The sequence below is a fragment of the Chitinimonas lacunae genome, assembly GCF_042650885.1.
In the GTDB taxonomy this organism is placed as follows: Bacteria; Pseudomonadota; Gammaproteobacteria; order Burkholderiales; family Chitinimonadaceae; genus Chitinimonas_A; species Chitinimonas_A lacunae.
The window spans coordinates 173,014-230,684 of sequence record NZ_JBHSBU010000002.1 but is presented as its reverse complement, the minus strand read 5'-3'; the positions used below and the strand labels follow the sequence as shown (position 1 = coordinate 230,684).

Here is a 57,671-nt window from a genome sequence, read left to right as displayed (position 1 = left end):
CATCGCCTTGCAGCATCTGCACCCAGGCCCGGGCGTGCCAGGTGCCAACGTGCTCCGGAATCAGCGCCACTGCCCGATCGAGCGCCTCGCGGGCTGCGGGGAGCTCGAACAGGAACAGCCGAGCCAGCCCCAGTCCCGACCAGGCGCGGCCAGCGTTGGGATCGCGCGCCAGGACCTTGTCGAAACGGGCGATGGCCTGCTGCGGCGCTTCGCGCGCCAAATCGGCGGAGCCTGCGGCAATCAAGGCAAAAGGCTGCTCGGGCGCCAGGGCCAGCGCACGTTCGCTCCATTGCTCGCTCGCTTCGAGCTGATCGTCGTCGAGATAGAGCAGGGACAGCATGCCGGCCAGTTCGGCATCGTCAGGCCGGCTGGCGCTCCATTCGAGCGCCAGGGCAATTGCCTCTTCCAGTTCGCCCAATTGATGCAGGCTCAGGATCAGCAGATGCGGCGCCGCCGGCAGCTCAGCAGCGAATTCGAGCAAGGGCTGCAACAGCTCGCGTGCCGCGGCGTAGTCGCCCGACTGGTAATTGGCATATGCCAGGTTGTAGCGCAGTGCCGGGGCATCGTGCCCCGCTTCGACCAGGGCCGCGAACGCGGTCCGTGCCGCATCGGCCTGTCCCAGACGCAGAGCCAGCAGGCCACGGCGGTGCAACAGACTTGCCTCGTCCGGATGCGCCGTCAGCCCCGTCTCGAGCAGTCGCAGCGCTTCATCATGCTGTCGTGCAGCCAGGCACAGATCGACCGTGGCGCACAGCAGATCGATATTGGCCGGGTCTTGCTGCAAAAACTGTAAATAGCGCTTTAGCTTGGCGTCGATTTCGTCGGGGGTCACGTTGGCGTCCTGGCCGCCAGCAAGCTGACAGCCTAAAAATATTTATTTATCTATAAAAATGGCGCCTAGTCTTGCAGGCACATTTCCTGATATTTTATTTTTACTCGCGGTAGGCCGAAAGCAGCACATGTTCGCCAGTGGCCTCCTCGGCGGCTGGCGCGGCTGCTTCGACCGCAGGCGTCGGAGCCGCTGCGCGCAGCGTGGCCACATTGGCGATCACCTTGCGCATTTCCTCAAGCAGCGGCGGATTGGCATAACCGACAGCCAATCCCTGCTCGATGGCGGCGACGCCTGCGTCGAACTGATCGCGCGCAATCGCCAGCAGACCCTCGCGGAAGCAGCGCAGCGCGTGCTCAGGCGGCAGCCGGTCGAGATGGGCCCAGACCCGCTCGTTGTTGGCCATGTCGTTGCCCAGCAGATACATCAGTCCGAGCTGGAACACGGCGATCTCGAAATCGGGGTCGATCGCCACCGACTGCTCGAGCCACTGGCGGGCGTCGTCGAACATCTTGATCTGGGCGTATTGCGAACCGAGCATGAAGGCCAGTCTCGCATCGGGCTGTTCAGCCCGGCCGATGGCTGCCTTCAGATAGGAGATCGACAGATCATAGCGCTCGCGGTTGCTTGCCTCGATGGCCAGATGCAGCAGTTCTTCGGTGGTCAGTACATCGTTTACGTCGGGGGCAGTCATGGCTTCTCCATTACTCGCGGCGGCGCTAGTGGAAGGTGCCCATCAAGGCACGCACCACCAGATTCCAGCCATCGATCAGCACAAACATCAATATCTTCACCGGCAGGGCGATCGTCACCGGGGGCACCATCATCATCCCCAGCGCCATCAGAATCGCCGATACCACCAGATCGACCAGCAAAAAGGGCAGAAAGATCACAAAACCGATCTGAAAAGCGGTCTTGAGTTCCGACAGCATAAAGGCCGGGATCAACTGCACATTGCTGATATCGTCGATCGACTTCGGGGTGGGCGAGCGCGACAGCTCGACCATCAGCGCCAGATCGGCCTCGCGGGTCTGGCGCACCATGAATTCACGAAACGGCTTGAAACCGCGCTCCAGCGCCTGCTCGGTGGTGAGCTGGTTTTTCAGATAGGGCTGAAACGCGGTCCGGTTGGCCTCTTCGAGCACCGGATTCATCGAAAACAGGGTCAGAAACAGCGCCAGACTCAGCAGCACCGTATTGGGCGGCGTCTCCTGCATGCCCATGGCGTGGCGCAGCATCGACAGCACGACCACGATACGCACAAACGAGGTGATCGATACCAGGATCGCCGGCACCAGGCTCAACACCGTCAGACCGAGCAGAATCTTCAGACCCGACGACACCTGGTCGGGGTTGGCGCTGCCAGTACGGATTTCGATCCCGCCCAGCGACACCCCACTCGAAGCCGCCCAGGCGGCACCGAGCGGCAATAGGCACAGCAGTACCAGCGGTGCCCGCCGCCATAATCTGGCCTTATCCATCTTGTCCATCTTCCCCGGCCGTACTGTGGTGCGGCCGTTTACCCAATAGCTGCGTGCCCTGACTGCCTTCGGCGATCAGCCATTCCTCGTCGTGCCAGCGCACCACCACCACCTGGGTGGTGGGCGAAATACGCAGGCGCTCCAGGGTCTCGAGCTGACGCCGGCCTGTCTGGCGGCGGCGCAGACCGGACAACAGACCCGGGGCAAAACGCTTGATCAGCAGCGCCAGCGTCAGCGCGACCAGCACGGCCACCACCAGACTGCCGAGGCTGCGCAGCAGCAGCTCGCCACTATCGGGACCGGTACGGTAGGGGATAGGCTCGGCCAGCGCCGGGACCAGCAGGGTCAGCGCCAACCAGGGCAGCAGCCGGTTCATTTGCCGAGCTTAGGCAGTTCGGTGATACGCACGCCGAAATCGTCGCCGACGGCCACCAATTGGCCGCGCGCGATCACGGCACCGTCGAGCAGCACATCGACCGGCTCGTCGACCAGCCGGTCGAGCTTCAGTACCGAATCGTTGCGCAGCGCCATCAGGTCGCCTACGGTGGTCTGGACTTCACCGACCTGCACCGTGAGCCTGATCTGGACATTGCGGATCACGTCGAGATTGCCGCCCAGCAGGCTGTCACCGCGACCGGCGGAAGCCGGCAGTTCGGGCAGATCGATCAGTTGCGGTGCCGCCGGCTGGCGGTCTTTGGGGTTGCTCACAAAAGACTCCTTCAATACGTTGGACCGCCCGGGCGGCCTATTTCTTGACCAGTGCCACCGCACGGTGGCCGTCACTGGCGCCCAGTTGCGCCCGGCAGAACGGCTGACCTTCGGCCCGGACTTCGAGCGGCCGCTCGAGCGGGGTACCCAGGCACAGCACATCGCCCAGCCCCAGCGACTGCAACTGGCCAAGCGTGAGGTTCACTTCACCCAGATCAACGGCCAGACGTAACGGCGCCGAGCGCAGCGAATCCGCCAGCGCGGCCGGCGCCGGCCGCGGCCGGACGGTGCCACGCGGCACCAGATTGCTGCCATCGCACAGCAGGAGAATCCGGCCTGCCGACCAGCCCAGTTCGATCAGCAGACCGCCCCGGCCATGCCGGAACAGCGCTGGGTCGGGCTGGCCATCGACAGCCTGATCGCTATAAGCGTGCAGCCCCAGTTCCTGCCAGAGCGCCATCACCAGGGCATCGAGCGCGTCGCGGCCCAAGGCACCGGCGATCGAGTGATCGGGCTCGCTGGCCGACCAGCCGGTCTGGGCGCCGAACAGGCTGGCGGCGAAGGCGCGACCAAAGCCGTCCTGGGTCGCGGCCCATATCAGACCACCCTCGGCAAGCCGCCAGGAACGCCAGTGCCACTGCACATCGCGACCCAGCGCAGCGCGCTCGGCCGCCGGCAGCACTGTCAGCGCCGGCGGCTCGCCGCCCCAGGCTGCGCGCCAATCCGCCAGCGAATCGGCGAGCCGCTGTGCCAGCGCTGCGAGCGCACTGGCGCCATAGAGCCGGTAGGGACGGGTCTCCACTAGCCACGGCCTTTCATATCGAACAGTTGCTGGATCATCTCATTGGCCGTGCTGACCAGTTGCGACGAAGCCTGGTAGCCGCGCTGCATCAGGACCAGATCACTGAATTCCTGCGACAGATCGACGTTGGACACTTCAATCGTGCCGCTCTTGATCTCGCCGAACTCGCGGTTGGAGGTGCCATAGTGGACCGCATTGCTGTTGCGGGCGATAAAGCTGCCATCGCCCAATTGTTCCAGCGCTTCGGCCGAATCGAAGCGGGCGAGCGCGATCCGCTTGCCCTTGACCGTCTGACCGTTGGAGTAGGTGGCGACCAGATAGCCGGCTGCATCGAACGACTTGCCGGTGAGGGTACCCAGGCCGTAGCCGTCCTTCTTTTCGACGGCCAGCATGGCCGAGTTGGCAGGCGTCTGGGCCGAGCGCACATCGGGCGACAGCTTGAGCCGGAAGCTGAACGGCTGCGAACCACCGGTAAAGGCGATCGGCACCATATCCTTGCCGATCACGGGCTTGCCGTCGCTGAACTGGAATTCGCCGCTGCCGATCTGGTTGCCGTTTTCACTGATCGTCACCTTCCAGGTACTCGGGGTGCCGGTCACGGTATTGGTGAAGGTCAGCTTGAGCAGATGTTCGCCACCTGCCACATCGAACACGCTGACACCGTCGATCACATGGTCGCGGCCCACCGGCAGGCTGCCGTTGAGGTTGATATCGCCCGTGGCCTTGGGCTGGCTGGAATTGAGGCCATCGAGCGTGATGGGCTGGAGCTTGCCGTTCTCATCCATCCCCATCACGGCCGCACCGCTGCTGCGGTCCTTGAGCTGGCCCTGGGCGTCGAAGTCGAACTGGCCGGCGCGGGTGTAGCGGATATTGCCCGCCTCGTCCTGCAACACGAAAAAGCCCTGGCCGCCGCAGGACAGATCGAGCGAGTTGCCGGTCTGGCGGTAGTCGCCCGACTTGAGGTTCAGATAGGTGCCAAGCGTGCCCACGCCCGTGCCGAACTGGTGCGAGTTGTCGCCGCCCATGCCGCCGCCCTGGTAGAACAGGTCGGAGAACTGCAACTGCGAGCTTTTGAAGCCCGGGGTATTCATATTGGTGACGTTATTACTGATCACCTTGAGGCCACGCGAGTAACTCGACAGACCTGCCATGCCGACAAAGATGGAATCGATCATAGAAAATTTCCTGGTTAACGAATCGAAATGATCTGACTGAGCCGCACATCGCTGACGAAGGCGCCCGCCGGGGTTTTCACGGTCAATACCGGCTCACCCTCTTTGAAGGTCAGAGCCGTCACCTGGCCGTTGACGCTGCCCGTCGGCGCGGCCAGGTCGACCTGGCGGCCCAGCAGGCCGATCGACTGGACCGAGGACTGGATCGACAGCAGATTGTCGAACTTGTCGTTGAGCTGCCGATTGGCTTCGAGCGCCGAGAACTGGGCGATCTGGGCCACGAACTCCTGGTTGTCCATCGGCTTGAGCGGGTCTTGATAGGTCAACTGGGTCAGCAGGATCTTCATCAGATCCTCCAGACCCATGCCTGCCGCCTGAAGATTGCTTGCGGCCGAGACCGCGCTGGTGCTTGCCATGCTGGAAAACGTCCTCTGTCTAGTGTTTGCCCGTCACGGTCGCCTGCGGGACCGTCACGGTTGCATTACCGTGCTCGGCGCGTGGCTCGGTCGGCCGCTCGCTGCGTCCTCGTCCGTGGCCACGGCCATTGATGTTCACTTCCACCGGGCGCAGACCGCCGCCCAGTTCCGCCACCAGCCGATAGGCCACCCGCTGCGCGGCATGCTGATCGAGCGCCGCATCGCGCAGCCAGACCCGTACCCCTTCGCCGTTGTCGCTGACATGGAGCCACTGACGCTGCCACTGCGGCCGCGCCGTGCGGGCCGGCGTCTGCGGCGCAGCGGCCGCCGGCGCTTCGCTGCGACCCGATTGCACACCACGTCCTGCACGAGGCGCCTCGACCGTGGCAGGCAGCACGGGCTGGGCCAGAGCCGACCCATTGCTTGCCGGCTGGCGCACGGCCACTTCGCCGGCACGCGCTGCCAGCATAGCGGCCACACTCACGCCCGCTGTCGCTTCGAGCGCCAGCGACTCCGCCTCGACCGGAGGCAAGGGCGCCAGCGGCAGGACGGGTAGTTCAGCCGCCACGGCATCCGCCCCGGGCGAGGTGCCTGCCACGTCCGCCGCCACTGCTGGCTGTCCGTCAGGTGTCACAGCCAGGGCGGACGCGACGGCAGGGGCCCTGGACCCGGCAGCCGTGGCAGCGGGGCCGGACACTTCGACAGGCAAGGCGGCTTCCATGGGTGGAGCTGCCGCGACAGCCTCACCCGAGGGCATCAGCGCCTGTGCCACCACCATCGGTCTGACCGCTTCCGGCGCGACTGGCGACTCCACCGCCTCAACGGTGGCTTGCGCCTGCACCGGCTCGGTGCTGGTGGTGGACTCCCACCAGATCGGGCGCACGGTACGGGCCGGGGCGGCATCACCAGTCGGCATCGACGCACGAACGTCTGCCGGCTGACGTGACGGTTCGGCTTCCTGTCCCGGCAGTTCGACCAGCAGCGCCAACTGGGCGCGTTCCATCTCGCGCAGCCAGCCCTGATGAAGGGAAGCGGGGCGCTCGCCAGCGTTCTGCTGGCCGTTGTCCAGCGGATTACTCTCTATTCGCATCGTTGCCTTTTCTCCAGCTACTGCCTTGCAGCCAGGCCTCATCGATCCGGGCCGCCTCCTGCGCGGCCTGTTCGCGGTCGAAGTGGCGCACGGCTTCGTCGCGATGACGCTCCAGGCCATCGACGAAGCGCTTGATCTCGGCCAGCCGGTCAAGCGATGCCTGCCGCTCGCGCTCGGCGGTTTCAAACCGCTCGCGGGCGGCGTCGACTGCATCGCTCAATTGGGCGATATGGCCCAGCAACAGGCGTCGACTCGACGGGTCGAGGATGTCGCGCCCCGCCTCGCAGGCCGCGTTCAGCCGATCGCCCGCCTGACGCAATGCCACATGGGCTTCGGTCGATTCGGCGCTGCGTCGGGCCAGTTCGGCCTGTTCCTGCTGCAAGTCCCAATCGTACTTGCGCCTCAGCGCTTCAAGCGGATAGCGAAAGCCACGCCGGCCTTTGCCGCTCATGTCGTCCCCTCGGCCCGCGCCAGCTGGCGCAGCATGTTCATCACCGTGGCACGGTTGGCCACCTCGTCACCCGACTGGCGCAGAAAGCGGTTCATGGCCGGCATCAGGGCGATGGCCTGGTCGATCTCCGGGTTATTGCCGGGCCGATAGGCGCCAATATCGATCATGTCGCGGTTGCGCTCATAGGTTGCCACCTGGGCCAGCAGCTTATGCAGCAGCGGCAGATCGGTGGTCGCAATCAGATCGGTCAACAATCGGCTCGCGCTCTGCAATACATCGATAGCCGGGAAATGTCCGGCATGGGCGAGCTTGCGGGTCAGCACGATATGACCATCGAGCGTGGCACGCAGGATGTCCGAAATCGGCTCGTTGAAATCGTCGCCCTCGACCAGCACCGTATAGAGCGCGGTAATGGCACCGCCCGATGGCGCCGTGCCGCAGCGTTCGCACAGTTCGGGCAGTTCAGCGAACACCGACGGGGTATAACCGCGTGCCGTGGGCGGCTCACCCGCCGCCAGACCGATTTCGCGCCGGGCCATGGCAAAGCGCGTCACCGAATCCATGGTCAGCAGCACCTGTAGGCCCTGGTCGCGGAAATATTCGGCAATCGCCGTCGCTGCATAGGCGGCCCGGGCGCGGGCCAGCGCGGGCAGGTCCGAGGTGGCCACGATCACCACCGAGCGTTGCAGCCCTTCCGGCCCCAGATGTTTTTCGACGAACTCACGCACCTCGCGGCCACGCTCGCCGATCAAGGCCACCACATTGACGTCGGCGCGCACATGGCGGCAGATCATGCCAAGCAGCGTGCTCTTGCCCACACCGCTGCCGGCGAAGATGCCGACCCGCTGGCCCTGGCCCAGCGTCAGCAGGCCGTCGATGCAACGCACTCCGGTTTCGAGCACGGTATCGACCCGCGGCCGCGACAGCGGATTGAGCGGAGTCGAGCGCAGCGGCCGGGTCGATAAGCCAAGCGGCGCAGGCTTGTCGTCGAGCGGGTCGCCAAACGCATCGATCACCCGGCCCAGCAAGGCATCACCCACGGCGATCGCCGGCAGACGGCCGGTGGCCACCACTTCGCAGCCGGTGCCGATGCCGCGAGTATCGCCATAGGCCATCAATACCACCCGGTCGCCGCGCAGACCGATCACTTCGGCCCGCAAAGGCTCGGCACCGCCACGCGGGCGGATCTCGCAGACTTCACCGATCGGTGCGTCCGGCCCTTCCGACTCGATGGCCAGACCGGCCAGATGGACCACCCGGCCGACCCGGCGCACCAGATCGACGCCGCGCACCGCCTCGAAGTAGGCCGAGCGCTTCATCGCGACTCCGCCTGATTGATCGCCAGCAGCGCATCACGCAGCCGTTCGAGCTGCCGGTCGAGCCGGGCGTCGAACTGGCCGACGGCGGCTTCGACCACACAGCCGGCTGCGACGGTTTCATCGGCGATCCAGTGGACACGGATGCCACCCAGCAATTCAGGCAGTTCCTCCTCCTGACCCAGCATCGCCAAGGCTGCGGGGGAGAGGCGGATCGTCACGCCATCGTCCTGCCGTACCCGGGCAAGCACCTGGCGCACCATGGCCAGCACCCCTTCGATCCGGCCGGCTTCGTCGCCGACGATCTTGCACACCGCCTCGAAGGCAACGGCGGCTGCTTCCTCTTCGACTTGCTCGGTACTGGTCCGCAGCCCTTGCTCGATGGTCTGCTGTAGCGCCTGCCAGCGTTTTGCCTGCTGTTCGGCCTGTTGCTCGATCTCGGCGCGTGCCTGCTCGAGTCCTGCGGCATAGCCCTGCTGCTGTGCCAGCTCGCGCAGGCGCGCCGCTTCCACCTGGGCCGCTTCCAGCGCCTGACGGCGCGTATCGGCCACCAGGCGCTCCAGCTCGGCCTTGGAGGGGCCAGCCGGCTGGGCGGCAGGGGCCGGGACCGGAGTTGCCGCAGGCGGCATGGTCGGTTGCGGCCGGGGCACGGGCGCCGGGGCAGCCGTTGCACTTTGTGCAGCGACAGTGGAAGCCACCGGCGTGACCGCCGGGGTTGGCGCAGGCGTCGCGGCGGCAGGCGCCTTGACGCCGAGCGTGCGTTTTTCGCCCGACAGGGCAGGGGTGCGGATTATGGGATCCATCGGCGTACCCAGCTGGCCAGTCCGCGTGCCGGTGCGGCGGCGGGCGCAGCCGCCACGGTGGCATCGAGCCGGGCAGCCACCCGCTCGATCAAGGTGTTCTGCAAGGCCGGTGGCAGGGCACGGGCCGGTGCAGCGGCAGACACCATCTGACGGCGGGCGTCACCGGCCCGTGCCAGTAGACCGGCCTGCCAGGGCCAGGGACCGGCTGCCAGCAGACCGGCGATCAGCCAGGCCGGCTCATGCTCCAGCGCCAGATAGACCCGCTCGGCCGAAGCCGCCGTGAGCCGCTGGCGGGCACTGCGATCGCGGCCGAGCAAGGTCGCACCGAGCGTCGGATCGGCCGGAATGCCCAGCTCGTTCAATTCATCGAGATGGGATTGCAGCGCCGCACGCTCGGCCTCGGGCAGCCGCGCCAGCACCCACTGGGCGTCACGCGGATCGAGTCCATGGAGCAGCAGGGCCGCCTGCTTGGTTCCGTTCACCGTAGCTCCTCCGCCGCTTCCTGATCGAGCCAGCGCTGCACCTGACGCAGCGCCGCCGCGCGGCCGGCCTCATCGAGCGGCCCGGCCAGCGTGGTTTCCGCTACCGTCCGGCGCGCACCGAACCACAACAGAGCCCCCAGACCGAGCAGACCGGCCAGCACCCACCAGAAGGGCTGCGGGACTGCGCCAAGCGGACGCGCCGCCGTTGGCGCGGCACTGGCAGGCGCCGCGGCCGCCTCAGCCGGGGGCTGGGTCGTGGCCGCTTCGTTGCTAGGGGTCAGCGCCGGCAGCCGGCCCATGCTGTAGACCGCGATCCGGTCGCCACGCTCGGCATTGAAGCCCACCGCATTGGCGGCAATCTCGCGCAGCCGGCCCAGTTCCTCTTCGCCAAGCGGCGCGCGTACCACCACCGCCACGCTCAACCGTTCAACCGCACCGGGACCCGATTCGACCTGTTCGATCCGCCGGCCGACCTGGTATTCGATCTCGTTGTTGCGCTCTTCCTCGTTCTGCTCGCCGTCCTTGCCGGCTGCGCCATCGCGCACCGTATGGCGCTCGCGCACCACGATGCCGGTCGGTGCCTCGTCGGCGCCGGGCTTATTGGCCGGCAGCACATCTTCGGTCGTCACCTTGACCTGCTTATTGCCAAGCACCACATCGACCGTGGCAATCGCCTGACCGGCGCCGAAGCTGCGGTCGAGCACATCGGCAAGCTTGCGGCCCAGATAGTCTTCCATGCCGCGCTTGTGTTCGAGCCGGCCGCTGGCGAGATCGGCCTCGTCGCCACCCTGGCGGCTGAGCGCCACCCCATGCTGGTCGAGCAACGTCACGTCCTCGGGTCGGATATCGGGCACCGAGGCCGCCACCAGCCGCTGGATGCCGCGCACCTGATCGGGCGCCAGGCGACGGCCGGGCTTCAGGGTCAGTGTCACCGACGCCTTGGGCGTGGCACCGGCCTTCTTGAACAGCGTGTGTTCAGGCAGGGCCAGATGGACGCGGGCGCCCTGGATTTCCTCGATCGACAGAATGGTGCGGGTGATTTCGCCTTGCAGGGCACGCTGATAGTTCACCTTCTGGGCAAACTCGGTCATGCCGAAGTCGGTGTTGTTGAACAGCTCGAAACCGACCGCACCGTGCAGCGGAATATCCTTGCCCAGCAGCTTGAGCCGGGTCTTGTGCACCACATCGGCGCCCACGAGGATCGTGTCGCCGCCCTCACCGATCCGATAGGGCACCTTCATGCGTTCGAGTTCGGCCACCATGGCCGCCGCGTCCTGCGGTGCCAGGCCGCTGAACAGCACCTGGTAGTCCTGGCGCAGGGTCCAGTAACCCAATATCGAGGTCAGCGCCAGGATGGCCGCGACCCCGAAGGCCAGGCCGATGCGGCCGCGCTGGTCCAGACGGGCCCAGATTTGTTTGACGATGGTCACAGCCCGGCCCCTTACATCTGCATCCGCATGACGTCCTGATAGGCGTCAAGCAGGCGGTTGCGGACCTGTAACAGTAGCTGCATCGACATCTTGGCCTCTTCCAGGTCGATCATCACCTGATGCAGATTGACCGGCTCACCGACCGCCATCTTCTGCAAACCCCGGTCGGCCTCGACCAGCTGGCCATTGGTCTGGCTGATCTGCTGGCTGAACCAGTCGGCAAAGCCGGCGGCAGGCGCGGCCGCTGCGGCCGAGGCACCGCTGAGGCCGGCCACGGCCTCGATCGGCTGGATCGGCGCAATGGCCGCAATCGCTTCGATGCTCATTGGCCGCCTCCGAGCTCCAGCGCCTTCTGCGCCATGGCCTTGGCGGCGTTGAGTGCCACCACATTGGCTTCATAGGTGCGCAGCGCACCCGACAGATTGACCATCTCGCCCACATGGTCGACGCCGGGCAGCGACACATAGCCGCGCTCGTCGGCATCGGGGTGGCCCGGGTCGAGCACCAGTCGCGGCGCCACATTCATCGTTTCGATCCGCACCTGGGGCAGGGCAGCCGTGCCACCGCTGGCCAGTCGATCGAACTGGTTGGCAAAGGCCGAGACCTGGCCGTCGACCACCACCCGCATCGGCTGGAACGGCTTGCCGTCCACGCCGCGCGTGGTCTGCATATTGGCCAGATTGAGCGCCGTCACGTCGAGACGGAGCTTCTGCACGGTCATACCCGCCGCGCTGACGGCAAAGGCGTTGCGATAATCCATTTAACGTTTTCCCTCGTTGATCGCCGCGCTGACGATCGACATGTACTTCGACAATCCCTTCAATAAGGCCTGGTACTGCATAGTGTTCTGCGCCATGTTGGCGGTTTCCAGGTCAAGCGGCCGCTCGCCTGGTGCCGCATCGCCGATCAGACGCGGCGTCACGCCGCTCAGCGAGCCGGTCCCGACCCGGCCACGGCTATTCAGTTCGCGCCGGGCGGCGTCGAGTTGCTCCTCGAAGCTGACCCGCAGCGGCCGATGCTCGGCGTTGCCAGCGTTGGCGATATTGGTGGCGATGGCCTGATGGCGCAGGCTGGCGGCATCAAGCGCCAGTCGCACCAGGCTCACGGTCACAGCTTCGTTGCGTTCGATCATCGATGAGCTTCCTTATTGCACGACCAGATCGGCATGCAGGGCACCTGCTGCCTTGATCGCCCGCAGAATCGAAATGATGTCGCGGGTATTGGTCTTGATCCGGGCCAGCGCCTGTACCAGATCGGCCACGGTATTGTTGTCGCGGCCGATGAACAGGGCGCCATCGGCTTCGTTGACCTCGATGCGCGAGTTGGCCACCGCCATGCTGCGCACCTCGGGGCCGGTCTGCCGCACCAGGGCCGGTTGCGACACGCTGTTGTCGGTCGCAATCGAGATCTTCAGCTCGCCATGGGCCAGTGCCACCTTGTCGATCCGCACATCCCCGCCCGCCACCACCGTGCCGGTGCGCTCATTGATCACCACCCGAGCGCGGCCATCGGGGTCGACCTGGAGCTTTTCCAGCCGCGCCACGAAGTCGACCGGGCGTTTACGGTAATCGGCGGGCACCTTGATCTCGATGGCCGAGGCATCGCGCGGCTCGGCCACGCCGCCACCCAGGGCGCCGTTGATCGCTGCCGCCACCCGTGACGCGGTGGTGTAGTCGGCATTGGCCAGCACAAAGGTCATCTTCTCGGTCGGCTGCGGGTTTTCCACCCCCAGTTCCACCGTGGCGCCACCGGGGATCGCGCCCACGGTCGGATGGTTCTTCTGCACCACATTGCCGTTCATGTCGTATTTGTAGCCACCGACCGACAACGGCCCCTGTGCCAGCGCATAGACCCGGTTATTGGCCGCCTTGAGCGGCACGATCAGCAGACTGCCGCCGACCAGGCTGCGGGCGTCGCCAAGCGAGGTGACCGTCACATCGATGGTGTCGCCCGGCCGGGCGAACGGTGGCAGGCTGGCCGTCACCATCACCGCGGCTGCGTTGCGGCTGGAAACCTGTTCCGGGGTCAGCGTGACGCCGAACTGCGCCAGCATATTGGCGATCGACTGACGGGTCGCCTTATTGCCGGTCGAGTCGCCCGTGCCGGCCAGACCCGTCACCAGGCCATAGCCCACCAGGGCGTTATCGCGCCAGCCCGACAGCCGGCCCAGGTCCTTGACCCGCACCCCGGCCTCGGCCACCTGACAGAGAAGCGAGCCCAGAAGGCCCAAGAGAAGAAGCAGTCTGCTGCCCATCACAGTCCCAATAACACCAGTAATCGATTCCACCAACCCGGACGCTGCCGCTCGGCCAGGGCGCCGTCGCCCACATAGCTGATCTGGGCCTCGGCCACCCGGCTCGACAGCACGGTATTGCCATCGGAGATATCCTGCGGCCGCACCCGGCCGGTGAGTTTGATCTCCTGTTTCTCGTCGTTGATCGCGATGGCCTGCTGGCCGGCGATCAGCAGGTCGCCGTTGTCGGCCTGCCCCTGCACCGTGACGCTGATCTGGGCGAGCAGCCGGCCCGAGCGCTGGGTGCGGCCACGGCCGTCGAAATCGACGCTGGTGCCGATCTGGCCGGCCCGCTTCGGGTGGCCCAGCAGTTCGGCATTGAAGCCCGCGCCGCTGTTGCGGTCCGAGCTGGTATCCGCTCCGCTGCTGGCACTGGCGTTCTCATAGATCACCACGGTCAGCACATCGCCGACCCGCTGGGCACGCTGATCGGCAACCAGTGGCTTGAACTGCTGCTCGACATAAAGACTTTGTCCCGCCGCCAGCACTGAGCACAGCAACAGGCCCAGCGGGCGCCATACCCGTTTCATTTCCATTCCCTATCTCCTTGCGCCACGACCCGACCGGCCGCCACCACCCGCGCCTGGACCGGCTCATCGGCATGGCTGGGCCGCACCCGTACCGGCTGGCCCAACTGGGCATCGGCCAGTGCAACGGCCGCCGCTTCGATCCGCACGGCGCCGCTGGCGAGTTCCAACACCACATTCTGTCCCTGCCGCACCGCCGGCGCCGCTTCCACCCGGCTGGCCAGCAGCGTCTCACCGGCTGCAATCGGATGACGTATCCGCAGCCCCGCCGTACAGTCTGGCCCGAACGGCACGGCCGCCAGGGCCGCCACATCGACTTCCACGCGCTCGAGCTGCCCGCAATCGAGCAGCGCCTCGCGCGCCAGGGCTGCGCGGGCACGCCAGACCGGCCGCCACAGCGTGAGCCGCAAAGGCACGGTCTGGCTGCGGACGAAACGACCGTCGACGGACAGATCAACCCAGACCGAGAGACGCGAGCGCGGCACGCTGCCCGGCGTCATCCGGGCCGTCAGCGTGACTGTGCCGGGCGGCAACTCAAGGTCGGCGACGGCCCCGGCCGGGCTGATCTCGACCCGGCCGCCTTCGGCTTCGAGCGTCCGTTGCAGAGACACGCTGGCGGCCTCGATCAGTCGAGCGCCTGCATAACGCTGACTGGCCACTTCAATCTCGACCTGCTCGCTGCCCTGCCACAGCAGACGCCGCCGTGCACTGGGCAGGCGGGCATCGACCAGCCGGGCCAATTGGCTGCGCAGCCGCCGGTCGCGGTAGCCCGCACGCGGCGCCTCGCCCAGCGGCAGCTCACGCAGCACGGCCACCAGTGCGGCCTCTCCCTTGACCTCGGCCAGATCACCGAGCCGCAGCGAGCTGCCTGGCAAGACGACCCGCTCGCGCAGGGTCAAAGTGGCGGCCGGCTCGGCAGCATGGAGACCAAGAGACAGCATAAAAACAATTAAAATCAATAAAATGCGCACAGCGTCTTGCACTATCTACGCATATTATTTGTTAAAGCCATCATTTCATCGGCAGCCTGGACCAGCTTGGTGCTCATTTCATAGGCGCGCTGGGCCAGCATCAGGCTGACCATTTCATCGATCATCTTGACGTTGGACATCTCAAGCTGACCTTGCGCCAGTTCGCCCAGACCGTTTTCGCCGGCGCGACCGGTCACGGCGTCGCCCGAACGCTCGGTCGGCCGATAGACGCCGCCGCCCAGCGCTTGCAGACCGGCCGGATTGGTAAAGCCCGCCAGGTCGATCATGCCGAGTTCGACCGGCTCGCTGCCTTCGATCAGGGCACTGACCCGGCCATCGGCCTCGACGCGCAGCGATTTGGCGTCGCTGGGTACCTGGAGCGCCGGATGGACCCGATAGCCCTGTTCCGTGGTCAGGAAACCGTCGACACCGGCGCGCAGCGTGCCGCCACGGCTGTAGCCAAGGCTGCCGTCGGGCATCTCGACGGCGATAAAGCCGTTGCCACGGATCGCCACATCCCAGCTCGAACCGGTGGCTTTCAGGTCGCCCGGCGCGAATTCGACTGCCGTGCCTTCGATCCCGACCCCGGCACCGCGCACGCGCTGCAACACGCCGCCGTCGCCCATCGACTCGACCAGCTCGCGCTGGATCACGTCATGAAAGCTGACCCGCGACTTCTTGAAAGCCGGGGTATTCATATTGGTCAGGTTGTTGGCGATGGTATCCACTTGCAACTGCTGGGCTTGCATGCCGCTCGCCCCGATATACAACGCATCGATCATCGACGATTCCCTTCAAAAGCGCGGTGGCCGTTCAGGCATACCCATTTGCCATCCCGCATATTTCAATACTTTACATTGCTTATTAGCTGTATACCTTGCAGCCAATTTGCAGAATTATTTCCATCGAACAAAAACCCAGCGAAGCGGGCTTAGAATTTGCCGATTTCCTGGATCGCGCTGCTCATCGCCTCGCCATAGCCCTGCAACAGCTTGGTCTGGGCCTCGAAATGGCGCATGGTGGCCATCAGCTCGACCATCTCGCGCCGCGCCACGGTATTGGCGCCTTCGAGCTGACCTTGCGACAGCGAGACCGCTTCATTGCCCAGCGGCTCGACCGTGCCGCTATAGCCATAGAGACCATGGCCAAGTTCTTCGAGCGCAGCGCTCGCCTGGTCCAGTTGAACCACGCGCAGCTGTCCCACCGGTTTCCCGTCCACGCTGATCCGGCCGCTGGCATCGATATGGGGCGTGCCCGTGCCCAGCAACAGTTCGCCTTCGCGGCCCAGCACCGGATAGCCCTGCTCGGTCACCAGGCGGCCACGCGGGTCGATCTGGAAATTGCCCTTGCGGGTATAGGCCAGCCCATCGGGGGTCTTGACCTCGAAATAGCCCGGTCCTGTCAGCGCCAGATCGAGCGCCCGCCCAGTCGATTGCAGCGCACCGGGGCGCTCGTCGGTGATCGGCTGCCATTGCGGCACCGATACGCTGAGCGGTGTGGCGGTGGCGTGCGAGGCGCTCAGCACGTCGGCAAACGGCCGCGCCACCAGCGCAAGCCGGCGATAGCCCGGGGTATTGGCATTGACCAGGTTCTGGCTCAGCACATCGAGCCGCTGCACATCGTTGCGCAGGCCCTGCAAGGCGATTTTGGAAGCGTCCATCACGTTATCTCGATCATTGCAGCGTCACGGCCCCGAAGGCGCGCAACTCCAGGGTATTGGGAATCTCGGTCAGGCTCAGCACCCGCAGATGCGGCATCATCCGCTCCGACAGCGTGCGGATATGGCGCCGCAGTTCGGGCGAACACAGCAGTACCGGCAGATGGTTGCTCTTCATCATCCGCTCGACCTGCTGGGCCAGTTGGCGCATGGCTTTCTCGGTAAAGGCCGGGTCGAGCGCCAGGCCACCGCCGTTCTCGGCACCTTGCAGACCGCGCAGGAACTGGTGTTCGATGCCCGGGTCCAGCGTCAGCACCTGCAACACATTGCCCGTGCCCACCAGCGACTGGCAGATCATCGGGCCCAGCCGCTGCCGCACCAGTTCGGTCAGATAAGCCGGGTCCTTGCTTGATTTGCCGGCGTCGGCCAGCGTCTCCAGGATGGCCTGGACATGGCGGATCGAAACCTTTTCGCGCAGCAGGTTCTGCATCACCCGCTGTACATCGCCCACCGACAGCACGGTCGGCACGATCTCCTCGACCAAGCCAGGCTGCTGTTCCCGTACCCGGTTAAGCAGCCGCTCGGTCTCGGCCCGGGTCAGCAAGGCCGGCGACTGTTGGCGGAATACTTCGCACAGATGGGTGATAAACACGGTCTGCGGATCGACCAGGGTGTATTTGGCCTGTCTGGCCGCATCGCGCTCGCTGTCTTCGATCCACACCGCCGGCAGACCGTAGCTCGGCTCGCGCGTCTCCACCCCCTTGAGCTTCTGCGGATTGCCCGCTGCGTGGATCGCCAGCGTGCGCTCGGGCATCAGTTCGCCGCGCGCCGACACCACGCCGAAAATCGAGACTTCGTAGGCATTGCTGGTCAGTCGGGCGGCTTCGCGAATCTTGACCGTGGGAAGCACCAGCCCCGACTCGCCGGCGTATTGCTTGCGAAACGCCGCGATCTTGTCCATCACGGCCGTCTGTGCTTCGCCCAGCGCCAGAATCAGATTGGGCGCCACATTGATCTCGATCGGCTCGACATCGAGCTGGGAATAGGCATCCTCGTCGCCACCGCCGTCCTTGGCCGTCGATTCGCCGCCTGGTTCCTCCTGGCCCTTCATCCGCTTGGCCACCCAGGCCGCCCCGATAAAGAAGGCGATCAGGACGAGCCCGGGCAGCATCGGGATGCCGGGCAGGAACAGCAGGCCGAACAGGGCCGCTGCGACCAGATAGAGAGTCTTGGGAAACGAGGTGACCTGGCGCAGGACTTCGCGGCTCAGCTGCGAATCGGACGCCGAGCGGGTCACGATAATGCCGGTGCCGACCGAGATCACCAGCGCCGGTACCTGGGTGACGATGCCGTCGCCAATGGTCAGCAAGGTAAAGGTCTGCAGCGCCTGCCCCCAGGGCATGCCCATCTGCATCACCCCGATCACCATGCCGCCGATGATATTGATCAGTAGGATCACAATGCCGGCGATGGCGTCGCCTTTGACGAACTTGCTCGCGCCGTCCATGGCGCCATAGAAGCCCGCTTCCTTTTCCAGGGTCTTGCGCCGCCGCTTGGCTTCCTCCTGATCGATAAACCCCATATTGAGGTCGGCATCGATACTCATCTGCTGGCCCGGCATGCTGTCGAGCGTGAAGCGGGCAGCCACTTCCGACACGCGCTGGGCGCCGTTGGTCACGACCACGTACTGGACCACGATCAGGATCAGAAACACGATCAGGCCGATCACATAATTGCCGCCCACCACATAGCTGCCCACGGCATTGATCACCCGGCCGGCGTCGCCGTCGGTCAGGATCAGGCGGGTGGCCGCGATATTGAGCGACAGCCGAAACAGCGTGGCAATCAGCAATAGCGAAGGAAAGGTCGAGAATTCGACCGGCCGGCCCATGTAGAAGGTCAGCAGCAGAATCAGCAGGGCGCCGCTGATATTGGTCAGGATCAGAAAGTCGAGCACCACCGACGGAATCGGGGCAAACAGCACGATCAGGATGCCGACCACCAGAAGAACCAGGGCAATATCGGCGTTGGCGCCAAGGAGGCGACGGAAGGCGTTCATCGTTGACCTCGGGCGAGCCGTCGGGCGCCATCGCGCATGGCGTAGACCCAGACCAGTATCTTGGCGACCTGCGGGTAGAGCTCCTCGGGCACATAGGCGTCGAAATCGACGCGACGGTAGAGTTCACGCGCAAGCGGCGGGTTCTGCACCACCATCACCTGGTGGCGCCGCGCCGCTTCGCGCATCTTGGCGGCGAATTCCCCGGCACCCTTGGCAATCACCTGGGGCGCGGGCATTTCGCCGTGCTTGTATTTGACGGCCACGGCGTAGTGGGTCGGATTGGTCAGCAGCACATCGGCTTCTGGCAGCTTCTGCATCGAGCGGCTGCGCTGCAGCACTTCCTGGCGCAATTCGCGCAGGCGCGAGCGGATGCGCGGGTCGCCTTCGCGCTGCTTGTGCTCATCGCGCACCTCGCGCCGGCTCATCCGCATCTGCCGGGCAAATTCCCATTTGATATAGGCATAGTCGATGATGGCGAGCACCAGCATGGCCAGCAGCAGCTTGAAGGTCAGCGAACCGACCTCATCGAGCACCAGTCTCGCGTGCAGGCGGGCATCGACCTGTTGCAGGGCTAACAGAAAGGACGTGAGGTGCCAGATGCTCAGCCCCAGCACGGTCAGCACGACGGCGAGCTTGAAGGTGCTCTTGCCGCCCTCGTAGACCATCCGCAGCGAGAACAGCCGCTTGAAGCCGGTGGCCGGGTTGAGCCGGCTGAAGTCAGGCGACAGCGGCTGGAAACTGAATACCGGCCCGGTCTGGGCCAGACAGCCCAGAATGGCTGCGATCACCATCGCCAGCAACAAGGGCGCAAGCGGCATCAAGGCGCTGCCCAAGAGAGCACCGAGCCAGCTCACCACGCCCTGGACGGTCCAGTCGAGCGAGCCGATCTGCAATAGGGCCGCCTGGGTGGCCAGCAGCTCACGCCGCACCGTGCTCCAGCCCATCGAATAGATAAACACCACCACCACGGCCAGCACGGCGATGTAGACCACGTCCTGGCTCTTGGCCACCGTGCCGCGTTTCTTGGCCTGCTCCAGCTTGTAATCGCTGGCTGGCTCGTTGCGATCGAAATCCTGTTCTGCCATGGCTTAACCCAGTACCTGGCTCCAGAACTGGAAGATCGCATCGAACATCCGGCGCAGCAGCGGCCCGGCCATCTGCGCCATCAGCGCCAGCATGGACAGGCCGATCACGATCTTGATCGGGATGCTGAGGATAAACACATTGAGTTGCGGAATATTGCGCGACAACACGGCCAGTCCGACATCGACCAGTAACAGGCAGAAGGCCACCGGCGCAGCCAGCAGCAGGCCATGGATAAACACCAGGCCGAACTGACGCGCCAGCAGCTCGGGCGAGGCCAGTTCGACCATCCGGCCAAGCGGTACGCGCTCCAGCGAATAGGCCAGGCCACGCAGCAGCATATGGTGGGCGTTGAGAGCAAAGAAAGCGGCGATCGCAAACAGATCGAGGGTGGACGCCAGTACCGGCGAGCGGGTGCGGGTGATCGGGTCGAAGATGCTGCCGACGCTGAAACCGATCTGGATGTCGAGCAGCTTGCCTGCCAGCGAAAAGGCGGCGAAGGCGACAAAGATGGCAAAGGCGAGCAGGGCGCCCGTGGCCAGCTCAGCAAGACCGCTCAGCAGCAGGGCAAGGAGATCGTGGGGAAGGGGAGCTGGCTGGACAACACCGCCCATCACCAGAATGGCCGACAGCGACAGGATCAGCAGTACGGTCATGCGCGGCGGCAAGGCAATCCCGGTCAGCACTGGCGTCAAGGCCAGCACCGCTCCCAGGCGCAGCGCGCAAAACAGGACTGCCGCGACCCAGGCCGCGTCGAATGCAATATTCATTATCTTTTATTGAGAAAAACGACTGATCGGAAAAAATCCAAGCTCAGATCAAGGTCGGGATGCTACCGATCAGTTGGGTGGCAAACGACAGCAGGCGACGCAGCATCCAAGGCCCCAGGGTCACCAGCACGATGGCGGCCACCAAAATTTTGGGCACGAAGGTCAGCGACATATCCTGGATCTGGGTAACGACCTGGACGATGTTGATCAGCAAACCCACCAGCATCGTCAACAGCAAAACCGGCGCCGAGATCAGCAAACCATTCCACAACAGCTCAGAAAGAAGCGCTACCGACTGATCGACCATATCAGAACTTATGCCAATGTTTTATCAAAGAAAAACGGCGGCAATTCTACCACGTCTTTGTCATTCTTTCTGCTTTTCTCACCAATCAGCGACAAACGCACAGGGTTGCCAGTCAGCCGCCCGGGCTGCCGGCAAGCCGGCGAGTATCAGTCAGGATTGCGACATTTGTACCTGAACAGAAATCCTGCCAAAGGTCTGTCAGACCGGTAGCGAATGGGAACATCAAATCTCAAAAATCAACACACTGTTTTTCTGCAATACATTTTCGTGTCCAAGCCGTTGCTCAGCTGGCAAGCGTTTGGCCGAATCAATGTATTTCCCTCAGAAATCCTGACCTGTCGTCTGCTTGGTCCTCCACACGGCTGGCTAGAACAACCACATTGAAAAATATATTTCCGTTTTCCCTAAACCAGAAAACCCATTGTTACGACCTATTGGCTAGGAAGTCTCCGACAAGGCTGACTATCGACCTGGCGCGCCAGGCGCAGTCAAGGAGACCGCAACAGGTACAAACCACAGGGATCACGCGGATACCGCGTGCGATGGAGAGAGGAATTCAGCATGGTCGCGATCGTCCACGGCAATCAACTCGGCGTTTTCTCCGGTCTGGGAGCCGCTGCCGGCAGAACCCGCTTCGGCCAGCAACAGACCGATATCTTCGTCAATGCCGCCACGGGCAATCTGGTGATCCAGGATCGCGACGCGCTGCTGCGTGGCCATGGCGGCGGACTCAATCTGCTGCGGACCTATAACAGCCTTGGCCGCCACGACGGCGACAATGGCGACAACTGGCGTCTTGGCGTCTATCAGCAAGTCCGCCTTGAAAGCGGCAGTGCAGGCGGCGCGGGCAGCACCTTGATCCGGGTGCGCGAAGACGGCAGTGAAGTTCGCTACCGTTTTGATAGCGGGAGCAGTCGCTATCTGAGCGAAGCCGCCGATATCGACCAGGGCGAGATCGTCCTGGCTGGCGGACACTGGCGCTGGCGCAGCCACGACGCTGCGCTGAGCGAAACCTATGACGCCACCTCGGGCCGCCTGCTCGAGCAGGCCGACCAGGATGGCAATCTGCTGCGCTACCGCTATGCCGACAATGGCCTGATCGACAGGATCGAGACCGCGTCGGGCGAGGCCTTGCATTTCGACTACCAGGACCGGCTGCTGACCCAGGTGCGGCGCGTGCTGAGCAATGGCTCGACCGAGACGCGCACCCGCTATGCCTATGATGAGCGGGGTCGCTTGCAGACCCTGACCGTCGACCTGAGCCCCGAAGACGGCAGCGTGGCCGATGGCCATGTCTATATCACCCAATACGACTACCACGGTGACAGTCTGCGCCTGAGCCGGCTGCGGCAGAGCGACGGTACCGATATCGGTTTTTCCTATGGCGAGCGGCCCGATGGCCAGTGGCGCCTGAGCGAAATCCGCGACGGCGCCGGTCGCATCACCACCCTGCGCCACGACGAAGCCGCCCTGCCGCAGCGCTATATCACGGCGCTGGCCGATCCGACGGCGCTCGAAGGCGTAGCCGAAGGCGAGCCGCGCTATACGGTACGCCAGGGCGACAACTGGGCCACCATTGCCAGCCGCGTATACGGCAATGCGCGGGCGGCCGAAGCGCTGCGCCTGGCGCTGCAATCGGCCGATCTGGTGGCGGGCAGCCGATTGAGCCTGCCGCCCAGCCTGCTTTATCTCGATGCCCCGGGCCAGGGCGGCCGCACGGTCGTCACCGACCCGCTTGGCGCCGAAACCAGTTATCAATACGACAGCGCCGGCCGTCTACTGGCAGTGACGCGCCGGGTCAGCTCACCTGACGGCTGGTGGAGCCGGCCCGAGCAGACCCGCTACGAATACGACGAAGCCGGCCGGCTGAGCCGGATCATCGATGGCTTCAACAAGGTCAGCCGCTTTATCTACGACAGCGCCGGCAATCTGATCGAGCAGCGCGATCCAAGCGGTTTGCGCATCCTGCGCCGCTACGATGCAGCCAATCGGCTGGTGGCGGAGAGCCGTTATCAATATCGCGCTGCCGACGGCCTTGAACTCGAAGCGGTGGGCCAGCCTGCCGTCGAGCGGCGGGTCTATGACACCCAAGGCCATCTGCGTTTTCTAGTCAGTGCTGAAGGCCGGGTCAGCGAATACCGCTATAACGCCCGCGGCCAGCGCAATGCCGCCCTGCGCTACGACGGCCGTTTCGAGGCCGATACCGCTGACCTCAGCCTCGGCCAGCTTGATGGCTGGCGTGGGACGGCCCGAGCGATCGAGCGAACCGACTACGACTACGATTTCCGTGGCCAACTGGCCGCGGAAACCCGCTACAGCACACTTGATGCCGGCGGCAATGGTCAGGCCGACGGGGCCAGCCGCACCGAATATATCTATGACGCCAGCGGCCGGCTGTTGCGCCGGATCGACCCGCGCAGAGACCATCAGACCAGCTTTGTCTACGACGGACTCGACCGCATCACGCTGGAAACCGGTCCCAACGGCCATCTCAGCCGTACCCGCCACGACGATGCCGCCCGCCGTATCGTGACCGAGCTGGCCAATGGCCGTATCACCACCCGGCAGTACGACGAGCATGGCGAACTGCTACAGATTCTGGAAACCGATCAAGCGAGCGCAGCCCGAGGTGGCGAGAAGCGTTATTACGACGCCGCCGGCCTGCTGCGGGTGCGCGAGGACCACACCGGCTCGCGCCGCTGGTATTTCTACGATGAAGCCGGCCGCAAGACTGCCGAAGCCGACGGGACCGGCAGCGTGGTCGCCTTCTATTACGACCGATCGGGCCGGCTCAACCATAAGATCCAGTTCGCCCTACCCACTGGCGTGCCGATGGCGGAATGGGTCTACGAAGACGGTAGCCCGGCTTTCGATCTCTACACCCAGGCGGGTTCGGTCATGCCCGCGCCCGATGCGGCCGACCGTCATGAATGGTGGATCTACGATGACGCCGGCCAACTGTCACGTCATATCGACAATGCCGGTCAGGTGATCAGCTACCGCTATGACGGAGCAGGTCGAAAGATTGCCGAAATCCATAGTGCGCAGGCGATCGACTCCAGCGCCCTACGGCCGGTGACCTCGAACCGCGACGAGATCCTGCGCCAGCATCTGCCCCCGATCGCCAGCTCGGTGCACGACCGTATCGCCCGCTATGTCTACGACAGCGAAGGGCTGCTGCTGGCCGTGGTCGACGCAGCCGGCTTTGCCACGCGCCAGCGCTATGACGGCGCCGGCCGCCTGGTCGAACAGATCCGACTGGCCCAGCCGGTTGCCCAGGCGCTGCTGGCCGAGGATGCCCGTTGGCAGGACGGCCGCGCACTGGCTGAATTGCTGCCGGCAGCCAGCCCTGACGATCTGCATCAGTATTTCTATTACGACGCGGCAGGCCGCCGTATCGGCTCGCTCGACGCCGAGGGCTATCTGACCGAAACCCGTTACGATGTAGCAGGCAACAAACAAAGCGAGATCCGCTATGCCCGCCGGGTTACCGCAAGCCCTGCCGCATCGTTCGATATGCTGCGCCCGCCGGCCGATCCGCTCGACCGGCGACTGGATTTCAGCTACGACGGCCATAACCGGCTGCTGAGCGAAACCACCGCCGAGGGCGGTCTGACCCGCTACCGCTATGACAGCGCCGGCAATCTGGTCGAGACCCTGCGTGCCGCCGACAGCGAGGAGGCCCGCCACCAGACCCAGCGTTTCGATGCACTGGGTCGCCTGGTCGCCATCCTCGACGGCGAAGGTGCCGCCCTGCTGGCCGGCGCTGAGGACAGCAGCGCCATCGAACGGATCTGGCAGGAGCGCGCCACCCAGCACCGCTATGACGCGGCCGGCCGCCGGATCGCCACTGTCGATGCCAAGGGCCAGACGCTGCTGTTCTATTACGACCATGCCGGCCGACTGACCCATACCATCAATGCGCTGGGCGAAGTCAGCGTCGACCGCTACGACAACACCGGTCTATTGGTCGAGAACCTGCATTACGCCAGCCGCATCGATACCACCGGCCTCCAGGGCGGTCTGATCGACGCCTTGCTGCAACAGCGGCTCGACGCCGCCCGGGACCCGGCGCAGGACCGGCGCGTCCAATACCGCTACGACGCGGCCGGCCGGCTTGAAGCGACGACCGATGCCCTGGGTTACGTCAGCAGCCAGACCTATAACGCCTTTGGCGAATTGCTGTCGTTGCGCCACGAGCTGGGCGGCGGCCGCAGCCTGCTCGAACGGCATCAGTACGATAAGCAAGGCAATCGGGTACAGACGAGCATCGACCCTGACGGGCTCAACCTGATCAGCAACGTGGTGTTCGACGGCTTTGGCCGCGTGCTGCAACGCACCAACCCGCGTGGCCACACCACCTATTACCAGTACGATCGGCTGGGCCGGGTCATCAGCAAGACCGACCCGCTGGGCATCACCACTTATTCGAGCTACGACGCCTGGGACCGGGTGGTATCGACCATCGATGAGCTGGGCCAGACCACCAGCTACCAGTACGACGACGCCAACCGGCAACTGGTCCAGATTCTGCCGGGCGATATTCGCATCACCACCAAGAAGAACCGTCACGGCGAAACACTGAGTATCCGGGACGCCCTGGGACAAACCACCAGCTACCAGTACGACCGTAACGGCAAGCTCAAGAGCACGACCGATGCCCTGACCCAGCGCCGCAGCAAGGATTACGACCTGTTGGGCCAACTGGTGCTCGAAACCGATGCCTCGGGCCGGCGTATCCGTTACGAATACGACCCCGTGGGTCGGATAGCGCGCAAGATCGTCGACCCCGACGGCCTCAAGCAGACCACCAGCTACCAATACGACGCCTTTGGCCAGCAGATCAGCGAAACCGATCCCGATGGCCGTATCAGCACGACCCGCTATGACCGCAAGGGCCAGATATGGCAGGTCGAACGCGAAGGTCTGGGCGGCAAGCAGGTGCAGCGCTATCACTACGACGGCCGCAGCCGTCGTGTCCGCGTCGAGGAAGGCAGCGGCGAGCGGGCTGCCCTGACCACCGACTACCGCTACGACGTGGCCGGCCGCCTGATCGAGCAGATCATCGACCCGGCCGGGCTGCGCCTACAGAGCCTTTTCGTCTACGACGCCAGCGGCAATCTGACCCAGAAGACCGATCCGGCCGGCATGGTCACGCGTTATGTCTACGACGCCCATAACCGGCCGGTGTTTACCATCAACCCGCTCGGGGTGGTCGAAGAAACCCGTTACGACGCCCTGGGTCGCGTGGTGGCCACCAAGGTCTACGACGCCAGTGCAGGACTTGCGCTGGCCGCTCAATTCGAAACGAGCACGAGCTACGCCAATACCGGCCTGTCGCCTGCGCTGCTGCGCGATACGCGCTATCTGGAAATTGATGTCGATGGCGATGGCCGCGCCGAACTGATCGAAATCCGCCACGACCGCGCGGACCAGGCAGTCGCGCTGATCTGGCGCGCCAGCGCTGGCGGCTATGTCGCCGGCACGCCGGTGACGCTCGGTCCCTGGCAGGCCGAGGCGCAGTATCTGGTCGCCGATCTTGACGGCAATGGCCGTGGCGACCTGGTGCAGATCCGCCGCCGCGACGATGGTCAGGCCGTGGCGATCGGCTGGACCCATGACGGCAACGGCCTGACCCGTGGTCAGGAAACCGTGCTGGGAGCCTGGTCGCCCACCATCCGCTATGCCCTGGGCGATAGCGACGGTGATGGCCGGGCCGATCTGTGGCTGGTGGGCGAAGGCCAGAGCGGCAAGACCCGCGCCAGTCACTGGGTCGGCAATGGCCAAGGTGGCTTCAGCGCCGGCAAATCGATCGAATGGGATGGCTTCTACGCCGAGCGCCAGCTCCATATCGCCGACCTCAACCGCGACGGCCGCGCCGAACTGGTGTCGTTCGACCAGGCACCCCAACACAGTCAGGGACAGAACCGCTACACCTCGGTGACGGTGGCCACTGACGGCAGCTTGCTGCTTGCCACCGGTCTACAGGATTACCAGCGCTTGCAGCCTCGCCTGTGGGGCGATGTGGACGGCAATGGCAGCGCCGACTGGATCGATGTCTCCCGTGGCAGCGACGGCAAGCAGCGGCTGATCAACTGGCACGGCGGCGATGGCGGCAAGCTCGTGCGCGGCAGTGAACTGCTGCTTGGCACTCCGGTGGCTGGCGAGCAGTTCCTGGCCGGCGACACCGACGGCGATGGCCGCACCGATGTGGTCCAGGTCAGCCGTAATGAACATAACCAGGCCGTCGTGACGGTGTGGCGATCCACCCCAAAAGGTTATGTCAAGGGAGAACAAAGTGTAATCGGTACATGGCGTGAAGGTACAAGCTACCGCTTGCTTGATCAGGACAGCGACAACCGACGTGATCTGGTGGCGACCTGGAGCGAAGAAGACGGCCGCCAGGCCATCGCCGTCTGGCGCAGCGATGGCGAGCAGTTCGCCCAGCGCGGCAACTGGCGCTGCGACAGCCGCTATCTCGATCTCGACCTCAACGGCGATGGTCGTGCCGATCTGCTGGAAATCAGTCATGACACCGAAGGACGGGCCATTGCCCGCCAATGGCTGGCCGACGGTGAAGGCTACCGGACAGGCAGCCAGCGCGTGCTGGGCCGCTGGCAGGCCGATAGCCGCTATCTGGTGGCCGACCTCGACGGCGACGGCCGCGCCGATCTGCTGGAAATCCGCCGCAACGACCAAGGTCAGGCAGTTGCCACCAGCTGGTTCAACCGCGAAGCGGGACTGAGCCCGGGCAAGGAGACTGTCCTCGGCGATTGGCGCGCGTCGACCCGCTATGCCCTGGGTGATGCCACGGGCAATGGCCGGGCCGATCTGTGGGTAGTCAGCGATGCCTTGAACGGCAAGACCCGGGCCGTGCACTGGCGTGGCGACAGCGAAGGCTTCAGCCTGGGCAAATCGATCGAGTGGGATGGCTTTTACCTCGACAAACAGGTCTATACCGCTGAGCTGGCCCGTGACGGCCGCCGTACCCTGGTGGTGTTCGACCAGTCGCCGCAGCACAGCCAGGGCCATAACCGCCATGTATCGGTGACGGTGGCTGCCGACGGCAGCCTCAGCAGCATCAGCCATCTGCAGGATTCGCTGCGGGTACAGCCGCATCTATGGGGCGATGTGGATGGCAACGGTAGCGCCGACTGGATCGAGGTCTACCGTCATCACGACGGCACGCTGCGGCTGGGCAACTGGCATGGCAGCGCCGATCAGCGGATCGTGCGCGGCAGCGATGTCGGCATCGGCGCGCCCAAGGCCGAGGAACGCTTCTTTGTGGGCGACCTTGACGCCGACGGCCGCAGCGATGTGATCCAGGTCTGGAAGAACAGCGAAGGCAAGGCTGTCGCCACTATCTGGCGCTCGGAGGGCAATGTTCACGCGCAGCAAGCCGAAGTGGTGCTCGGCGACTGGCGCGCCAATGCCAGCTACCGGCTGACCGACCATGACGGCGATGGCCGCAGCGATCTGGTGGCAGTCTGGTTTGAGGAAGACGGCCGCCAGACCATCTCGGTATGGCGCAACGAAGCGGGCCGCCTGCTCAAGGGCGGCAGTCTCGCTCCGGAAGTCCGCTATCTCGAACTCGACAGCAACGGCGACGGCCGCACCGATCTGCTGGAAATCCGCCGCGACAGCGCCGGCAACGCCCTGGCCCGGCAATGGCTGGCCGGCCCGGGCGGCTACCTCGAGGGCAAACAGACCTCGCTTGGCCGCTGGCGGGCCGATAGCCACTATCAGGTGGCCGACCTCGATGGCGATGGCCGGGTTGATCTACTGGAAATCCGCCGCCGCGACGACGGTACGGCCGTGGCGATCAACTGGCTCAATGGCGCCGAGGGGTTGCGGCGCGGTGGGGAAACGGTATTGGGTCGCTGGCAGGCTTCCAGCCGCTATATCGCCGGCGATAGCGGCAGCGACGGCCGGGCCGAACTGTGGGTGGTGGGCGACAGCCTGAGCGGCAAGACCCGGGTGACCCGCTGGAGCGGAGATGGCAACGGTTTCAGCCAGGGTCCGAGCATCGAATGGGATGGCTTCTATTTCAACAAACAGATCCACCTGTTCGATCTGGCCCGCGATGGCCGGCGTGAACTGGTGGTCTTTGACCAAGCCCCCAGCCATAGCGCCAATCAGCACCGCTTTACCACGGTCATGGTCGGCGCCAACGGCAGCCTCAACAGCGTGACGGGCTTGCAGGATTCGCTGCGGTTACAGCCGCGCATGTGGGGCGATGTCGACGGCAACGGCAACCTCGACTGGGTCGAGGTCTACCGGCAAAGCGACAATCTGCGGCTGGGCAACTGGCATGCCAGCAACGACAACCGGCTGGTGCGTGGCGCCGACATCGCCATTGCATCCAAGCCTGCCGAACGGTTCTTTGTCGGCGACGTCGACGGCGACAATCGCAGCGATGTGGTCCAACTGTGGAAAAACGAGGCAGGCCAGGCAGTCGCCAGTGTCTGGCTTGCCAATGGCTCGACCTATAGCAAGGGCAGCGACAGCGTGCTCGGCCAGTGGCGCGAGGATGCAAGCTACCGACTGCTCGAGCAGAACGGCGACGGCCGACGCGATCTGGTCGCGATCTGGGACAACGACGACGGCCGCCAGGTCCTTGCCACCTGGCTCAGCGACGGCGAACACTTCACCCAGCGCAGCGACGCCCTGCGCGATACCCGCTACCTCGATATCGATCTCAACGGCGATGGCCGGGTCGATCTGCTGGAAATCCGTCGCGATCACGACGGCAATGCCGTGGCCCAGCAATGGCTCGCCACCGGCAACGGCTACAGCGAAGGCCCGAGCCTGGTACTGGGCCGTTGGCAGGCCAACAGCCTCTATCAGGTGGCCGACCTCAACGGCGACGGCCGCGGCGATCTGGTGGAAATCCGCCGCCGCGATGATGGCATGGCAGTGCTGACCGGCTGGCGCCAAGGCGAGCAGGGTCTGGTCCGCCTGTCACAGACCGTGCTTGGCAAATGGGTGGCCTCGAACCGCTATCTGGTCGGCGACGCCGATACCGACCGCAAGGCCGATCTATGGGTGGTGAGCGACCCGCAGAACGGCAAGACCCGCGCCACGCACTGGGCCGGTGACGGCCAGGGCTTTGTTCAGGGTCAGAGTATCGAATGGGACGGCTTCTACCTCGAGCGCCAGCTCGTCCTGGCCGACCTTGGCCGCGACGGCCGGCGTGAACTGGTGGTGTTTGACCAGGCCCCCAACCATGGCGCCGGACAGAACCGCCAGACCGCCGTATCGCTTCAGGCCGACGGCAGCCTCAAGTTGCAGAGCAATACCCAGGATTCGCAACGTATCCAGCCACGGCTGTGGGGCGATATCGACGGCAACGGCACGGCCGACTGGATCGAGATCTACCGCTACCACGACGGCAGCGAACGAATCGGCCTCTGGTATGGCAGCACCGACAACAGGATCAACCGGGGCAACGATGTGGCCCTGGGCACCAGCCGCCCAGGCGCGCGCTTTATCGCTGGCGACGCCGATGGCGATGGCCGCACCGACCTGGTGCAACTGTGGAAGAACGACGCCGACCAGACGGTCGCGACCCTGTGGTTCTCGACCGGCAACGGCTACCGCAAGGGCAGCGACAGCGTGCTTGGCACCTGGCGCGAAGGCGCCAGCTATCGGCTGACCGATCAAGACGGCGATGGTCGACGCGATCTGGTGGCAACCTGGGCCGAGGAAGACGGCCGCCAGGTGATCGCCGTCTGGCGCAACGACGGCGAACAGTTCCGCCAGCAGGGCGACTGGCGCCGCGACACCCGTTATCTCGACCTGGACCTCAACGGCGACGGTCGCGCCGATCTGCTGGAAATCCGCCATGACAGCGAAGGCCAGGCCATTGCCCAGCAATGGCTTGCCACCGGCCAGGGCTTCGAGCCGGGCCGACGCAGCGTGCTGGGACGCTGGCAGGCCGACAGCCAGTATCTCCCGGTCGATCTGGAAGGCAACGGTCGCGGCGATCTGGTGGAAATCCGCCGCCGCGATGACGGCATGGCCGTGGCGATCAGCTGGCTCAATGGCGCCGAGGGATTCAGCCTTGGTCAGGAAACCGTACTGGGCGTCTGGCAGCCATCCACCCGCTATATCGTCGGCGACAGCACGGGCGATGGTCGGGCCGACCTGTGGGTGGTGAGCGACCCGCTGAACGGCAAGACCCGCGCCACCCACTGGACCGGCGACGGCCAGGGCTTCAAGCCAGGCAACAGTATCGAGTGGGACGGCTTCTACTACGAACGCCAGCTCCATATGGTCGATCTGGCCCGCGACGGCCGGCTGGAACTGGTGGTATTCGATCAGGCACCGGGCCATAGCATCGGGCAGAACCGCCAGACCGCCATCGCGGTACAGGCGGACGGCAGCCTCAAGCTACAGAGCAATACCCAGGATTCATTACGCAACCAGCCACGGTTGTGGGGCGATATCGACGGCAACGGCAGCAGCGACTGGATCGAGGTCTACCGCCATAACGACGGCACCCTGCGGCTTGGCAACTGGCACGGCGCCAGCGATCTGAAGATCAACCGTGGCGCCGATAGCGTCATCGGTGCCCCCAAGCCCAATGAGCGCTTCTTTGCCGCCGACGTCACGGGCGACGGCCGCACCGATGTGGTACAGATTTGGAAGAACGCTGCCGGCCAGGCCGTGGCGACGCTGTGGTATACCGTCTCGCTGGCCAACGGCCTGCAATACCGCCAGGGTCAGGAAACCCTGCTCGGTCCGTGGCGCGACAATGCCGTCTACCAGCTCAGCAACCATAACGACGACGGCCGCGCCGACCTCAGCGTGGCCTGGACCGACGAGCGTGGACAGACCGTGCTCGCCACCTGGCTGTTCGATGGCCAGCAGTTCCGCCAGCACAGCGACTGGTCGAGCGACCGGCTGTTCCTCAATGCCGATATCAACGGCGATGGCCGGCTCGATATGTTCGAGATCCGGCATGACCATAGCGGTGCAGCCATCCTGACCCAGTGGTATGGCAGCGACAACGGCTTCGTGGTCGGCGCCGAGACGCAGCTTGGCACCTGGCGCGCCGGCACACGCTATCTGGCGGCCGACCTCAATGGCGACGGTCGCAGCGAACTGGTCGAGCTGAGCCGCCGCGCCGACCAGATGATGATCGCCAATGTCTGGGCCCCCGCCGAGAGCGGGATGAGCAAGATCGTGGTGGCCGAACTCGGCAATACCCTGCTGCCCTATACCCAGTTCTACAGCGCCGACGTCAACGGCGACGGCCGCGACGATCTGCTGGCGCAGTGGGATGGCGCCAATGGCCGCACCAACCAGCTCGAATACCTGAGCACCGGCGACGGCTACAAGGCCGGCAAGACTGTCGATTTCGCCGGTCCGCTCAACGACAGCCTCGAGACGCTCTATCTCGACCAGAACCGCGATGGCCGGGCCGACTCGGTGCGTATCTATCGCAGCGGCAATGAACTGCACGCCTATTCGGCCGTGCGCCGGCCCGACAGCTACGACCAGTACGACAGCACGGTCGGGCCGTGGAACACCGATACCCAGTATTTCGTGGCCGATCTCACCCACGGCCGCAGTGCCGATGGCTTTCGTGACCTGCTGTCGATCTCGACCCTGGCCGATGGCACGGTCAAGACCAAACACTGGCCGTCTAACGGCAGCAACTACTTTGTCAACGGCTACGAGCAGTCGCTTGGCGCCAGCCGGCCCGGAGCGCGTTATCTGGTGGGCGATCTGACGGGCGACCGGCAGAGCGATATCGTCCAGATCTGGAAAAATGACGCCGGCCAGGCAGTTGCCAGCGTCTGGCGTATGGTGGTCAGCGACAGTGCGACCAGCAATCCGCGCGTCGAATGGGTCGAAGGCCCGGCCCGGGTGCTGGGCGCCTGGAAACAGGATGCCACCTGGCGCCTCAACGACCAGAACCGCGACGGTCGTGCCGATCTGATCGGCGCCTGGACCGAGGAAGACGGCCGCATCACGCTGCAATCGTGGCTCAGCGACGGCGAAAGCCTGCAAGGCACGGGCGACTGGCGCCGCGATACCCGCTATCTCGACGGCGACCTCAATGGTGATGGCCGGCTTGATCTGCTCGAAATCCGCCACGCTGCCGACGGCCGCACCGAAGTGCGGCAATGGCTCGCCACCGCCACCGGTTACGTCGAGGGCAAGACCAGCCGACTGGGCAGCTGGCGCGCCGACAGCCAGTTCCTGGCGGGCGACATCAATGGCGATGGCAAAACCGATCTGGTGGAAATCCGCCGCGAAACCGACCAGCGCGTCAGTGCGACCAGCTGGCTTGCCGGTGACGAGGGTTTCACGCTTGGCGCCACCACCGAACTCGCCAACCATTCGCCCTATCGGGCGATCTATCACCTGGCCGACCTGAGCGGCGACGGCAAGCTCGATCTGGTGATCGAGTGGGACCCGCGTAACGGCAGCACCCGCTTTACCGAGTGGACCAGTCAGGGTGGCCGGTTTGTCCAGGGCAAGGAAGTTGACAGCAACAACTGGATCGACAACCGCTTGCAGACGGTCTTCCTCGACCAGAACCGCGACGGCCGCACCGATATCGTTCGGATCAGCCAAAACGGCAGCAATGTCTACGGCGACCTGCGTCTGCGCCGCGCCGACGGTGGCTTTGACGGCAGTGGCAACTACATCAATGAGACCTGGAATCCCAATGCCCAGTATTTCCAGGCCGATATTACCCACGGCAGAAGCCCCGACGGCCTGCGCGACCTGATCGCCATCACCCCGCAGAGTGACGGCACCATCAAGGCCAAGCACTGGGTAGCCGTCAGCAATAACTTCAACGCCGGCTACGAGCAGTCGCTCGGCGTCATCAAACCGGGCGCCCGCTATCTGGTGGGCGATCTGACCGGCGACCGGCAGAGCGATATCGTCCAGATCTGGAAAAACGATGCGGGCCAAGCGGTCGCTACCGTCTGGCGCATGGCCATCACCGACACGGCCAATGTCAACGGCCGGGTCGAATGGATCAAGGGTCCGGACCGGGTGCTGGGCGCCTGGCAGCCCGATGCCATCTGGCGTCTGACTGACCATAACCAGGACGGCCGCGCCGATCTGGTCGGTGCCTGGACCGGATCCGATGGACACTTGACGATCCAGACCTGGCTCAGCGATGGCGAGAGCCTGCAAAGCACGGGCGACTGGCGCCGCGATGTGCGCTATCTCGATGGCGACCTCAACGGCGACGGCCTGGTCGATATGCTGGAAATCCGCCACGCCAGCGATGGCATGGCCGAAGTACAGCAATGGCTGGCCACCGCCGACGGCTATACGGCCGGCAAACTCAGCCGGCTGGGCAGCTGGCGCGCCGACAGCCAGTTCCTGGCGGGCGACATCAATGGCGACGGCAAAACCGATCTGGTGGAAATCCGCCGCGAAACCGACCAGCGCGTCAGTGCGATCAGCTGGCTCGCCGGCGACGAGGGTTTCACGCTTGGCGCCACCACCGAACTCGCCAACCATTCGCCCTACCGCGCCCGCTACCATCTGGCCGACCTGAGCGGCGACGGCAAGCTCGATCTGGTGATCGAATCCGACCCGCGCAACGGCAGCACCCGTTTTACCGAGTGGACCAGCCAGGGCGGCCGGTTTGTCCAGGGCAAGGAAACCGAAATGGGCGGCTGGATCGACAACCGCTTGCAGACGGTCTTCCTCGACCAGAACCGCGACGGCCGGATCGATATCGTCCGGCTCTACCAGTCGAGCAACAACGTCTACAGCGAAATCCGCCTGCGGCGCGCCGACGGTACTTTCGAGAACGGCAGCAGCGCTTATCTCAACGAGAGCTGGCAGCCGAACACCCTGTACTTCCCGGCCGATATCAGCCATGGCAGAAGCTCGGATGGCTTGCGCGATCTGCTGGCCATCACCCCGCAAGCCGATGGCACGGTCAAGGCCAAACACTGGTATACCAGCGGCAGCTCGTTCAACGCGGGCTACGAACAATCGCTCGGTGCTGCCAAATCGGGTGCCCGCTATCTGGTGGGCGACCTGACCGGTGACCGGCAGAGCGACATCGTCCAGATCTGGAAAAACGAAGCGGGCCAGGCCATCGCCACCGTCTGGCGCATGGCGATCAGCGAGAGCGCTACCGCCAATCCCAAGGTCGAGTGGATCAAAGGCCCCGACCGTCTGCTCGGTCAATGGCACGACGACGCCACCTGGCGGCTCAATGAGCGCAACGGCGACGGCCGGGCCGATCTGGTCGGCGCCTGGACCGACCTGAACGGCCGCCCGACCATCCAGAGCTGGTTCAGCGATGGCGAAAGCCTGCAAGGCACGGGCGACTGGCGCCGCGACACCCGCTATCTCGACGGCGACCTCAATGGTGATGGCCGGCTTGATCTGCTCGAAATCCGCCACGCTGCCGACGGCCGCACCGAAGTGCGGCAATGGCTCGCCACCGCCACCGGTTACGTCGAGGGCAAGACCAGCCGACTGGGCAGCTGGCGCGCCGACAGCCAGTTCCTGGCCGGCGACATCAATGGCGATGGCAAGACCGATCTGGTGGAAATCCGCCGCGAAACCGACCAGCGCGTCAGTGCGACCAGCTGGCTTGCCGGTGAAGAGGGTTTCACGCTTGGCGCCACCACCGAACTCGCCAACCATTCGCCCTATCGGGCGATCTATCACCTGGCCGACCTGAGCGGCGACGGCAAGCTCGATCTGGTGATCGAGTGGGACCCGCGTAACGGCAGCACCCGCTTTACCGAATGGACCAGCCAGGGTGGCCGGTTTGTCCAGGGCAAGGAAACCGATGTGAGCGGCTGGATCGACAACCGCTTGCAGACGCTCTTCCTTGACCAGAACCGCGATGGCCGTATCGATATCACCCGGCTCTACCAGTCGAGCAACAACGTCTACAGCGAAAGCCGCCTGCGTCGCGCCGACGGCGGCTTTGACAATGGCAGCGCCTATGTCAACGACCGCTGGCAGGCCAATAGCCAGTATTTCCAGGCCGATATCGCCCACGGCAGCAGCCCCGACGGTCTCCAGGACCTGATCGCCATCACCCCGCAGGCTGACGGCACGGTCAAGGCCCGCCACTGGTATTCCCATGGCAACTCGTTCAGCGCCGGCTACGAGCAGTCGCTCGGCGCCATCAAACCGGGTGCTCGCTATCTGGTGGGCGATCTGACCGGCGACCGGCAGAGCGATATCGTCCAGATCTGGAAAAACGACGCCGGCCAGGCCGTCGCCGCCATCTGGCGCATGAAAGTCAGCGAAAGCTTCAATTCCAATCGCACGGTCGAGTGGGTCAAAGGCCCCGAACGCATCCTGGGTGCCTGGTCAGACAATGCCACCTGGCGCCTGAGCGACCAGAACCTCGACGGTCGCGCCGACCTGGTCGCCAGCTGGATCGAGGCTGACGGCCAGGTCGCGCTGCAAACCTGGTGGTCCGACGGCGAGAGCCTGCTTGCCAGCGGCGATTGGCGCCGTGATGTGCGCTATTTCGATGCCGATCTCAATGGCGATGGTTTGGTGGATATGCTGGAAATCCGCCATGCCGCCGACGGCACGGCCGAGGTGCGGCAGTGGCTGGCCAGCGCCACCGGCTACCTGGAAGGCAAGACCAGCCGGCTCGGTAGCTGGCGTGCCGACAGCCAGTTCCTGGTCGGCGATATCGACGGCGATGGCAAGAGCGATCTGGTGGAAATCCGCCGCGAACGCGACAACAAGGTGACCGTGCTGAGCTGGCTTGCCCGCGACGAAGGCTTTGTCGCCGGCGGCAGCACCGATATCTCGGCCCAGTCGCCCCACCGTGCCCAATACCATCTGGCCGATCTGAGCGGCGACGGCAAATTCGATCTGGTGATCGAGTGGGACCCGCGTAACGGCAACACCCGCTTTACCGAGTGGACCAGCCAGGGTGGCCGCTTTGCCCAGGGCAAGGAAGTTGACCTGGGCGGCTGGATCGACAACCGGCTGCAGACGGTCTTCCTCGACCAGAACCGCGACGGCCGCACCGATATCGTCCGGCTCTACCAATCGGGTAACTACGTCTACAGCGACCACAAGCTGCGCCGCGCCGATGGCAACTTCGACAGCGGCAGCAGTTACGTCAGCGAGAATTGGAACGGCAACGCCCGTTATTTCCCGATCGATATCAGCCACGGCCGAAGCCCCGACGGCTTCCACGATCTGCTCGGCATCACCCCGCAAGCCGACGGCACGATCAAGGCCAAGCACTGGTACGCCAACGGCAGCTCGTTCAGCGCCGGCCATGAACAGTCGCTTGGGGCAGACAAGCCGGGCGCCCGTTATCTGGTGGGCGACCTGACCGGTGATCGGCAAGGCGATATCGTCCAGATCTGGAAGGACGAAGCCGGCCAGGCCGTCGCCACCGTCTGGCGCATGGCGATCAGCGAAAGCGCTACGGCCAACCCCAAGGTCGAATGGCTCAAGGGACCCGACCGTCAATTGGGCCAATGGTGCGACGACGCCACCTGGCGCCTGAACGACCGCAATGGCGACGGCCGGGCCGACCTGGTCGGCGCCTGGACCGACGATAGCGGCCGACTCGTGGCACAGTCGTGGTTCAGCGACGGGGAGAGCCTGCAAATGGCCGGCGACTGGCGCCGCGACGTCCGCTATTTCGATGGCGACGTCAATGGCGACGGTCTGACCGACCTGCTGGAGATCCGCCATGCCAGCGACGGCCGCGCCGAAGTGCGGCAATGGATCGCCAGTGCCAGCGGTTACGTCGAAGGCAAGACCAGCCGGCTTGGCAGTTGGCGCGCCGACAGCCAGTTCCTGGTCGGTGACATCGATGGCGACGGCAAGACCGATCTGGTGGAGATCCGCCGCGAGACCAACCACCGCGTCACCGCCACCACCTGGCTGGCGGGCGACGAAGGTTTCAGCCTCGGCGCCACCACCGAACTCGCCAATCATTCGCCCTACCGCGCCCGCTATCACCTCGCCGACCTGAGCGGCGACGGCAAACTCGATCTGGTGATCGAATGGGACCCGCGCAATGGCTACACCCGCTTTACCGAGTGGACCAGCCAGGGTGGTCGTTTTGCCCAAGGCAAGGAGGTCGATACCACCCATAACATCGACAACCACCTACAGACGCTGTTTGTCGACCAGAACCGCGATGGCCGCGCCGATATTGTGCGGATCAGCCAAAACGGCAGCAGCCACTACAGCGACAGCCGCCTGCGCCGCGCCGATGGCACTTTCGACGGCGGTGGCAGCTATGTCAGCGACAGTTGGAACCCCAATACCCGCTACTTCCCGGCCGATATCAACTACGGCCGCAGCGGCGACGGCTTGCAGGATCTGCTGGCCATCAGCCAGCAGGCCGATGGCACGGTCAAGGTCAAGCATTGGCAATCGAACGGCAACAACTTCAGCGCCGGCTACGAACAGTCGCTTGGCAATGCCCGACCGGGCGCCCGCTATCTGGTGGGCGATCTGACCGGCGACCGGCAGAGCGATATCGTCCAGATCTGGAAGAACGAAGCAGGTCAGGCCATCGCCACCGTCTGGCGCATGGCCATCACAGAGAGCGCCACCTTCAATGCGCGCGTCGAATGGATCAAGGGACCCGATCGCGAACTGGGCCCGTGGCAGGATGAGGCCACTTGGCGTCTCAATGACCACAACGGCGACGGCCGCGCCGATCTGATCGGCGTCTGGCACGGCCATGACGGCCAACTGGCCATCCGCAGCTGGCTGTTCGACGGCGAAAGCCTGCAAACCCACGGCGATTGGCGCCGCGATGTGCGCTATTTCGATGGCGACGTCAACGGCGACGGCCTCAGCGATATGCTGGAAATCCGCCATGCCGCCGACGGCACGGCCGAAGTGCAGCAGTGGCTTGCCTCGGCAAGCGGCTACAGCGCCGGCCCGGTAAGCCGGCTTGGCAGTTGGCGCGCCGACAGCCAGTTCCTGGTCGGCGATATCGACGGCGACGGCAAGACCGATCTGGTGGAAATCCGCCGCGAACGCGCAGACAAGGTGGTCGCGCAGACCTGGCTTGCCCGCGATGGCGGCTTTGTTGCCGGCGACAGCACCGATATCTCGGCCCAGTCGCCCTACCGTGCCCGCTATTTCCTGGCCGATCTGAGCGGCGATGGCAAGCTCGATCTGGTGATCGAATCCGATCCGCGCAACGGCAATACCCGCTTTACCGAGTGGACCAGCCAGGGCGGCCGTTTCGTCCAGGGCCAGAGCGTGGAAGCCAGCGGCACGATCGACAACCATCAGCGCAGCATCGCGCTCGACTACGCCGGCAAGGATGGCCGCAACGACCTGGTCCGGCTCTACCAGTCGGGCGACACGGTCTATGCCTATACCAACCAGCGCCGCGCCGATGGCAGCTTCTACCAGCAAGGCAACAGCAATCTGGGAAGCTGGCTGCCGTCGTCGCGCTTCTTTGCCGCCGACCTCAATGGCGATGGCCAGGTCGATCTGCTCCAGGTCTATAAGGGCAGCGACAACAATACCCATCTGCGTCACTGGCTGTCCGACGGCAGCGGTTTCCGGATGGAGCGCGATATCTCGATCGGCGAGGACCGGCCCGACAGCCGCTATGTGGTGGCCGACCTCAATGGCGACAACAAGCCCGATGTGGTGCAGATCTGGAAGTCCACCGACGGGCTGGCCAACGCCACCGTCTGGCGCGCCAGCGCGACTGGCTATCTGCGCGCCACCAGCTCGCCACTGGGCGAGTGGTTCGACAGCGCGGAATACCGTCTGCTCAACCAGAACGCCGACGGCCGGCCCGATCTGGTCGCCAGCTATCGCTATCCCGATGGCAGCTGGGGCCGCACGCTGTGGCGCCAGGTCGCCAGCCGCTTCAGTCTGACCGAAACGGTACGCAGCACCGACCCGGCCGCCTTCTCGGTCGAAGCACGCCGCCTCGACGGCAGCCGGCCGCTCGATGCCTTCAGCGGCATCGCGCCCGCCACCTTTGCAGCCGTGCCGGCAGCAGCTTTCAGCGGCGAAACAGCCCGCTTTGCCGCCAGCGCGCCGGGCAGCTTCACCGCTGCCCTGCCCGCCCAGCTCGACGCCACGCCGGCCGCCGGCTTCAGCGCCAGCCGCGACCAGTTTGCCGCACCGGCGGCAGCGGCGTTCGACAGCGCCGGCCCAATCCATTCGGACGCGCGCGATATCGGCTACCTCACCAGCCAGCATCATGGCCCGGCAGTCGAGCAGTTCCGCACCGTCTGGCATATCGATCGGCCGCAGCCAGCCAGCCTGATTGCCGGTGAACAGATACTCGGCACGCCGGCCAGGGATAAGCCCGTGGACTCCGCCGCTCCCCTCAATGGCACCGCCCGCTCGACCGTGGTGCACGAGGTGTTCGATATCGCCGGCAACAAGGCATTCAGCCTTGACGGCAACCGGATGCTGACGCGGCGCTATTTCGACGCCAACGGCAATCTGGTGCGGCAGATCAGCTATGCCACCGCCTATCCGGCCGAGGGCTCGCTCGAACTCCCGGCGTTGACTGCCTGGGCCGACAGCCATGGCAGCAGCGCGGACCAACAGGTGTTTGTGCTGTTCGATGCACTGGATCGCGAAATCTACCGCATCGGCAGCGACCGCAGTGTGGTGGCGAGCGAATACGACGCGGCCGGCCGTCTGCTGAAGAAGATTGTCTACGCCAGGCCGGCGGCGACGACGCTGCCGCTCGACGGCACGGCCAACGCCGCAGCGGTGCATGCGGCCCTCAACCCCGACCCGACCGTCGATATGGTGACCCGCTACGGTTACGACGGGGCCGGCCGCCAGCGCTACCAGATCGACGCCCTGGGCGGCGTGATCGAGCAGCGCTTCGACGCGGCTGGCAATGTGGTGTCGGTGCGCGGCTATAGCCAGACCACCGATCTGGCGGTGTGGGACGCCAGCGGTCGACTCACGGTCAGCCCTTCTGCCAACGACGGGCTGCAACATACCTTCTACGATGGCGCCCAACGCAAGTCGCTGCTGGTCGATGGCGCAGGCTATGTCACCCGCTTCTTCTACAACGATGCCGGTCAACTGCTGAGCCAGATCAAATACGGCCGCCCCATCGCACTGGGCGAGGCACCGACCTGGCAGTCGGTGCTGGCCGCGCTGCCGGCCCAGGCCGACCCGCAGGTCGATTCGATCGAGCGCTACCGCTACGACGGCGCCAGTCGGATCGAATTCGTGATCGACGGCGCCAATCAGGTCGAGCGCCGCCGCTATGACGCACTCAGCCGGGTGGTGCAGACCATCCGCTATACCCAGCCCTATCACGAAGCCGACGGTCTTGGCGTGTTCGACGGCAGCGATGCGGCGGTACGCATCTGGTATCGCGCCGGCAACAACAGCTCGCTGTCGCGCCCGCTTGGCCGCTTCAAGGCCGGCGATGTAGTCACGGCCACGGTGCGTGTCAAGAGCCGGGCCGATACCCAGGCCCATCTGTTCCTTGGCAACCCCAACGGCAGCAATGCCTATAACAGTTCGTCCGAGATCAAGCGCTACGGCCGGGAAGACGGTGGCTGGCAGGTGCTGACGGTCAGCGTCACCATGAAGCAGGACGACGATATGTGGGTCTACCTGTACGGTGACCGCGACGGCGCCTACCACGACGAAAGCCATAGCGTGATCTATGACGACGTCCAGGTCAGCAGCGTCGAACGCGGTCAGGTACTGCGCGACGACTTCCAGAGCGGCCTGACCCTGGGTGGCTATTACGAAGGTCATGCCTGGTACAGCACGGGTCAGCGCAACGACTGGCTGCTGCCCACACCCAATCAGGCAAGCGACCGCATCAGCCAGACCGTCTACGACGAGCTGGGACGTGCCGCCTATACCATCAGCCCCGAAGGCATCGTCACCGAGCAGCGCTTTGACTATCTGGGTCGGGTCGGCGAAACCATCCGCTATGCCGAACCGATCGAGGTGCGGCATGACCTGCTGTACCGGGTGAGCGAGCTGCGCGAGCGCTTCCTGCGCATCGGTACCGAAGACGATGTGCAGCGTCTGGTCTACGACGCCGCCGGCCGCAAACGCTTCGAGATCGACCAGGAAGGCCGGGTGACCAGCTATCGCCACGACAGCTTCGGCCATCTGTTGAGTACGGTGCGCTTTGCCGCTCGGCTGGGCGACACCCCGGCCACACTCGAACAGCTCGAAAACCGCTTCGGCAGCGCCTCGACCGCCGACCGCGCCACCCATATCGTGTACGACCGGCGCGGCCGACCCGTCTATGAGATCGCTGTGGACGGCCAGGTGGCGGCCAATCGCTACGACACCTTTGGCAATCTGATCGAAAGAATAGAATATGCCAAAACACTGCAAGAATTAGAGCCACTAAATCCAGAAAGTATTGAAAAACGCCTAGAGACATCAGAGCAGGACCGTCATACCCACTACCGCTACGATGTCACCGGTCGGCGGATCGAGAGCAAGAACGCGCTGGGTCAGAGCGAGCACTATCAATACGACGGCCAGGGCCGGCAGACCCGCCGCACCGATGGCAACGGCCATCACTGGGAGCGCGAGTACGACGCACGCGGCATGCTGGTGGCCGAGCGTAACGGCGTGGGCGATACCACCCGCTACGGCTATAACGCGCTGGGGCTTCAAACCACCGTCACCGACGGCAACAACCATCGTAGCGAGCAGCGCTACGACGCCATTGGCCGACTGGTGGAGAAGATCGATGCGCTGAAAAACCGCGAACAGTATCGCTATGACGCCTTTGGCAACCTGATCGAGACCATCGACGCCAAGGAACAGTCCACCCGGCGCCAATACGACCTGGCCAACCGCCTGGTCAAGACCGTCGATGCGCTGGGTTACAGTGACATCCGCCGCTACGACCGGCGTGGCAATCTGGTGCAGCAGACACGCCAGGTCCGCCAGGGCGAAGATGGCTTTTCGTTCCAGCTCCAGGACGGCAGCTTCGAGCAGTTCAACGCCGGCAACAGCTATACCTACCGGCCGACCGGCACGCCGTGGACCTTCGAGGGCAATGCCGGCATTTCCGCCCCCAATACCGGCTTTACCAATAATGCGCCGGCCGCACCGTCGGGTGGTCAGGTGGCCTTCTTGCCCCATGGCAGCCGGATCAGCCAGCGCGTCTATCTGGCCGGCGGGACCGAGCTGCGCATCAAGGCCACCCAGCGGCTCAATGCCGGCCAGTTCGACCAGCGCATCCAGGTGCTGGTCGACGGCGTGGCGCAAGGTGCGCCGATCACCCCGCCCCGTGGCCGTTACGAGGAGTTCATCATCCAGTTGGCGGTCGATGTGGTGGGCCTGCATACCATCACCCTGGTGGGACTGGGTACCGAGCGCGGCGACGATGTCACGGCCCTGCTCGACGAGGTCCAGCTGGTCGGTCTCACCGAGGCCGAATCCGAACAGCGCACTACCCGCTACGTCGATCGCAGCGGCCGCCTGCTGGCCCAGGTCAATGCCGCCGGCGAAGCCATCAGCTATGAGTACAACGAGTTTGGCGAAGTCACGGCCGAAATCCGTCATCACGAGCGACTGAGCAGCTGGCGGCCGGAACGGTTGCCGACCCTGACGCTCGACGCCAAGGACCAGGTCAGCCGTACCCGGTACGACCGGGCAGGTCGGGTCGAATCGACCCTTGATGCGCTCGATGGCCTCACCCGCTATCAGTACGATGCCTTTGGCAACCGGCGCGAGCAGATCGATACGCTCAAGCGCCAATCGCTCAGCCGCTACGACGCGCTGGATCGGCTGATCGAAAGCACCGATGCGCTGGGCCGTCGTACCACCTATGACTACGACGGGGCCGGCAACCGCATCGCCATGCGGCTGTTCGCTCCAAGCGGCGAGCAACTGTCACACTATCGCTACGAGTACGACGAAGCCAACCGCCTGGTGCTCGAAACCGGCCCAGGCGGCCGCATCACGCGTTACGGCTATAACAAGGCCAGCCAGCGTATCCGTGCCACCGATGCCAACGACCACAGCATCCTCTACGAATACGATGCCGCCCGCCGCCTGATCAGCGAAACCGACGCCGAGGGTCGCACCACCCACTATGGCTACGATGCCGTGGGCAACCGCACCAGCCAGAAGGACGGCGCCGGCAATCTGACCACTTACCGCTATGACGCCCTGGCGCGGCTGACCGAGATCGAGGACGCCAATCTCCATCGCATCCGCTATCGCTACGATGCGCTGGGCAACCGACTCGAAGAGATCGACGGCAACAACCATGTCCGCCGGATGAGCTACGACGCCGTCGGGCGCCTCGTGCGCGAGCGTGACGGCCGCAATACCGAAACCCGCTACCACTACGATGCCTTTGGCAATCTGCTGCTCAAGCAGCGCGGCAATCGCCCCGGCTCGACCGTGGAATGGCGCTACGAGTACGACCTGCTCAACCGCAAGCAAGTCGAGATCGACGGTGAGGGCTATCGCAGCGAATACCGCTACGACGCCGCCGGCCAGCAATTGGAAAGCCGCCGTGCCATCGACCGCGCCGGTCAGCGCTGGGCCGTCACCCGCTATCAGTACGACCTGGTCGGTCGCCAGATCGGCCTGTTCGACCAGGGCGGCCATCTGACCCAGACCGAGTACGACGGTCGCGGCAATGTGACCGCCCGCACCGTATACGACCGGGTGGTCGACCCGACCGCCGCGGTGCTGCAACCGGTGCCGGGCGAGGTCGGACGCAGCCTGCGTTATGTCTACGATGTCCATGGCCAGCTCAGCAGCGAAACCGGCCTTGACGGCAGCGTGACCCGCTACGGTTACGATGCCCGCGGCAATCTGGTCGAGAAGACCGAATTCGCCGATACCGCCCAGGCCCGTCAGACCCGCTATGGCTATGACCGCAGCAACCGCAAGACCAACGAGACCAATGCCCTGTCGGTCCGCACCGAATACCGCTACGACGAGGCCGGCCGTCTGGCCGCCAAGCTCGAAGCGGTCGATGGGCAGGTCCGGGCGGTGCGCTACGGCTACGACGGCGTCGGCAATATCATCCGCGAGGAGAACCCGCTCGGCGTGGTGACACTGCGCAGCTACGACGGCAACCGCAATCTGACCGAGTTGCGCGAAGCGGCCGGCACTGCGGAACAGCGCTCGACCAGCTACCGCTACGACGCCAATAACGCAGTGCTCGAGGTACGGCGCGCTCATAGCGTGCAGACCCACAGCTACGACGAGTTCGGCAACAAGATCAGCACCCGCCAGGGCGGTCTCGATGGTCCGACCAACCAGTTTGTCTACGACAAGAACAACCGGCTGGTCCGGTCGACCGATGGCGAGGGAGTGAGCAGCAGCTTTGCCTACGATGGGCTCGACAATCTGTTGCAGAGCACTCAGGCCATCGACCGGCCCGGCCAGACCCGCACCGTGCGCCGGCAGTACGACGCCGACCGCCGCCTGAGCACCGAAACCGACGCGCTCGGCTATACCACGCGCTATGAGTACGACGGCGCCGGCAACCGGACCGCCATGACGGTGGGGCTCTATCTGATCGAGCCCGGTAAAGAAGGCTATGACGCGACGCTGGCAGCGTTGGCCCGTCCGGCCACCACCCGCTACCGCTATGACGCCGCCGGCCGCCTGCTGTCGAGCGAAAGCCCGAGCGGCGTGCTGACCACGCAGCAGTACGACCAGGCCGGCAATCTGAAGTGCGTCACCGTGTCGGCCGCCGACGGTAGCGAAGCGCGCACCGTGCATTACCGCTACGACGCGCTGGGCCGCCGCAGCGCCATGGTCGATGCCGAAGGCTTTACCACCACCTATCAGTACAACGAGTTTGGCCAGCCGACCGAACAGACCAGCGGTCTGTATCTGACCGAACCGGGCACCCCTGGCTACGATCCGGCGCTGGCCGCGCGTGCCCGTCCGGCCACGGTGCGGACCGAGTACGACGCGGCCGGCCGGGTTGCGGCCGAGATCAATGGCGCCGGTGAACGGATCGAATACCGCTATGACGGTCTGGGCAACCGGACCGAGCTGATCCGCGCGCCGGGCACGCCGCTTGAGCGGACCGCCCGCTACAAGTACGACGCCGATGGCCGTCTGGTCGAGACCATCACGGCCGAGGGCGGTCGTACCCTGCGGCGCTACCATCCGCACTTCCCCGATCTGGTGCTTGCGGAAGAGGTATTGCAAAGCGATCGCAATGGTGAAGTCTGGCTGCGGCGCAGCTACCAGTACGACCGCGCCATGTACCGGACCCAGGAGCTGACCGATGGCGGCCAGGCCCTGCGCTACGACAACGATCTGTTTGGCAATCGCACAGGCGTCAGCAATACGGCCCTGACCTACAAGACGCAACAAGTCGAGTTCGACGCCCGCAACCGCAGGATCGCCGAGGTCGATGCCGACGGCCGCCGCAGCGAATACCGCTACGACAGCCGTAACAACCTGATCTGGCAGCGTGACGCCACCGGCCGCGAAAGCCGCTTCTATTACGATGCCGACAACCGCTTGCTGGCCACGCTCGACCCGGCCGGCCAGCTCACCAGCCATCGCTACAACCTCCATGGCCAGCAGATCGAGACCATCCGCCACGCCACCCCGCTGAGCGGTCCGTTCAGCGACTTCGTCCGGCCCGAGCCTGCGCCCAGCGCCCTCGACCGGCGCGAGCAGATGGTTTACGACGCGCGCGGCCAACTGGTCGCCAGCATTGCCGTCGACGGCAGCGAAACCCGCTATCTGCGCGACAGCCGCGGCAATGTGATCGAAGAGCGGGCCTTTGCCAACACCGATAAGCCGCGTGTCACGCGGGCCGAGTACGACGGCGCCGGCCGCCAGATCAGCCTGCTCAGCCCGGGCGGCATGAAGACCGTGAGCCACTACGACGCCGCCGGCAACCGGGTGCGGCAGGAGCAGAGCGACCCGGCCCAGCCCTCGCTGCCGGTCCGGATCACCGAGTACGAGTACGACCGTGACAACCGGCAGATCGCCGAGATCGTCGATCCCGACGGACTGCGCGTCATCACCCGGGTCGAATACGACAGAATCGGCAATCTGGTGGCCCGCATCGACGGTGAAGGCCGGCGCCATAGCTTTGTCTTCGACGGCTATAACCGCCAGACCGCCGAAATCGATGGCCTGGGCAATACCGTCAAACGCTTCCAGTACGACGCGATCGGCCGGGTATCGCAGGCTACCGACGCCCAGGGCGAGGTGCTGTTCAGCTACGACAAGCTCGACCGCAAGCTCAGCGAGACCCGCAATGTGGCCTGGCAGTCGCTCAATGGCAGCGGCAGCGCGCTGATCACCCGCTATCAGTACGACAGCGCCGGCAATCTGGTGCAGCTGACCCATCCCGATGGCACCAAGACGACCCGTTACTACGACAGCACGGGCCGGCTACAGGCTGAGATCGATACCGATCAGGTGCTGCGCGAGTATGGCTATGACCATTTCGGCCAGCAGACCAGCGAGACCGTCTATCTGACCCGCCTCGACATTGCAGCCCACCAGCCCGAGCGGCGCCCCGTGCCGCCGGCGGGCGGCTCGCAGCAGACCCGGCGCGAATACGACCAGAGCGGCCGACTCCAGCGAGTGGTCTACCCGGCCGTCGAAGTCACCCGGATGGTCAGCCGTGGCACGGCCAACCCAGTTGCCGTCAGCGAGACCGTGACGCCCGAGGAGCGTCATCTCTATGACCGCTTCGGTGCCGAGATCGAGACCGTGGACCGTGCCGGCCGGCGTACCTTGTCCTACTACGACGCCGTCGGGCGGGTGGTGGCCAAGGTCGATGCGGCAGGCTATCTGACCGAGATCGACTACGACGCCGGCGGCAGCCCGCTGCGGCAGCGCGTCTATGCCATACCGCTCGATATGGCCAGCGTCACGGCCGCCACCCGGCCGCAGGGCCTGGGTGAGCCGGCCGTCACCGATCTGCGCTACGATGCGGCCGGTCGGGTCAGCGAGCAGATCGACCCGGGCCGGACCGTGGCCAACAGCCAGGGCCAGCTCAGCACCGGCGTGCGGCCGGTGGTGCGTTACCAGTACGACAGCCAGGGCAATGTGATCCGCAAGACCCTGGGGGCCGGCAGCGGCGATGCCGTCGACATCCACCAGTACTACGACCGCGCCGGCCGTCTGCTGGCCATCATCGACCCGCGCCGCATGCTGACCCTGTACGGCTATGACGCCGCCGGCAACCGCGCGGTGGAACAACGCTTCGGCCGCGCCGTGGCGGCCGGGGTCGACCTGGCGGCACAGACCGGCGACCCGGCGGCGCTCTATGCGCTGGTCGGCGATCATCCGGACGACCAGGTAACGCTGTACGAATTCGACGGCGCCCGTCGGGTGCTGCGGCAGCGTGACGCGCTGGGCGGCATCAGCCGTGACGCCAGCGGCCGGGTACTGGCGCTCAATGGCCAGGTGGCCGAGCGGGTCTATGCCTACGACGCGCTGGGTCATCGCACCTATAGCCGCGACGCCAACGGCAACGTCACCCGCAGTCAGTTCGACAGCAAGGGACGGATGGTCAAGACCATCAACGTCGACGGCAGCGGCACGCTCGCCAGCTACGACAGCCTGGGCAATCAGACCTACGTCTATACCGGCGAGATGCCCAACCAGGCCGTGCTGCCCAGCCAGATCAGCGCAACCCAGGGCGACGCGATCCAGATCGACTGGCAGCTCGGCAGCTCGATCCCGAACGGCCGCACCTGGGTGGTGTTCGATCACGCCTCGCATGAGCGGATCGACGACTATCCACAGCGTGCCGGCGAACAGCTCGCCCTGGCCGGCAACCATGGCGCCCGTCTGCCCAAGCCCGGCGACGGCGGCAAGCTGTACTTCCGGGTGGTCAGCCAGGACGGCGCCGGCAATCTGGTCTGGGGCGAGGAAAAGGTCGTTACCGCTTCGCCGCAATACGACCGGGTCGATATCTTCGACAACGGCAACGGCGGCCTGCGCCTACGGGTGCATTTCGCCGGTCGGATCGACAATCCGACCCTCAACTGGGGCTATAACGGCACCACCGCGACCCCGGTCGCCTTGCAAAGCGTGGGCGATGGCTACTATCAGGTCGAACTCAGCGGCATCAGCAATCCCAGGGCGTTCAGCTATACGGTGAGCTGGGCCGATGAAACCGGCCGGGTTCAGACCGGTCTGGTGCAGAAGCTCGCCTCGCCCACTCCGCGCAATACCCCGTCGGTACAGCTCTTCCATCAGGTCACCAACCCCGAGGCCGAGAACGCCGCCCAGTTCGGCTACAAGATCGCGCTCAATGTCTCGCTCGACCCGGCCCAGGCGGCCCGGATGCCGATGGTGCTCGCCGAATACCGACCGGTGGGCCGCAATGAGATGCCGCGTCAGGCCGCGGTATTTGGCCGTCTCCTCAATGGCCGCATGGTGTACGAGCTGGCACTGGGTCATGCCGAGGAGGCGCTGACTGCCGGCGATTATGAAATCTCGCTCTACGGCACCGATCCCGCCAACGAGACGGTGGTCGGGCTCGATCGACTGCGCTATAGCGTGGTGGCGCTGCCCAAGCCCACCGATAACGGCAACTCGGCCGAGCAGGTGATCAAGTCGGTCACCACCGCGGTGCTCCATGCAAGCTGGGACAGCCCGCATAGCAGCTTCGACGGGCAGTGGGTGGTGGTGAATGGCCAGTTGCAGCCGGTGGACGTCCAGGGCAGCAATATGGTGCTCGACCTGGCGCCGCTTGGTCAGGGCTCGCAGGCAGTCGATGTCTACTACACCCGTGCCGTGACCACCGACCACCGCAACAGCCTGAGCTCGACCCAGGCCACGGTCTGGGTGCGGCAACCGGTCCAGCCGGCGCTCAATGGCAGCTTCGAGAGTCCCGATCTGAGCAGCGATCCGACCAAGATGCGTGCCCAGCCGACCGGCGCCGACTGGCAGTTCAGCGCCACGGCCGGTATTGCCGCCACCGGCTCGACCATCCTGACCTCGGCGCCGGCGCTGCCCGCTGGGCGGCAGGCCGGCTATATCCAGGGCGAAGGCAGCATCAGCCAGCAACGCTATCTGACGCCCACTAGCCAGATCACCTTCTACGCCAGTCAGCAGGTCAATCAGGTCGACGGCAAGCAGCGGCTCCGGGTGTTGCTCGATGGTGTGCCGACCGGCACGGTCATCACGCCGCCAAGCGGCCGCTTCGAGAACTTTACCGTGGCACTCGACCCGGCCGTGGCGGGTCTGCACACCATCACCCTGGAAGCTCTCGGCGACAGCGCAGGCCAGAGTGCCGGGGTACTGCTCGACAGCATCAACTTTGTGACGGCCGTCGAGACGCCGGTACCCGACACCTACCATCTCGATCTTGCCTATACCCTGTCGGCGGCGGAGATCGCCACCATGCAGGGCGGACTGCGCTTTAGCTACCGCCTGCGCGGCGGCAGCGCCGCAGCGACCGAGATCAATCTGACTGCGGAAGCCAATGGCCGCTTCAGCGGTCGGGTGGCCTCGCTCAAGAACGGCGACTACGAGATCAAGGCCTATTACACCGATCTGCAAGGCCGCACCGTGGTGGTCGATTGGCGCCAGCATGAAGCCAAACGCGGCTTCAACGACGGCGGCCGCAGCACGATCATCGTGGCTAAGGAGCAGCAGGCCCAGTTGCAGGTCAGCGGCGGCATCACACGCAGTACCGATGGCATCTACCTCGGCCCGCAGGAACAGGGCCAATTGGTCCTGCCGCTGGCGGTGCAGTCCACCGGACTCGAAGGCGGCAGCCGCGCCAGCGATGGACGCGACCGCGGCTATTTCATCGACAACCGCCATGACGCACTGGGTCGCAAGGTCGCCGGCCTGGAGACCGACGGTTTCTGGCGCGAATACGGACTCGACCAGGCCGGCAATGTGGTGCGCACCACGGTCTACGACAAGCAAGGTGGCAATCTGCTCTACACCACCTTTGCCGAGTACGACGGCCGCAACCGCAAGACCGCCGAATGGAGCGCCCCGTTCAATGCCAACGACGCCGGCCTTCACAGCCAGCGCACCCTGACCCACTATCGCTATAACCGTCTCGACCAGGTTTCCGAGCAGGTCGTGCTGTACCGCGACTATGCCGGCAATGTGTTCGACGACCCGCTCGACCCGGCTGTCGGGGTACGCACCCGGGTGGTCTATGACGCCGCCGGCCAGCGTGTCGCCCTGATCGATGCCCTGGGTCAGCGGCAGGAAATCCAGTACGACGTGCTGGGCCGCGAAGTGGGCCAGATCGACGAGCGCAACTATCGCAGCAGCAAGCGCTACGACGCCCTGGGCAATCTGGTGGCCGAAACCAACGGCGCCAGCGATGAAACCCGCTATGAGTACGATGCCCTGGGCCGGCGGACCACCGTGATCGATGGCCGTGGCAACCGCAACACCATCGTCTACGACCGCCTGAACCGGGTCGTGAAGCAGGGTGAAGCGAGCTTTGGCTACGACCTCAACGGCAACCGCACCAGCAGCCAGCAGGGCAGTTACCGGGTGGTCCACGACTACGACGCGCTCAACCGCGTGGTGGCAACCCATAGCTGGCAGAACGGCCGGGAGATCATCGAGCGGCGTGCCTACGACGTCTACGGCAATCTGGTGGCCGAAACCGACGGCATGGGCCGCACCAAGAGCTACCGCTACGGTGCCTTCAACCGGCTGCTGGAGAGCAGCGACGAGGGCGGGGTGATCACCCGCTACGAGTACAACTCGCTCGGGCAGCAGACCCGCGAATACAACAGCGAAGGCCGCGATATGCGGCGGAGCTGGGATATTTCGGGCCATCTGCTGCGCCTTGACGACCTGGGCAGCGGCAGCATCACCGAATACGGCTACGACGCCAGCGGCCGTCGGGTACGCGAGCATTTCCGTGGCAACGGTCAGCAGCGCGATATGCGCTACGAGTACGACGCCATGGGTCGCCAGACCGCCTGGAAGGATCAGGCCAGCGGTCTGGGCGAGCGCAGCCAGTACGACGCCCACGGCAACAAGATCAAGGTCTGGAGCGAAGGCGGCCATACGGCCTTCAGCCATGTCTACGATTTCGACGGCGCCAACCGGGTAACGCGGATCGACAACTACGGTCGTCTGATGCATGCCTACCGCTACGACGCGGCCGGCAACCGGATCGAGGACTTCGACGGCACGCGCCGGGTCGAGTATCTGTACGACGCCCAGAACCGGGTGACGGTGGCGCGCTGGCGCGGCACAGCCGCCGCCAATGCCAAGGAAGTCGGCTACGAGCAGGCCGACTGGGTGGGCCTCAGCAACCCGAACGGCGACAGCGACAGCGTCACCGCCCGGGCCATCCGCCTGCATATCGGCGCACCAAGCGAACAGAACGGCAGCTTCGATCTGGTCGCCCAGGGCGACACGCTGCGCAAGCTGGCCGCCTTCTACCTGGGCGATGGCGAGCGCTGGCAGAGCCTGAGCGTGCTCAACGGCAGCGCAGCGGGACCGGACAGTGTCCTGGCCACCGGCAGCATCGTGCGCCTGCCCAACAGCCTGCGCGCGCTGGCGATTGCCCACTACGGCGATGGCCGTGGCTGGGATGTGATCGCCAATGCCAACGGGCTGAGCGGCAGCGACCCCGACCAGGAACTGGCCGATGGCACCGCCCTGACCCTGCCGCATCTGTGGCAGATGACCTGGCAGTACGACCAGAACGGCAATGTGGTCCGCCAGGGTTCGGGTTTTGGCTGGCATGCCGCCAAGGAGAGCTACAGCTACTTCTACGAAAACAACCGCAAGTACCGTAACGAAGAGCGCGGGCTGGCCGAGGTGCGCTATCCGATCGGCGGCCGCTTCGGCGGCTGGTTCTCGCGCCTGTTCAGCGGCAAGTCGCATCGTCTGGCCATCTTGCAGTCAAGCGACATGACGCTCGATCTGAGCGGCCGCATGACCGATATGCGGATCAAGACCTACTCGGACCATACCCTGTCCTGGTCGCACTTCACCACCGGTTCGCCGCTCAACGAAGCGGAAATGCGCGCCTGGCAGCGCCGGGCGGTCGATCCGACCCAGTTCGGTGCCGACGTCAAGGAGATGTATTTCCGTTACGACTACTTTGCCGACGGCCGCACCCGTGGCATCAGCGGCAACGGGGTAAAGAACGCACGGGGTTCGAGCGAATTCCACTACAACGCCAACCGCAATCTGGTGAAGCAGGTCCAGGGTCGTGGCGACGGGATGGAGCGCAGCGAACAGAGCACCTTCGTCTACGACGGTGAAGGCCATATCGTCTACAAGTGGCACGATCCGGGTCGCAAGGACACCCACAACGAGTCGATCCAGTACTACTACGCCAATGGCCAGGCGGTGGGCGAGAGCGGGCAATACAGCGACGGCACCAGCAAGACCTTGCTCGATGACGGCCGCTTTGCCTCGATCGAGACCATCGACCGGGACTTCCCGGCCGGCAGCAGCGCCAGCTACACGGCGCGCGGCGGCGAGACGCTGCGGCAGGTGGCGGCACAGCTCTGGGGTAATCCGGAACTGTGGTATCTGCTGGCCGAGGCCAATGGTCTGGAACCGCTGGCCGAACTCAAGGCCGGCACCCGCCTCACCATCCCGAGCCACTCGCGCAGTGACCGCGTCAACGCCGATACCTTCAAGCCCTATCAGGAAGACGAGATCATCGGCAGCCAGATGCCGAACCTCAAGACGCCGCCGCCCAAGAAGAAATGCGGGGGTTTCGGCCAGATCCTGATGATCATCGTGGCGGTGGTGGTCACCATCTACACGGCCGGCGCCGCCGCCGGGGTATTCGGTGCCACGGTCACGGCCTCGGGCGCGACCGCAGCAGGCGTTGCAGCCGGCACGGCCGCGACGTCGATGGGCACCATGGCCGCCGGGATGGCTGCACTGGGCGGCAGTATGGGCTGGGCCGGCATCGCGGCTGCCGCAGTCGGCGGCTTCGCCGGCTCGGTGGCAAGCCAGCTGGTCGGCAAGGCCACGGGCGACGTCGAGCACTTCAGTCTCAAGCGCGCAGTGGTGTCGGGCCTCTCTTCAGCTCTGACTGCCGGTATCGCCAGCGGCTCGGGCACCATGCTGAGTCAGGGGCTGGACAAGGTCAGCGCGACCTTCGGCAGCTACAGCCAGTACGCCCGCGCCGCCGCCAGCGCCATGATCAGCAATGCCGCGACCCAGCAGGTATCGATCTGGATGAAGCTGCAAGAGCGCTTCAGCTGGTCACAGGTAGCTGCCGCTGGCGCCGCTGCGCCAGTCACCAGCGCCCTGAGCCAGCAGTTCGACAAGATGCTTGATGTCGACCGCTCGCTGTTGCCGCTGCTCAAGCAAGGCATCAGCAGCAGCGACATGATGATGCAGATGGGCCAGCGCCTGTTGAGCGACACCCTGAGCAATCTCGCAGGCAGCGCGCTCGACCATAAGCTCAACCAGGAGTTCGACCGCAGCGGCCGCTACCAGGGGCAGTTCCGCCTGGGCGATGCCCTGCCCGGTGCAATCGGCAACGCCATCGGCGAGTCGATCAAGAGCTACTTCCGCGACGAATACCAGCTCGATGTCCGCAAACGGCTGCAAGCCCAGCAGGACGCCGCAGCCATCGTGGCGGAACACCGTCAGCGCGTGCAACAGGCCGAGGCCGAAGCGGCGGCGGCGGCAGCACCGTTTGCCGACACCCAGGCCAACCGTCTGCTCCAGGCGGCCATGGCCAAGGAAGGCGCGCTCGATCTGGCCGCATTTGGCCCACGCTCCACCGAGGGCATCCAGGCACTGTTGTCGGCGGCCGACCCCAGACTGCGGCAGCAGTTCGGCGAACGTGTCGAGGCGCTCAGAGCAGCGCAGGCCCAGCAGACGGCGACCGAACCGGCCCAGGCCGAACCGGAACCGCGCGAAACCGTCCGGGCTGGCGACTTCGGCGGCTCGCTCGAACGCTTCTCCCGCCAGCGGCTCGGTCCGAATGCCTCCAACCGGGCCGTGCGTGACTACACACTGGTGATGATCGAGGTCAACGGTATCAAGGACCCGCGCCGTATCCAGGCCGACGCCGTCTGGCAGGTTCCGGGCGCCGGTGAAGAGATCGAGATCAGTGCCAACAGCCAGCGCGTCTGGGCACGCGATATCCGTATCGGCGAACAGATCAAGGCCCGCCGTGCCGCTGAAGCCGCCGCTGCGGCCGAAGCCGCTGCCCGCAGCAAGGCAGCCAGCGAAGCCTTTATGGCGCAACTCAACGGCGGCACGCTCTCCAACGGCCCGCTGGCGCCGTCGTTCCTGCAAGGCACTTCCTGGCTCGATGCCAGCCGTGGCAGCAGCTTCAGTGCCATGGCCATGGGCAACGCCTCGCAGATACGACAGGCGGCAACACCACAGATCGAACTCGACCCGATCCGTTCGAACAGCTCAAGCACCAATGCAGCGGCAATGGGCGTCCGCGATATCGATTGGGAGCGTGGCTTTGCCGAGACCCAGCAAAAGGGCGGCAGCGTCGCTTGGTTCAACGTCCGCTTCACGGCCAAATACACCGCCTACAAGGCATGGAATCTGGTAACGGGGGGCTTTGTCGAGCGACAGGACCAGCGCGAGATCAAGTATGAGGCCGGCGCCATCACCCGTAGCGAGTACTGGACCGGCACGGGCATCGACACCGGTGTCAGCGTCGGTGGCACCCTGCTCGGCGGCAAGGCCGGCAATGTGGTCGCCAACTCGGTCAAGAACAAGGCTGCCGGCATGCTGGCGGCCGGTGCCACCGAAAATGGCGTGATGAACGCCATGGCACAGGCCGGCGACCGCCTCACCTACGAGATCACGGACGGCAGGCTGGGTCGCGAGAGCTTCAGCCTCAAGGAATGGGCGGTGGAGACCGGCGCAGGTGCGCTGCTGGGCTACGGCGCCGGCAAGCTCGCCGACACCCGGGTCGGCCGTATGACCTTGCGGGAAATGCGCGAAGAAGCCGGCAATATCGTCGGCACCGTCCGGGTCAAGATCGGCGAGACGGTCGACAACCTGATCGAACGGGTCAGACCGACGGCCACGCCCAAGGTCAGCGATCCGGTGATCGAGAGCCTGAGCCAGCTCGAGTTCAGTACGCCCCGCACGGGAGGAGGCTGCTTTATCCAGGGCACGCTGGTCCATACCCGCAACGGGCTTGTGCCGATCGAGAAAATCCGGGTCGGCGACTGGATACTGTCGCAGCCAGAGGCAACCGGCGAGATCGGCTACAAGCAGGTCGCCAATACCTTTGTGTTCCACGACAAGGAAATCCTGCGCCTGCGCTTTGCCACCGCCGATGGCCGCACCGAACAGGTGCTCGCCACGCCGAACCACCCGTTCTGGGTCAACCATATCGGCTGGACCGGCGCCGAATATCTGGAGCCAGGCCATGAGATAGAATTGGCCGACCGCCAGCATGCAGTCGTGCTGGACGTCGAGCCGACCGGCGCGACCGAGACGGTGTACAACTTCGAAGTCGAGGGTTTCCACACCTATTACGTCGGTGAGCTGGGGCTATGGGTCCACAACACCGGCTGTATGCAGGGAATGGAGACGCGGGGGGATACGGTTGTACCCAACCAGACGACAACTTCCCTAGAGCGTCTTATTCCTGATGGCATCAGTCCTGCCCGGTTTAACCAACTGGTCGACCAGTTCAAAGAACTGCCAAACGCACAGGCTTATAAGGGCTGGAAAAATAGCCTGATCAAGGAAGGTGTAGACCCGACCTATATCCCGGAGATCGTCCATCAAGGCTCACTTGCCCGAGGAGAGAACATCTGGGGCGATAACTGGAAACGTTACTATGAGGAAATCTCTGGTACGACCTTCCCGGGCAAACCGTTCCATGCTCACCACTTGGTAGAAAAGATGGGCACCAGCATCGAAGCGGCGATGAACCGGAAGATTCTGCGTGAAGTTGGGATCGACACCAATCTGAGCCGTGAGAATCTCACCTGGGCGCCCAATATCGAGGGACAGCACGGCAGCGGGCCACAAGGAGAGCTGCTGGGCAAATTGCTGGAAGTGCGTGGCAATCGTACCGGGGTCATCGATGTATTGAGCCAGTGGGCCATCATTTCCCAACGGAGAAAATAACTACATGCGTGTCCAAGCATTCAAGGAGATATTGCAGGCCAGACTGACTGCCGCCTGCCAAGGCTGTTTGCAGGACTTACCAGCCGAAATCGAGGGAGACAAGATTTATGCCTTCTCGATCTATGCAGATTCAGGCTGTACCAGCCTTGGGGTTGCATTTGCGACTCAAGGAGCGCTTGAACGGAAAAACCGGGAATCGGCAGCCGATCAGCTAAGGGCGTTCGTCAATACCCTGAACGCCGCCGAGTGGCCCTATGTGAACTATCACTATGAGCTATTCGAGGCGGCCGATGAGCTGGTGGACGAATTCTACGATTGCCTCTTTGACGGCGAACTCGAGGATGTGGAGTTCGATCCGCAAATCTCCACCGCCGAGCTGACCAAATTCGCCAGCGATATTTTTGTGGAAGTGATTGTCCGCAGCCTGCTCGACTTGAAAGCGCAAGGCTATTTCTCTGGTGACGCCTTCACCGACGACCCGCTGCTTGGACTACAGTTCGGCGACCCTAGCGACAATGGGGTCAATATGATGGAAGACGTATCGCGCCAAGTGAACTCTGCTGCCTGGCACGAGAAGATGGTACGCAACTGCCATTATCTGAAGCACGGTCTGCCCAGGTAATCGACTAGTATGAAGCCGGTCTGCTGCAAGACCGACCAATCAGCCGTGAATCGCCCGTCGGTTCACGGCTGTTCTTGAAGAAAAACAAAAAACGAGAAAATCTTGTGCAAGCAGATATTATGTAATAACGAATTTTAGAAAGTTTTCTTTACTTCTCTGTCAACACCCACTCCCCCGCCCAGTCATCCATCGGTGGCACGACCATGAATCCCTCGATCCGGTCGAGATAGCGAGGAGCCAGCGCATCGTCGGGCCAGCGCATCAGAATGTCCTGCCATAAGCGCTCGGCTTCCTCCCAATTGCCGGCGGCATACGCCTGCCAGGCTGCCTCGGTCGCAGCGATCAATAGCGGGTCCGGACAGGGCGTATAGAGGTCGGTCGTCTGCGCCCGACCCTTCACCCGCACCCGATCGACCCGACGCAGGCCGT

Annotated in this window: 29 protein-coding genes (2 of these 29 only partly in view); 2 read left to right on the top strand and 27 right to left on the bottom strand. The window is 64.8% G+C overall.

Annotated features, from left to right (window positions below; translation table 11 throughout):
- The 26 genes from ACFOW7_RS21245 to ACFOW7_RS21120 all read right to left on the bottom strand — a co-directional run.
- A protein-coding gene (locus ACFOW7_RS21245) for a tetratricopeptide repeat protein (protein WP_378168480.1) crosses the window boundary here: on the bottom strand, positions 1-832 show its 5' portion. It extends 314 nt beyond the left edge of the window; 832 of the gene's 1,146 nt are visible here — the first part of the coding sequence; its start codon is at positions 830-832; the stop codon falls past the left edge of the window.
- A gap of 100 nt (positions 833-932) precedes the next feature.
- Positions 933-1,523, bottom strand: a complete 591-nt coding sequence (locus tag ACFOW7_RS21240) for a hypothetical protein (protein WP_378168478.1) — start codon at positions 1,521-1,523, stop codon at positions 933-935.
- Positions 1,524-1,548: 25 nt separating this feature from the next.
- Positions 1,549-2,310 (bottom strand): flagellar type III secretion system pore protein FliP, encoded by a 762-nt coding sequence (fliP, locus tag ACFOW7_RS21235; RefSeq protein WP_378168475.1) that lies wholly within the window; start codon positions 2,308-2,310, stop codon positions 1,549-1,551.
- Positions 2,303-2,686, bottom strand: a complete 384-nt coding sequence (locus ACFOW7_RS21230) for a flagellar biosynthetic protein FliO (protein ID WP_378168473.1) — start codon at positions 2,684-2,686, stop codon at positions 2,303-2,305. The genes fliP and ACFOW7_RS21230 overlap by 8 nt, the downstream gene beginning before the upstream one ends.
- Positions 2,683-3,018, bottom strand: a complete 336-nt coding sequence (locus tag ACFOW7_RS21225) for a FliM/FliN family flagellar motor switch protein (protein ID WP_378168471.1) — start codon at positions 3,016-3,018, stop codon at positions 2,683-2,685. The genes ACFOW7_RS21230 and ACFOW7_RS21225 overlap by 4 nt, the downstream gene beginning before the upstream one ends.
- 37 nt (positions 3,019-3,055) lie before the next feature.
- Positions 3,056-3,820: a FliM/FliN family flagellar motor switch protein gene (locus tag ACFOW7_RS21220; RefSeq protein WP_378168468.1), complete on the bottom strand. Its 765-nt coding sequence runs from the start codon at positions 3,818-3,820 to the stop codon at positions 3,056-3,058.
- Positions 3,820-4,995 carry a flagellar hook protein FlgE gene (locus ACFOW7_RS21215; protein ID WP_378168465.1) on the bottom strand — a complete coding sequence of 392 codons (1,176 nt, stop codon included), beginning with the start codon at positions 4,993-4,995 and terminating at the stop codon, positions 3,820-3,822. The genes ACFOW7_RS21220 and ACFOW7_RS21215 overlap by 1 nt, the downstream gene beginning before the upstream one ends.
- Before the next feature lie 14 nt (positions 4,996-5,009).
- Positions 5,010-5,408, bottom strand: a complete 399-nt coding sequence (locus tag ACFOW7_RS21210; RefSeq protein WP_378168463.1) for a flagellar hook assembly protein FlgD — start codon at positions 5,406-5,408, stop codon at positions 5,010-5,012.
- A 19-nt stretch (positions 5,409-5,427) separates the two neighbouring features.
- On the bottom strand, positions 5,428-6,498 hold the full coding sequence (locus tag ACFOW7_RS21205; RefSeq protein ID WP_378168461.1) for a hypothetical protein: 1,071 nt from the start codon (positions 6,496-6,498) through the stop codon (positions 5,428-5,430).
- Positions 6,482-6,949 (bottom strand): hypothetical protein, encoded by a 468-nt coding sequence (locus ACFOW7_RS21200; RefSeq protein WP_378168459.1) that lies wholly within the window; start codon positions 6,947-6,949, stop codon positions 6,482-6,484. The genes ACFOW7_RS21205 and ACFOW7_RS21200 overlap by 17 nt, the downstream gene beginning before the upstream one ends.
- Complete coding sequence (locus ACFOW7_RS21195) at positions 6,946-8,268, bottom strand: FliI/YscN family ATPase (RefSeq protein WP_378168457.1); 1,323 nt, start codon at positions 8,266-8,268, stop codon at positions 6,946-6,948. The genes ACFOW7_RS21200 and ACFOW7_RS21195 overlap by 4 nt, the downstream gene beginning before the upstream one ends.
- Positions 8,265-9,068 carry a FliH/SctL family protein gene (locus ACFOW7_RS21190; protein ID WP_378168455.1) on the bottom strand — a complete coding sequence of 268 codons (804 nt, stop codon included), beginning with the start codon at positions 9,066-9,068 and terminating at the stop codon, positions 8,265-8,267. Before ACFOW7_RS21190 ends, ACFOW7_RS21195 begins: the two co-directional genes overlap by 4 nt.
- Positions 9,056-9,550 carry a hypothetical protein gene (locus ACFOW7_RS21185; RefSeq protein WP_378168453.1) on the bottom strand — a complete coding sequence of 165 codons (495 nt, stop codon included), beginning with the start codon at positions 9,548-9,550 and terminating at the stop codon, positions 9,056-9,058. Before ACFOW7_RS21185 ends, ACFOW7_RS21190 begins: the two co-directional genes overlap by 13 nt.
- On the bottom strand, positions 9,547-10,980 hold the full coding sequence (fliF, locus tag ACFOW7_RS21180) for a flagellar basal-body MS-ring/collar protein FliF (RefSeq protein WP_378168450.1): 1,434 nt from the start codon (positions 10,978-10,980) through the stop codon (positions 9,547-9,549). The genes ACFOW7_RS21185 and fliF overlap by 4 nt, the downstream gene beginning before the upstream one ends.
- Positions 10,981-10,991: 11 nt before the next feature.
- A complete protein-coding gene (gene fliE, locus ACFOW7_RS21175) occupies positions 10,992-11,306 on the bottom strand; it encodes a flagellar hook-basal body complex protein FliE (protein ID WP_378168448.1) in 315 nt (104 codons plus the stop codon).
- Entirely contained in the window at positions 11,303-11,740 is a 438-nt protein-coding gene (flgC, locus tag ACFOW7_RS21170) for a flagellar basal body rod protein FlgC (RefSeq protein WP_378168446.1), read from the bottom strand. The genes fliE and flgC overlap by 4 nt, the downstream gene beginning before the upstream one ends.
- The gene (locus tag ACFOW7_RS21165; protein ID WP_378168444.1) at positions 11,741-12,112 is read right to left on the bottom strand and encodes a hypothetical protein; all 372 of its coding nucleotides are present in this window, start codon (positions 12,110-12,112) and stop codon (positions 11,741-11,743) included.
- Positions 12,113-12,124: 12 nt separating this feature from the next.
- Positions 12,125-13,234 carry a flagellar basal body P-ring protein FlgI gene (locus ACFOW7_RS21160; protein ID WP_378168442.1) on the bottom strand — a complete coding sequence of 370 codons (1,110 nt, stop codon included), beginning with the start codon at positions 13,232-13,234 and terminating at the stop codon, positions 12,125-12,127.
- Complete coding sequence (locus tag ACFOW7_RS21155; protein ID WP_378168440.1) at positions 13,234-13,803, bottom strand: flagellar basal body L-ring protein FlgH; 570 nt, start codon at positions 13,801-13,803, stop codon at positions 13,234-13,236. Before ACFOW7_RS21155 ends, ACFOW7_RS21160 begins: the two co-directional genes overlap by 1 nt.
- Entirely contained in the window at positions 13,800-14,741 is a 942-nt protein-coding gene (flgA, locus tag ACFOW7_RS21150) for a flagellar basal body P-ring formation chaperone FlgA (RefSeq protein WP_378168438.1), read from the bottom strand. Before flgA ends, ACFOW7_RS21155 begins: the two co-directional genes overlap by 4 nt.
- 41 nt (positions 14,742-14,782) lie before the next feature.
- The gene (locus tag ACFOW7_RS21145; RefSeq protein WP_378168436.1) at positions 14,783-15,553 is read right to left on the bottom strand and encodes a flagellar hook-basal body protein; all 771 of its coding nucleotides are present in this window, start codon (positions 15,551-15,553) and stop codon (positions 14,783-14,785) included.
- Between the two features lie 149 nt (positions 15,554-15,702).
- Positions 15,703-16,431 (bottom strand): flagellar hook-basal body protein, encoded by a 729-nt coding sequence (locus ACFOW7_RS21140; RefSeq protein WP_378168434.1) that lies wholly within the window; start codon positions 16,429-16,431, stop codon positions 15,703-15,705.
- A 13-nt stretch (positions 16,432-16,444) separates the two neighbouring features.
- Positions 16,445-18,487 (bottom strand): flagellar biosynthesis protein FlhA, encoded by a 2,043-nt coding sequence (gene flhA / locus ACFOW7_RS21135; RefSeq protein ID WP_378168432.1) that lies wholly within the window; start codon positions 18,485-18,487, stop codon positions 16,445-16,447.
- On the bottom strand, positions 18,484-19,572 hold the full coding sequence (flhB, locus tag ACFOW7_RS21130; protein ID WP_378168430.1) for a flagellar biosynthesis protein FlhB: 1,089 nt from the start codon (positions 19,570-19,572) through the stop codon (positions 18,484-18,486). Before flhB ends, flhA begins: the two co-directional genes overlap by 4 nt.
- A gap of 3 nt (positions 19,573-19,575) precedes the next feature.
- Positions 19,576-20,340: a flagellar biosynthetic protein FliR gene (locus tag ACFOW7_RS21125; protein ID WP_378168428.1), complete on the bottom strand. Its 765-nt coding sequence runs from the start codon at positions 20,338-20,340 to the stop codon at positions 19,576-19,578.
- A gap of 43 nt (positions 20,341-20,383) precedes the next feature.
- Entirely contained in the window at positions 20,384-20,647 is a 264-nt protein-coding gene (locus ACFOW7_RS21120) for a flagellar biosynthetic protein FliQ (protein ID WP_378168426.1), read from the bottom strand.
- Between the two features lie 561 nt (positions 20,648-21,208).
- On the opposite strand from ACFOW7_RS21120, the gene ACFOW7_RS21115 reads away from it, so the two are divergent.
- Complete coding sequence (locus tag ACFOW7_RS21115) at positions 21,209-56,620, top strand: FG-GAP-like repeat-containing protein (protein ID WP_378168424.1); 35,412 nt, start codon at positions 21,209-21,211, stop codon at positions 56,618-56,620.
- Between the two features lie 4 nt (positions 56,621-56,624).
- Positions 56,625-57,242: a DUF4303 domain-containing protein gene (locus tag ACFOW7_RS21110; protein ID WP_378168421.1), complete on the top strand. Its 618-nt coding sequence runs from the start codon at positions 56,625-56,627 to the stop codon at positions 57,240-57,242.
- Positions 57,243-57,390: 148 nt separating this feature from the next.
- Here ACFOW7_RS21110 and ACFOW7_RS21105 read toward each other — a convergent pair whose 3' ends face one another.
- On the bottom strand, positions 57,391-57,671 hold the final stretch of the coding sequence (locus ACFOW7_RS21105; protein WP_378168419.1) for a CHASE2 domain-containing protein. It continues 1,714 nt past the right edge of the window; only the last 281 of its 1,995 coding nucleotides appear in the window; its start codon lies beyond the right edge, outside the window — the gene reads right to left on this strand; its stop codon occupies positions 57,391-57,393.

Excerpts from the sequence above, each read along its gene's own strand:
- ACFOW7_RS21240 (WP_378168478.1), bottom strand. The coding sequence starts at position 1,523 with ATGACTGCCCCCGACGTAAACGATGTACTGACCACCGAAGAACTGCTG.
- fliP (WP_378168475.1), bottom strand. The coding sequence starts at position 2,310 with ATGGATAAGGCCAGATTATGGCGGCGGGCACCGCTGGTACTGCTGTGC.
- ACFOW7_RS21230 (WP_378168473.1), bottom strand. The coding sequence starts at position 2,686 with ATGAACCGGCTGCTGCCCTGGTTGGCGCTGACCCTGCTGGTCCCGGCG.
- ACFOW7_RS21215 (WP_378168465.1), bottom strand. The coding sequence starts at position 4,995 with ATGATCGATTCCATCTTTGTCGGCATGGCAGGTCTGTCGAGTTACTCG.
- ACFOW7_RS21210 (WP_378168463.1), bottom strand. The coding sequence starts at position 5,408 with ATGGCAAGCACCAGCGCGGTCTCGGCCGCAAGCAATCTTCAGGCGGCA.
- ACFOW7_RS21205 (WP_378168461.1), bottom strand. The coding sequence starts at position 6,498 with ATGCGAATAGAGAGTAATCCGCTGGACAACGGCCAGCAGAACGCTGGC.
- ACFOW7_RS21200 (WP_378168459.1), bottom strand. The coding sequence starts at position 6,949 with ATGAGCGGCAAAGGCCGGCGTGGCTTTCGCTATCCGCTTGAAGCGCTG.
- ACFOW7_RS21195 (WP_378168457.1), bottom strand. The coding sequence starts at position 8,268 with ATGAAGCGCTCGGCCTACTTCGAGGCGGTGCGCGGCGTCGATCTGGTG.
- ACFOW7_RS21190 (WP_378168455.1), bottom strand. The coding sequence starts at position 9,068 with ATGGATCCCATAATCCGCACCCCTGCCCTGTCGGGCGAAAAACGCACG.
- fliE (WP_378168448.1), bottom strand. The coding sequence starts at position 11,306 with ATGAGCATCGAAGCGATTGCGGCCATTGCGCCGATCCAGCCGATCGAG.
- flgC (WP_378168446.1), bottom strand. The coding sequence starts at position 11,740 with ATGGATTATCGCAACGCCTTTGCCGTCAGCGCGGCGGGTATGACCGTG.
- ACFOW7_RS21165 (WP_378168444.1), bottom strand. The coding sequence starts at position 12,112 with ATGATCGAACGCAACGAAGCTGTGACCGTGAGCCTGGTGCGACTGGCG.
- ACFOW7_RS21160 (WP_378168442.1), bottom strand. The coding sequence starts at position 13,234 with ATGGGCAGCAGACTGCTTCTTCTCTTGGGCCTTCTGGGCTCGCTTCTC.
- ACFOW7_RS21155 (WP_378168440.1), bottom strand. The coding sequence starts at position 13,803 with ATGAAACGGGTATGGCGCCCGCTGGGCCTGTTGCTGTGCTCAGTGCTG.
- flgA (WP_378168438.1), bottom strand. The coding sequence starts at position 14,741 with ATGCTGTCTCTTGGTCTCCATGCTGCCGAGCCGGCCGCCACTTTGACC.
- ACFOW7_RS21145 (WP_378168436.1), bottom strand. The coding sequence starts at position 15,553 with ATGATCGATGCGTTGTATATCGGGGCGAGCGGCATGCAAGCCCAGCAG.
- ACFOW7_RS21140 (WP_378168434.1), bottom strand. The coding sequence starts at position 16,431 with ATGGACGCTTCCAAAATCGCCTTGCAGGGCCTGCGCAACGATGTGCAG.
- flhA (WP_378168432.1), bottom strand. The coding sequence starts at position 18,487 with ATGAACGCCTTCCGTCGCCTCCTTGGCGCCAACGCCGATATTGCCCTG.
- flhB (WP_378168430.1), bottom strand. The coding sequence starts at position 19,572 with ATGGCAGAACAGGATTTCGATCGCAACGAGCCAGCCAGCGATTACAAG.
- ACFOW7_RS21125 (WP_378168428.1), bottom strand. The coding sequence starts at position 20,340 with ATGAATATTGCATTCGACGCGGCCTGGGTCGCGGCAGTCCTGTTTTGC.
- ACFOW7_RS21120 (WP_378168426.1), bottom strand. The coding sequence starts at position 20,647 with ATGGTCGATCAGTCGGTAGCGCTTCTTTCTGAGCTGTTGTGGAATGGT.
- ACFOW7_RS21115 (WP_378168424.1), top strand. The coding sequence starts at position 21,209 with ATGGTCGCGATCGTCCACGGCAATCAACTCGGCGTTTTCTCCGGTCTG.
- ACFOW7_RS21110 (WP_378168421.1), top strand. The coding sequence starts at position 56,625 with ATGCGTGTCCAAGCATTCAAGGAGATATTGCAGGCCAGACTGACTGCC.